Below are 56416 nucleotides of genomic sequence, written 5' to 3'. Positions count from 1 at the left end.
CGTTGTTGGTATTTACCGCCATTTGCACCAAGGGACGCAGGGCCACCCGTGCACGGGAACGGGCGGGTGGCCGGCGCGCGTCCCACGCGTCGTCCATCCGCCCGTTGAGCCGTCACCGGGCCCCGGGGCCCCGTCGGCTAGGACGCCACCACAGTTTTTGTCGACTTGGCGATTTTCTTGGGATCCTCGGGCTTCTCGGAGCCGCCGGAGCCGCCCTCGTCACCCATCGCGATACCGCGCCGCTTGGAGACGTAGACCGCACCGACGATGACCGCGAGCGCGAGCACCGCGACCACGATCCGCACGCCGATGCTCTTGTCCGCGCCGTACGAGAACTTCACCACGGCCGGAGCGATCAGCAGGGCCACCAGGTTCATGACCTTCAGCAGCGGGTTGATGGCCGGGCCCGCGGTGTCCTTGAACGGGTCGCCGACGGTGTCACCGATGACCGTCGCGGCATGCGCGTCGCTGCCCTTGCCGCCGTGGTGACCGTCCTCGACCAGTTTCTTGGCGTTGTCCCACGCACCACCGGAGTTCGCGAGGAAGACCGCCATCAGGGTGCCGGTGCCGATCGCGCCCGCCAGGAACGAGCCGAGCGCGCCGACGCCGAGCGAGAAGCCGACCGCGATCGGGGTGAGCACCGCCAGCAGCCCCGGGGTGGCCAGTTCGCGCAGCGCGTCCTTGGTGCAGATGTCGACGACCCGCCCGTACTCCGGCTGCTCCGAGTAGTCCATGATCCCAGGGCGCTCGCGGAACTGCCGGCGCACCTCGAAGACCACCGCACCGGCCGACCGCGACACCGCGTTGATCGCCAGCCCCGAGAAGAGGAAGACGACCGAGGCCCCGAGGACCAGCCCGACCAGGTTGTTGGGCTGCGAGATGTCCAGACTCAACCCCATCCCGCTCGCGGCCCGGCCCACCTCGTGCACGGCCGTGGCGATCGCGTCCCGGTACGAGCCGAACAGCGCGGCCGCCGCCAGCACCGCCGTCGCGATGGCGATGCCCTTGGTGATGGCCTTGGTGGTGTTGCCGACCGCGTCCAGGTCGGTGAGGACCTGCGCGCCGGCACCGGTGACATCGCCGGACATCTCGGCGATGCCCTGCGCGTTGTCGGAGACCGGGCCGAAGGTGTCCATCGCCACGATCACGCCGACGGTGGTCAGCAGGCCGGTACCGGCCAGCGCCACCGCGAACAGCGCCAGCATGATGGACGCGCCGCCCAGCAGGAACGCCCCGTAGACGGCCAGTGCGATCAGCACCGCCGAGTAGACCGCCGACTCCAGGCCGATCGAGATACCGGAGAGGATGACGGTGGCCGGGCCGGTCAGCGAGGTCTTCCCGATGTCCTGCACGGGCCGCCGGCTGGTCTCGGTGAAATAGCCGGTCAGCTGCTGGATCAGCGCGGCGAGCACGATGCCGATGGCGACCGCCACCAGCGCCAGGACCCGCGGATCACCGCGCTGCGCGAGGATCCCCGCGTCGGTGACACCGGCCAGGTCCCGGTAGGAGGACGGCAGATAGGTGAAGACCGCGACGGCCACCAGGACGAGCGAGATGCCCGCGGAGATGAAGAAGCCGCGGTTGATGGCGGTCATCCCGCTGCGGTCGGTGCGCCGGGGCGCGACGACGAAGATGCCGATCATGGCCGTGAGCACGCCGATGGCCGGGACCAGCAGCGGGAAGGCGAGCCCGGCGTTGCCGAAGGCGGCCGTGCCCAGGATGAGCGCGGCGACCAGCGTCACGGCGTACGACTCGAAGAGGTCGGCCGCCATGCCCGCGCAGTCGCCGACGTTGTCGCCCACGTTGTCCGCGATGGTCGCGGCGTTCCGCGGGTCGTCCTCGGGGATGCCCTGTTCGACCTTGCCGACGAGGTCGGCGCCGACGTCCGCGGCCTTGGTGAAGATGCCGCCGCCGACCCTCATGAACATCGCGATCAGCGCGGCACCCAGACCGAAGCCCTCCAGCACCTTGGGCGCGTCGACCGCGTACACGAGCACCACGCAGGACGCGCCGAGCAGGCCGAGCCCCACCGTGAACATGCCGACGACGCCGCCCGTGCGGAAAGCGATCTTCATGGCTTTGTGCGAGACCGCCGTAAGATCCTTTTCCTGGGAATCGCCTTCGGCCGGCGTGGCTTCCCGCGCGGCGGCCGCGACGCGCACATTGCTGCGCACCGCGAGCCACATGCCGATATAGCCGGTGGCCGCCGAGAATCCGGCGCCGATCAAGAAGAAGGCACTGCGTCCCGCGCGTTGCGTCCAATTGTCCGCGGGCAGCAGCAGGAGCAGGAAGAACACCACGACGGCGAATACGCCGAGAGTGCGCAACTGCCGGGCGAGGTAGGCATTCGCGCCTTCCTGCACCGCGGCCGCGATCTTCTTCATACTGTCGGTTCCCTCGCCGGCCGCGAGCACCTGACGCACCAGCACCGCTGCGACGGCCAGCGCCGCCAGCGCGACGACGGCGATCACCAGCACGATGTCGCGGTTGCCAGTCGTCAACGACGGTCCGGCCAGAAAAGAGGGGGTTTCCAGCAACTGAGGGGTGTAAGGCCCCGCCATTCGTCCTCCTTGACGTTTGGCACATGGGCGCGCGGAAGCACGCTCAGGCGTCCTGAGCAAGATGTGGACGGATTGTAGGGAGCCGCACCAGATCAAAACAGTGCGCGACAAAGAGAATTCGCCTGTGGCCGGGAAGATCAAAAGAACTGCGCCCGCAGAATTAACCCGGACGAAGGAAAGCCAAGAATTAGCTGACCACTGCCCGATGATCTCAGTGTCCTACTGATTGCCGCTGCTCAAAGACGTGCGAACGGAAATCCGGACCGGCCGCGGCCCGCTCGACAATGGAGACGATCATCCCCTGACAACCGCCGAACGGGTGATCTGCGACGTGTCCACCGCCCCGCCGAACGGCCGGCGAACGCCCGACGGGCCGTCAGATCACGTCCTGATCCGGGCGGGTCGGGCCTGGAACGATGCCGTCCGTACCGCGTCGGCGAGCGTCCGCCCGCTCCCGCCGCGACGCCGCACCGCCGCCGTAGCGTGGCAGGCGGAACGTTTCGCCACCACCGGCCGCGCGGGGGAAATCCAGCCTGCCGGAAACCGGCCTGTCGGCGCATGCCTCTCGGCGAAGGAAAACCAGCGCGTCGGCCCGCCGCCCGCCGGGGCACCGCAGAACTCCAAGGCGCCCCGAACGCACTACGGCAGAGCCGGGACCGCTCTCGTCACGGCTCTCGTCACGGCAGAGCCGGAGCCGGTGTCGTCGGCCAGCTCATCCGGATGACGCCGCCGTGCTCGCCGGAGGTCACCTCGACGTCGTCGACCAGCCCGCTGATGACCGCGAGGCCCATCTCGTCGTCGCCCTCGGCATCGCCGCTCTCCACGGCACCGTCCGCACGCTCACCGGCTCCGCCGGGCACCTCGTCGCCCACCTCGATCGAGAACTTCTTCTCGTCCTCGACCAGGACGACCCGCACCGGCGCCACGATGCCGTTGCTGACGTGCAGCCCCACCGCGCGGCTGCACGCCTCACCGACGGCGAGCCGCACCTCGTCCAGCACGGCCTCGTCCACCCCGGCGCGCCTCGCCACGGCAGCCGCGACCAGACGCGCGGTCCGGACGTGCTCGGGAAGGGCGCTGAAGCGAAGTTCGACGGTGGCCATGCCATCCCCCTCGGTATGCGGGCGTGCGACGCAGGGGGCCGGACCGTCACGTCCGGATCCCCCCACTACTTCCTCCCCGCGCCGGAGCGCGGGGCACCGTGAAACCGTCAGTCGGTCGCTGAGACGGCCTCGTCGACCGAGGTGTGAATCGGGAACACCTTGGTCAGTCCGGTGATACGGAAGATCTTGAGAATGCGCTCCTGGTTGCAGACCAGGCGCAGCGAGCCCTCATGGGCACGCACCCGCTTGAGCCCGCCCACCAGCACGCCGAGTCCCGTGGAGTCGAGGAAGTCGACACGTTCCATGTCCACCACGAGGTGGTAGCTTCCGTCGTTCACAAGCTCGACCAGCTGCTCCCGCAGCTTGGGCGCGGTGTATACATCAATCTCGCCACCGACCTCGACGACCGTACGGTCGCCAACGGTCCGGGTCGACAGGGACAGGTCCACGGATCCTCCAGCACCTTGCTATCGAGCGGTCGCCCCCCTGGGGCCTCCCCACCGAAGGTAGGGGCGGATCGGCAGCCGCGATGGCATTCAATCACTTACCGGCAGGCGTGCACGACGCCTTGTCAGCATTGTCGGTCACTCCGGTGACACACTCGATGCCAATGGCCTCCGATCCACTCCCGCCGGACGCGGGCACGCGACCCTCCCCGGGCATGATTCTCGACCGCCTCACCCGGGGAGCGACCCGCGCTGCGCGCATCACTCATACGGAGCACTTGCCCCCGCGGACCGGCAGCCATGCCGACTGGCCGGCGCGGATCCGGCCGGAAGTGATCGGTGCCATCCGATCGGCCGGAATCGATCGCCCCTGGGCCCACCAGGCACGGACATCCGAACACGCGCTGCGCGGCGAGTCGGTGGTCGTCGCCACCGGCACCGCCTCCGGCAAGTCCCTCGCCTATCTCGCGCCGGTCCTCTCCACCCTCCTGGACGGCTCCGAGGCGCCCAACGGGCGGGGCACCACGGCGCTGTATCTGGCCCCCGCGAAGGCACTGGCGGCCGATCAGCGGCGGGCCGTACGCGCGCTGGCCGCCCCGCTCGGCACGGCCGTCCGGCCCGCGGTCTACGACGGTGACACCCCCGTCGAGGAGCGCGAATGGGTACGCCAGTACGGCAACTACGTCCTGACCAATCCCGACATGCTGCACCGCGGCATCCTCCCGGCCCACCCCCGCTGGTCCTCCTTCCTGCGCGCGCTGCGCTATGTCGTCATCGACGAATGCCACACCTACCGCGGCGTCTTCGGCTCCCATGTGGCGCAGGTCATCCGCCGGCTGCGGCGCGTCTGCGCCCGTTACGGCTCCGCGCCGGTCTTCCTGCTCGCCTCCGCCACCGCCGCGGAACCCGCCCGTGCGGCCACTCTGCTGACCGGACTGGACGTGGCGGAAATCACGGAGGACACCTCGCCGCGCGGCGAGTTGGTTTTCGCGCTGTGGGAGCCGCCGCTGACCGAACTGCACGGCGAGCAGGGCGCCCCGGTCCGCCGCACCGCCACCGCCGAGACCGCCGACCTGCTCACCGACCTCACCGTCCAGGACGTCCGCACCGTCGCCTTCGTACGCTCCCGCCGGGGCGCCGAACTGATCGCGCTGATCGCGCAGGAGCGGCTCGCGGAGGTGGACCGCTCGCTGCCGTCGCGGGTGGCCGCGTACCGCGGCGGCTATCTCCCCGAGGAACGCCGCGCCCTGGAAGGCGCGCTGCACAGCGGCGAGCTGCTCGGTCTGGCCGCCACCACCGCGCTCGAACTGGGCGTGGACGTCTCGGGGCTGGACGCGGTGGTCATCGCCGGCTATCCCGGCACCCGCGCCTCGCTGTGGCAGCAGGCCGGCCGGGCGGGCCGCTCCGGGCAGGGCGCCCTCGCCGTCCTCGTGGCCCGCGACGACCCGCTGGACACCTATCTCGTCCACCATCCCGAGGCGCTCTTCGACCAGCCGGTCGAATCCACCGTCCTGGACCCGGACAACCCCTACGTCCTCGCCCCGCATCTGTGCGCGGCCGCCGCCGAACTCCCGCTCACCGAAGCCGATTTCACGCTCTTCGGGCCCGCGGCCGCGGGGCTGCTGCCGCAGCTGGAGACCGCCGGTCTGCTGCGCCGGCGCGCCACGGCCTGGCACTGGACGCGCCGCGAGCGGGCCGCCGACCTGACCGACATCCGCGGCCAGGGCGGCTCGCCGGTGCAGATCGTCGAGGCCGGCACCGGGCGGCTGCTGGGCACCGTGGACGCGGGCGCCGCGCACACCACCGTCCACGACGGGGCCGTCCACCTCCATCAGGGCCGTACCTACCTCGTCCGGCACCTCGACCTGGAGGACGATGTCGCCCTCGTCGAGGAGGCCAACCCGCCCTATTCCACGACCGCCCGCGACACCACCGCCGTCTCCGTCCTCGAAACCGACACCGAGATCCCCTGGGGCGATGCCCGGCTCTGCTTCGGCTCCGTCGAAGTCACCAATCAGGTCGTCTCCTTCCTGCGCCGCAAGCTGATCTCCGGCGAGGTCCTGGGCGAGACCAAGCTGGACCTCCCGCCGCGGACGCTGCGCACCCGCGCGGTGTGGTGGACGGTCACCGAGGACCAGCTCGACGCCGCCCGCGTCAATCCGGAGCAGCTGGGCGGCGCCCTGCACGCCGCGGAACACGCCTCCATCGGCATGCTGCCGCTCTTCGCCACCTGTGACCGCTGGGACATCGGCGGCGTCTCCATCCCGCTCCATCCGGACACCCTCCTGCCCACGGTCTTCGTCTACGACGGCCACCCCGGCGGCGCCGGCTTCGCCGAACGCGCCTTCCACACGGCGGCCGACTGGCTGGCCGCCACCCGCGATGCCATCGCCTCCTGCGAATGCGACGCCGGCTGCCCGTCCTGCATCCAGTCCCCCAAATGCGGCAACGGCAACGACCCCCTCCACAAACGGGGAGCGATCCGGCTGCTCACAGAGCTTCTGCGGGGAGCGGCGGGGAGTTAGGTCCTGTGGTGCCAGGGCGGGGGCGGGGGCCGGGGCCGGGGGAACTCGCCGGGGGGGAGGCGGCCGTAGGCGGCGGCGCGGTGCGGCCGGTGGGGCGGCGGGCATGGGACGGAAGGCCAGTGGACGGACGGTCGGTGGGATGGCCGGTCGGTGGGGTGGCCGGTCGGTGGGGCGGGTGGCGGCGGGGCGGGCGACCTACGGGACCGTGCGGCCGACCGTGCCTCGCACTCCTCTCCGGCGTACGCCCGCAGCCGCCCATGGCCGTCGTAGTGGCATGTGGCGCCCTCGCCGCCTCACCGGCCGCCCGCCCCGCCGCCACCGTCGCGCGGCCTCGCCAGCCCTCACTACGCCCTCGTCCCGGCTCTGTCGCGGCCTCCGCACCGCCCTCCCACCCCCTCACCACGCACTCACCCCGGCCCTCGTGGCCCGGCCCGCGTCCTCCGGTCCGGCCGCGCCTCCCGGGGCGGCCGTGGGCGGGCCCCCGGGTACGGCCGTGAGCGGGCCGGCCCGGGACCGTACCCGGGAGGCGAACGGGTGGCCGCCCGCCTCGGCCGAGACATCGGCGATCGCCTCGGACAGGGCGCAGCGCACCAGGCGGGCGTGCTGTGCGGCCGCCACCCGCCGGGCCGCCGCGCAGGCCGTGGCCGGGCCCTCGCGGGCATGATCCGCGGCGGCCAGCGCCGCCAGGTCCGCGGCACCGCCCGCCCGGTGCCGTGCGGTCACGACCTGGCCCAGGCCGATCAGTGCCACGAAGACAGCGCACAGGGCCGCCATCGCGAAGACCGTCCAGACCGTCGCCGACCCCTCATCGCCCCACCGTCTCCTCCGCAAGAGCCACCGCCTCCCCGCCGACCTGCACTGTCAGCCGTCCCACACCCGGCAGATCCGCCTCGACCCGTACGCGTACGAGGTCGCCCTCCCGTGCCAGCACGACCCGCGCGCCCCGTGGGGCCGCGCCGTGCGCCGCCCGGAGCACCGCCGCCCGCGGTTCCGACCGCGCCGCCGCCCGCGCCCCGGCCCGCGCCGCGTCCACACACTCGATGCGGGCGCAGACCGCCATCAGGCCCCAGATCAGCGCCGCCACGACCGCCACCAGAACCGGTATCGCCAGGGCCGTCTCCGCCGTCACGAAGCCCGCGTCGCGGGTGGTCCGCCGGGCATTGCGGACGGCGGGAGCGGGGTGGCGCGGCCCCGCACGGGAGGTCGGGGCACCGGCCGCGCCCCGCGCCCGCCGGGCACCACGCCACCCGGCATCCCTGACCGACCCCGCGCCCGGTCCGTCAGAACTGCACATCGAGCGCCTTTTGGATCACCGATCGCAGCAGCGCCTGGACCGCTCCACTCGTCACGACCTTGTAGAGCACCGCCGCGAAGGCGCACGCGGCGAGCGTCCCCATGGCGTACTCCGCCGTAATCCTTGCTTAGTTTCTGTGTCTCTTTGAGCTGGCCCGAGAGTAGAGGGTAGCGAGAAGTCTCTTGCACTCTCTTGAGTCTCAATCGTACGGTGCACAGCATGCATCTGATCTTCTACAGCCGAACGGGTTCGGAGAACTGGGGGCTTGGGCGTCAGCCACTGATCCCCGAAGGCATGCCGGTCCTGATCGACGAGGACTTGGCCTTCGAGGACGGCGGCGTACCCCGGCCCACGGTGATGGCCAACCGCTGGTTGCGCGAACTCCCTCTCAACGGGGCGCGATCTTCAAGGACTTGGAAGAACTACGCGCAGGCTCTGCGCTGCTGGCTGGAGTTCCTGGCCAGGAACGGCGTGGATCCGCTCGGGGAGCGGCAGCCCTTGCGGGACGCTCTGAGCGCGTTCTCGGAGTACCGGTTCGCGGGGCCGTTGGAGGCTCGCTGGGACGAGGGCACGTGGGACCAGAACATCAACACCGTGGCGCGTTTCTACGCGTGGGCCGATGATGAGGGACTGTGCCCGGCTGTGCCGTTTACGTACCAGATGGTCCGGCGGTACACCGAGGCCGGCGTGCAGCTCGCGCGGCGGAACACGGCCACGGTGCGGCGGGCGAAGCCGCATGTCACGGTGAAGTATCTGGAGAGCGACTTCCTTAAGGTGTTCGTGCGGGCGCTGGCCGGTCTGCGCCCGGACGGGGAGCCGGACTCGTTCCGCGGCCGTCACCTGGGGCGCAACGCCGCTATGGGGTCGCTCGTGGCGTCCAGCGGTCTGCGGGCGCAGGAGTTCACGCACCTGCTGACGTACGAGCTGCCTGCTCTGCCTGCCCGCAGCAGCGTGGTTCCGGTCCGCTTCCCGCTGTCCGCGCAGATCACGAAGGGCAAGAAGCCTCGTGAGGCGTGGGCGAGTTACGACGTTCTGGCCGATGTGCACCAGTACACCGAGTTGGACCGCGTGATGCTGACGGAGGGCCGCCGTTACCGGCCTGATCCGCGCCTGGGTGAGCCATTGGTGATCACTGAGCCGGACTGGGAGGGCGGGAAGGTCAACGGCCGCCGGGTCTCCTGGCGCAAGCTGACGTTGAACGAGCGGCTGCGGCTGGTGACGCCAGAGGGCACGCCCGGGATCATCGCGGTGCAGTCGGACGGCACGCCGTTCACCGACTGGGCGACCGTCTTCCGCCGGACCTCGGAGCGTATCCGGCGTGGCTTCGAGCCGCGGTTCCCCACGGTCGGCCCCCATGTCCTGCGCCACACATTTGCGATGGCGACGCTGGAGAGGCTGGTCAAGGGCCACTATCAGCGGGCGGCTGCGCTGGTCGCTGACGCCGGTGAAGATGCTGCACTGTCGCTGTATCTGACGAAGGCGGACCCTCTGATGGTGCTGCGGGATTTGCTCGGGCATTCCAGCGTGACCACCACTGAAATTTACATCCAACGCCTGGACGTACAGCGGATCTACCGCGAGCTCTACGACGAGGCGGGCAGGCACAGTGGCCAGTTCGCCGCCGAAGCGGACGCCGAGTTCGACGACGAGGAGGATGCCGCATGGTGACCCGTGTCGAACACGACCCGCTGCGCATCGAGTTCACATTCCCCAACGATCCACCCTGGACGGGCGACTTGAGTTCCACAGCCAACGAGAAGCTGGCGGAGGACCTCGCCCACGGCCTGGTGCAGATGGTGCACCCGCTGGGCCGCATCACAGCACTTCAGAGCGCGGTGACGTACACGTCGACGATCCGGCGGATGGGCGCGGAGTTGGCCGCGCTGGGCTTCGACGGGAGTCTGGCGGATCTGCGCACGAGCCACGTCCTGGCGTACTGGATGTCCGTCGGCGGCAGGCGCGTCTTCCACACCCGGCGCCTGCTGGCCGGCTGCGGGGACCGCGTGGACGTCGGCATTCGGGCCTACCTGGACGGCAAGGCCGTCAAGAGCCCGCCCCGGAGCAAGCCGCTGAAGCCGTACACCGACGGCGAGTGGCGGCAGATCGAAGCCGGGCTGCGGGACTATCTGCAGCAGGTCATGGCCCGTCAGCGTGAGGTCCTGGAGCTGGCAGTCCTGGGCCCTGACAGCTCCGACCTCGGCCGGAACCGGCAGAACTTCGCGTGGCTGCTGCGCGAGCACGGCCCGCTGAAGGTCGCGGACGTCACCAAGGTGACGGGGCTGACCGTGGACTACTTCCGCGACGGCGTCGGCGGCCAGTACCGGGACGTGCGCAGTGCGATGTATCCGCCGGTGCAGGTGGCGACGGCCATGCGTCTTCTGTTCGGCGTCTACAGCGGTGTCGTTCCGGACGGGATCCGGGATCTGGGGCTGGACGATTTCACGTGGACCGGTGACCGCACGGTGCTGATGGACTACGTCAAGGGACGCCGCGGCCCGGAATCGGTGAACCTTCCTGCTCGGGCCGTGCGGCTGCTGGAGCGCTGGCTGGAGCTGTCGGAGCCGGTGCGGCGACTGGCTCCGGAGTCGATAGCCGGCGACTTGTTCGTCTTCCTGGACACCGAGTACCGCAGCACGGACGGCGCGAAGTCCCAGCTGTCGGCGCTGTCCACCCGGATCGCCCCCAAGAGCGGGAACAAGGCCCGGCGTCAGCTGGCGAGGGAGCTGGATCTGCGTACGGACGCGGGAGAGCCACTGCTGTTGCACTCGGCGCGGATCCGGACGACCTATCACAACGTGCTGGCGCGTCGGGGCTGGACCGGCCGTACAAAGATCGACCCGAATCACACGGCCGCGGTGGAGGGCAGCCACTACGTCTCGACCACGACGCCGGCCCAGGCCGAGTCGGTGGAGGCCATCATCGAGGACGCCCAGGCCGACATCATGCGGCGCAGTCGCCCGCCCATCGTGTTGAGCGACGAGGAGGCCGCCGTGTTCGTCACCGAGCAGCCCGAGCAGGCGACCCGCCTGGGCCTGGACGCCGAGGCGATGGCCGAGCTGCTGGGCGGCGAGATGGACGTGTTCACCGCGGCGTGCGCCAACCAGCTCGCCGGACTCCACGGCCCCAAGGGAAAGCCGTGTCCGGCCCGGCCGTGGGTGTGCCTGCTGTGCCCGCTGGCGGTCTTCACGCCCCGGCACGCGCCCAACCTGCTGCGGCTGAAAGCCTATTTCGCCCGTCAGTCTCGGCAGCTCACCGTGCAGCAGTTCCTCGCGGTGTTCGGCCCCTACGCCGACCGCCTCGACCATGACATCCTGCCCCGCTTCGACGCCCGCCTGCTGGAGAAGGCGGCCGGCGAGGTGGACGACATCGACTCCGAGCTGCCGCTTCGGCCCGAGGAAGGAACCCAGTGACCCGCGCTACCGCCCTGGTCGTCGAGACCCTGGCCGGTCCGATCCCCCGGGAGTGGGCCCTGAAGTCCCCGTTCGCGGGGCTGGACGTGTGCCGTGAGGCCGGATGGGACATGCGGCCGGACGGTCCCCGTCCCGTGTTCGACGAGGACTTCTGGGACCTGTCGGCAGTGAAGTACCCCAAGGGGGTGCGGAGCAACGTCAAGCGCCTGGACTTCACCGGCATCACCAATCCGGCTCTGCGGCTGACCGCCAAGGAGTACGTGTTCGCGCTGGTCGTACCGGACCATGAGCGTGTCTTTGCTCTGCCGGAGGCCCGGCGGGAGCCGTACAAGCCGGAGTCGGCGTTCAACTTCTGCGTGCAGCTGGTGCGGTGGATGAACTTCGTGACCGAGCAGGGCATGTCGTCGCTGAGTGAGGTGATGCAGGAGCACTGCGAGGTGTACCGGGAGTTCCGCTCGCACCGTACCCGCAAGCGCCAGGCGGGCAGCGGGCCGATCACGCCGGGCACCATGCTGACGATCCTGCGGCCCGTCGTGGACCTGGCCACCTACCGCGAGCTGTTCACGGTGGACGCCTACCGGCCCGGCTTCACACCGTGGGAGGGGCACACGGTCAGCGAGGTCGCGGGCTGGGAAACCTACGCCATCTCCTCGACCCCGCCGGTGGCGGAAGAGGTGTTCCAGCCCACGGTTGCCGCGGCTCTGTATCTGGTGGAGACGCTCGGGCCGCTGGTGGCCGAGGAGTTCGAGCGCGTGCTGGAGTTCCGGGCGAACAAGGGCGGGCAGAACCCGAGGTCCGTCACGGCGAAGCACCAGGCAGGCGTCGCGGCCTCCGCCGAGTGGCATGTCCGCGAGCGGGTTCCGCTGCTGGAGATCGACGCCCGGCAAGTCACGCGGCGCGTCAAACGAGGATGGCGGCCCGACGATCCGCTGCTGCACGTGGATGTGGGCGAGTTCTTCGGCCAGGCGACCGGCTCGAGATACGCGAGGGTCGCGGACCACCTGGTCGAGGATCTTCGCCCGTTCCTGGAGCCCGTGGTGGCCGAGGTGGGGGTCGTGGGCATGTTCGGCCGGGACGCCTCCCGGGTGCCCCGCGCCGACGACCCGCAGCAGCTGGCACCGTGGACTGTGCCTCTGACCGGGGACGAGCTGCGGGGCCTGCAGATCGTCATGCTGGCTGCCTGCCGGGTCCTGGTCGCGGCCCTGAGCGGCATGAGGGCTGGGGAACTGGACGAGATGACCGCCGACTCCCCCCAGCCGCCGGTCACCGTCTCCGGCGGCACCCAGCGCTTCAAGCTGGGCAGCAAGCTGATCAAGGGGCAGGAGTTCGGCGGAATCGCCGAGGAATGGGTGGTGCTGGAACCGGCCTGGCGGGCGGTGAAGCTCGCCGCCCGCCTCAACCAGGCCCGGGCGGGCGAGCGCGCTTTTGCCCGCTCGCCCATGGACTTCCTGCACAAGAGATTGCGGGAGTGGGTCAACAGCCCCGCCGGCCAGCGGCTCGGCCTGGCGCCGATCCCGGCCGGGCCGGTGAACGGACGGATGCTGCGGCGCACGCTCGCTCTGTCGCTGGCCCACCGCCCCGGCGGGCTGCTGGCCGCAAAGATCCACCTCAAGCACGTCTCCGTAGTCACCACCGAGGGCTATGCGCTGCGGCCCGGCGGCTCCCAGGGCAACCTGATGGCCGAGGTGGAAAGGGAGCAGGACAAGAACCACCTGGAGCTCACGAAGGAGGCCTTCGAGGATTACCGCGCGGGCCGTCTACCGGCGGGCCCCGGGGCCCGCGAGCTGATCAAAGCGTTCGAGCACATCGACGCCCAGCTCAAGGACCACAAGCCGGGCACCGCGGCGGTGATCGAGGCCGAGCGGCGGCTGGAGAACCTGCTACGGGAGCAGTCCAAGCACCTGCATCTGCAGACCGCGAACTACTGCTGGTTCCGCGACCCGCACAAGGCCCTGTGCCTGAAGCTGGCGGGCACCCCGGACGCGACGAAGCCACTGGGTGGGATGTGCGACTCCGCCCGCTGCCCGCAGGCCACCCACCACCCCTGTCACCTGCCTGTTTGGCAGAGTCAGGTCGGCACCGGCAAGGTCTTCCTGGCCAACCCGCGCTTCGCCAAGGGCGAGAAGAAGCGGCTCGAACCCGAGGTGGAGCGAGCCCAGCGAGTGGTGGACGAGATCATGACAGCGGCCGGTACAGCGAGCGGAGGGCAGTGACATGCCACGGATCAGTGACGCGGACCGGGCCCGCAACGAGGAGGCGATCCGCGCGGCGATGGACCGGCTGCTGCGGGGCGAACTCCCGCCCGGTGGCAAGTGCGACCTGAAGACCCTGGCCGCCGAAGCGGGAGTGACCCGGACCGGCTTCTACCCGAAGAAGAACCGCGACGGCACCACCCGCCCCGGCCCCTACCAGCACCTCGGCGAGGAGTTCGAGCGTCGCCTGAAAGTCCAGCGTGACGCGGGTGAGGCCCCTGACCCCCGGGCATCGCAAATCGAGCGGCTCAAGGCCCAGGTCGCCGAGCTCAAGGAACGCGTCGCGAAACGGGACGAGGCGCTGGCCGAGCTCACCGCGTTCAGGACGCTTGCCGTCTCCCGGCTCACAGCCCAGCACGAGGAGATCGAGCGGCTGAGACAGCAGGCCGCCCAGGACGACAACGTCCGCCGCCTGCCCGCTGCCCGCGGCGGGACGGCCCCCTTCGGGTCGTGCAGTTGAGGCCGTCTCGGCCCGGATGTCCGTGCTAACCGCAATCATGGACGAGGACACGCCGATCATGCAGGAGGGGACACTATGGCGACCATCTGGGTTCTCACACAGCCAACAGGCGGCAACCTGACACAGGAGATCGTCCGAGCCGATGTGATCACCAGCGTCAGCGGGAACAGCGACAACGTGCTGGCCCTCCGGTCGGACACCCAGGCTGTGGTGTCCCTCGCATGGGGATCGACCGCCGGGAAGCCCAGGCCGCTGCCGGCCGGGTTCCACGTCTATTTCCTGCAGACGATGGACGAGGTGAGGCGGGACAAGAGCGACCTGGACCGGCTGGTGATGGCCAAGTGGGTCATCGACCAAGAGGAATGGCAGTGGCTGGTCGTGGATGTCGAAGACCTTGCGCCCCGCGAGTTCTAGACACTCGTACCGGACAGTGACATGGGGCCCGGCTTTGCCGGGCCCCATGTGTTCAGCCGAAGGCCAGTTCCCGGAAGGTGTTGCGGACGTCGGTCAGGGGCTGGCGGTCGCGGGTGTAGTAGAGCTTGTTGGTCAGCAGCACCGCCCACCGGTCCTCCGTGGGGGAGACCCACATGCCGGTGCCGGTGAACCCGTAGTGCACCCAGACGTCCTGCTCGTCGGTGGTGCCCGGGGCGGGGTGCCAGAACAGGCCGCGTGCAGGCTGAAGACCGCCTGTCTGCACGGTCAGCGAGTAGGCCGTCCACTCGGCCCCGAAACCGGCCTCGGCGGCGGCTGTGGCGGGCTCCAGCATGTAGCGCAGGAAGAGGGAGAGGTCGTCGAGGACGGTGAAGGTGCCGGCGATGCCGCACACCCCGCCCAGCAGGCGAGCGGAGAAGTCGTGGGCGACGCCTTTGAGGTGGGTGTCGGTGTCCTGGTCGAGTTCGGTCGGCGCACAGCGGGCCGCGAGGTGGCCGGGCAGCGGGCCGAAGCGGGTGGAGGTCATGCCCAGGGGCCGCCAGGTACGGGCGTCGGCAAGCTGGTTCAGGTCCTGGCCGGAGAGGTGTTCGGCGAGGTAGCCGAGGATGAGGGCGGCCCGGTCGGTGTATTCGACGGCCTCGCCGGGCGGCCGGTTGAGGTCCTCGTGCAGCACACCGGCCCGGATGGCCTGCGGGTCGGTGCCGTAGAGGTTCTTCAGCTGGGCCCGCAGCGGGAGGCCCGCGGTATGGGTCAGCAGCTGGCGGGCGGTGACCGTGCCGAGCGGCCGGTCGGTGACCTCGTCCCAGAAGGTGCCGAGCGGGGCGTCGAGATCGAGGACGCTGTCTTCCCACAGGGCGCCGATGGAGGACCACACGGCGAGGATCTTGGTGAGGCTGGCGGCGTCGAAGACGGTGTCGGGCCGCATTCTCACACCCGGCTCGTCAGGGTCCAGGACTCCGGTGGTTCCGCAGGTACGGACGCCGGCGGCGTCACCGACGGCCCACACGGCACCGGGGTAGACCTTGTTGCGGACACCTTCGTCCAGCAGGGCTTCGATGCGGTCGGTTGCGTGCGTCATGGTCTCCCTGTTCGCCGTCGGCTCCCGCCGGTCAGCGTAGTGAGGTGGGCGGGCCGGACCGTGCATGGCGCGGTCCGGAGATCGTGATCACGCCATCTGACGCGACTCGCCCCGTTGCACAAGGCCGCGGCCCTATCGTGCGGGTACACGGATGAAGACGATCTGCCGCAGGCTCGCCGAGCTGAAGATGAAGCCCAAGGCGAGACCGGGGCGAGCAGACAAGAAGGGGGAATGGGTGTCCGTCCCGCCGTCGCTCGGTCCTGTCGCACGCCTGCGTGCACACAACGAACGGGTCCTGCAGCTGCGTCAGCACATCCGCGTAGTGAACCTCCGGCAGCGCCTGATGTACGGCTTCGGTGCTGGTGTCGTGCTCTGCGTGCTCGGCGTCGCCGTCCCTACAGCGCTGACGTGGCAGCGTTTCGACATGGCCCCCTTCAACACGGTTCTCGTTCTCCTGGGCGTCGTATGTGCTGTTGGGTTCGTTGGGTCCTCATGGATCGAAACAGTCAGACATGAAGGCCCACGGCCTGGGACCTCTGGGGATCGGCTGACTCGCGAGGAGCTGGAGCTGGATCTCGAAATCGCAATCGAGAGCCGGCTCATCGACGCGACCCCGCTAGACATCCCCATCCGCAACAGGCAGTTCGCCTACAGCGAGTCCATACCCGAGGAAATGGACCAGCTCCGCAAAGAGAGCCACCGCTACCGTCGGCGGCACAACTTCTTCCAGCTCCTGATCATCATCGGTTCGATCGTTAACGCTGGGACGCAGTCCTTCAGTGACACTACCCAGCCACTCAAATCGATCATCATCGGCCTGACCATGCTGGTCGCCATCTGCGCTGGCATCACCGGGTACTACAAGTTCCGCGAACGCAGCTTCAACCTCCAGCAAACGGCGGACTCGATCGAAGAGCACGCCAACGCTTTCCACCTCGCTCTGCCGCCCTACGACAGCGCCGACCCTGCGGCCAACCTCGCTCTCCTCACTGCCAGGGTCGAAAGCCTCCGGGTGGAACAGAGGCGCCGAGAACAACAACTTGATCAACCGCCGGAAACCCGTGACCCGTCCGGCTGATTGCCAGCCTTGGCAGAGCCCAGGGCGGGCTGGGTATGAGAGGCATTCTCAGGTGAGTTGGCGGCCGAGGTCGGCCAGAGCCTGGGCAGTCGCTGAGAGGGGGTAGCGGGCGGCATTGGCGTATCCGGCCTGCCGCAGGGCTGTCAGCAGGCCGGGGGCGGTCCGCAGCCGGTCCAGGTCGCGGACGAGGGCGGCGGAGTGGGTGAAGTCGGTGGCCATGCCGGAGGCGGCCACGGCCTCGCTCAGGCCCGGCACCGGCTGGTAGAGGACCGGGAGGCCGCACGCTTGGGCTTCCAGCGCGACCAGGCCCATGGCCTCCAGAGTGGTGGACGGCATGACGAGCGCGTCGTGCTCGGTGAACGCCTGCCACAGCTGGGGACGGCGGAGCCAGCCCAGGTAGCGGGCCCGCAGCCCGGCGCGTTTCAGCAGCGGGGCCAGCGCTTGGAACTGGGCTCTGGGGGCGGCGATGCTCAGTTCGACGCCCTGGACCCGGGCGAGGCTTTTGACCAGGGCTTCGGCGCCCTTCTCCGCGGTGAGGCGTCCCGCGTACAGCAGCCGCAGGTGGCTCATGGAGGTGCGGGGCGGACGGGCCGGTGGGCTGGTCAGCAGCCGGTCCGGGATGCCCCAGGGGATCTGGGTGATCTTCCGGCGGTCGGTCTGCGGGGCGAGGCGGGTCAGGTGGTCGGCCATCGCGCCGGTGGGCACGACGATGGCGTCGGCGGCGCGGGCCGTTTCGCGCAGGGTCTGGAGCTGGTCGCGGTGGGCTTCGGCGAACAGGAGGTCGGTGCCGTGGACCAGGGCGATGCGCGGGTGCGCGGGCAGGGCCCTCATCAGGGCGGGGGTGGCGCCGAAGGCGAGGTGTTGCAGGTGCAGGACGCTGATCCGGGCGGGGTCGAGTACGGCGGTCAGCGACTTGCGCAGGGCAGTGACGTACCGGCCGAAGGCCGGGCCTTCCAGGCACTTTCCGGTGACTGGCAGCAGTTCGAGTCCGGCCGGGAGGCGGGGACGGACTCCGGCGGGGGCGAGCATGAATGCTTTGGCGGGGATGAGCGGTCTCTGGCCGGTGTAGAGGTCGAGGAAGAGTTCGACGCTGCCGCCGGGACTGCCGGCCGGAAGGTCCAGGAAGGTGGCGGCCAGTGGTCCTGGACGGGGGTTCGTGAGGGGCGTCATCGGCTGTCTCCGTCGATCTCCTCGTAGAGGCGGGAGATGTCGATGCCGTCCGTGGCCGCGTACTTCGCCGCCTGGTGCTGGTAGCTGTCCGGGTGGCCGTGGGCGGCGATGAAGACGAGCTTGCCGAAGGTCATGCCCGGGTAGACCCGCACGGGCCTGGCCACGCGGATCTCCAGGGTCCAGCGGATCGCGTGGCCCTGGTGGCCGAGCGGGGCGGAGACGTGGACCCAGATGCCCAGGGAGCCGATGGTGCGGTCCCCGTTGAGCATCTGCGCGAACGTCTCCGAGCCGGTCCGCTCGTGGGTGACGCCGAGGTAGAGCTGGCCGGGAACGAGGATGAGGCCGTAGTCGGGGATCGTCTGTTCGGTGAACGCGGTGGGGGCGGCGGCGTCCAGGTCGCCGTCGCAGACGCGGAGGGTGGCGCCGAGCCGCCAGTCGTAGGCGTTCGGGGAGATGCCGGCGGGGTCGTAGGGGTCGATGGTGATCTCGCCGGTGTGGACGGCGGCGGCGATCGCGGGGCCGGTGAGGATCACGAGGCCACCGCCCGGACGCGGGCGGCATCCCGCCAGTAGCGGGAGGGCTGTGGTCCCTGGGCGGCCTGGTATTTGCCGCGGTAGAGGTCGATGTCTCCGCTGGAGACGAAGAACATGATCTGCCCGATCTTCATCCCCGCGTACACCCGCAGGGGCCTCACCGGGGAGAGCATCAGCGTCCACTGGCCGTGAAAGCCGATGTCGCCGATGGGGGCGGTGATCTCGACGAACAGGCCGAGCCGGCCGACGGACGAGCGGCCGAACAGCAGCGGCACGAAGGTGTTCGAGCCGACCTGTTCGACGGTGTGGCCGAGGTAGAGCTCGCCGGGCTTGAGCACGTACCCGTCGCGGCCGATCTCGACGGCGGTTGTGGGGTTGGGCTGGTGGGCGTCGATGACTTCGGCGGTGTAGGTCAGCAGGGTGGGGCCCAAGCGGACGTTGTAGCTGTTGGGGTTGACCTGGTCCGGCTCGAAGGGGCTGATCGTCAAGCGTCCGTCGCGGGCGGCAGCGGTGATCTCGGGTCCGGTGAGGATCATCGGGCACTCTCCTCTTTCTCGGGCTCGGGCAGCGGGGTGGCGAGGATGCGGCGGACGGTCTCGCCGAGCCGGAGTCCGGCCTGGTGGGTGCGTCCGCCGAGGTAGGTGTCGGCGAGGTAGTCGGTGGTCAGCACGGACCGGAGTCCCTCCGGCAGGGGCCGCGGTGCGATGGCCAGCGGCCCGACCTGCCCGGCCAGGTGCGTGAGCAGTCCGTCCGTGCCGGCCATGTACGCGTCGGGGAGGAAGGCGTGGACGAGCTGGTTGCCGAACGGCTCGATGGCCAGCAGGTCCCCGAGCGTGAGGACGCCGGTGAGACGGGTGGGCCGCAAGGCGGTGTCGTTGAGGATGACCGCCTGGGCGCCGAGCCCGGTGTGCAGCCGGCCGGCGATGTCCTGCAGGAGACGGTGGCGGTCCAGCTCGGTATCCCGGTAGGGCTCATTCACGGTACCCAGGGGGGCGGCGAGCGTCCGGCCGGTGAAGGCGATCTTCTCCTTTAGGGCGGCGAGTTCGTCCGGCACCGTGTCGGCGGCGGGGAAGGTGGCGGTGCGGGCGGCCCAGCCGGAGCCGACGGGTTCGGCTGCGGCGTATCCGACAGCGAGCTCGCTGCCCTTGACCACGAGGGTGTCGCCGACGCTCACCGGCCCGTAGGTGTCGCTGTGGCAGTGGCCGGCGAAGATGACGTCGACGAACGGGCAGGCGCTGGCGAGGTGGAGATCCGTCTCGAAGCCGGAGTGGGACAGCACCATCCAGGAGTCAACACGGTGGTGGTGTTCCAGCATCAGCCCGCGCAAGGCGGTCACGGGATCGGTGACGCGGTGCCCGGCCCGCTGGTCGGCGGGGATGGTGTGAAACGCGTTCACGCCGATGACGGCGGTGACGGCGACGCGGCGGCCGTGCACGTCGACGATGCGGAGGCGGTCGAACAGCGGTCGGCCGGTGCTGTCGTCGGCAGCGTTGGCGCACACGGTCATCTCGTGCAGGCCGGGCTCGAAGTAGTGGGGCCAGCCGTGGTTGCCGGGGGCGAGGACGTCGTACAGCGTCGTGAGGATCTCGCGCTCGCGGGCTCCCTTGTCCAGCAGGTAGTAGCCGCTGCCCTCGAAGAAGTCGCCGCAGTCGGCGATCAGCGAGGTCGCCCGCAGTTCGTGCAGGTGAGCGAGGAGCCCGTCGGCCCGGTCGAGGGCGGAGTGGACGTCGGTTGTGGCCACGATCTGGGTGAAAGTCCTGGTCACCGCGGCACCTCGGCGATGTCGGCGCCGAGCGTGCGGAGTTTGGCGGGCAGGTCGGCGTGTCCGCGCCGGAGCTGGTCGAGGCCGGTGATGGTGGTGGCTCCGCGGGCGTTCAGGGCGGCGATCAGCAGTGCCGAGCCGGTGCGGATGTCGGTGGCCTTGACGGCGGTCCCGCTCAACCGCTGGGGACCGGTCAGGCGGCACTGGGTGGGCGAGAGCTCGTCGATCAGGGCGCCGAGGCGGGTGAGCTGGGGAATCAGGTTGCCGTGGCGGCCGGGGTTGATGCCGTCGGAGAACAGATGGATGCCGGGCAGCGTGAGGGCCAGTGTCATCAAGGCCGGTTCGAAGTCGGCGTCCAGGCCGTCCGGGGCGAGCGAGGCGATCGCCCTCAGCGGCCGTGCGCCGACCGGGCGGGCCCGGTGAACGGTGATCGCGTCGGGAGCGAGGGTGACGGGGACGCCGACCCAGTCCAGCAGGCCCGCAAGTGCCTTGAGATCCGCTCCGCTGATGCCCTCGATGCGGCCCTCGCCGCCAGTGGCCGCGATCGCGCAGGCCAGCGTGCCCGCCTCGATCTTGTCGCCGGGGACCGTCCAGGCGACGGTGCCGGCCGGGATGCCCGGCGGCGGGTCCAGAGTGATCTTCTCCTCGCTGGCGTGGGCCCGCCACCCGGCGGCGCGTAACGCGCCCAGCACGCCGGTGGTCTCCGGGGCTAGGTTCGGATTGCTTAGCTCAAGGCGGCTACCGGAGACCACTGCCCGGCAGACGGCGGCGACGCTCGCTCCGCGTGAGCGGAACGGCAGCGCCAGAACGACCCTGTCGCGGGCCTGGGTGGCGGCCAGAACGCGGTATCCGGCATCGTCGAGCAGGACGGTGTCGCCGAAGGCTTCGTACACCTTGAAGTGCAGGTCCATGCCGCGGTCCCCGATCTCGCAGCCGCCCGGCCAGGGCAGCACCGCCTGTCCGCAGGCCGCCAGCAGCGGTGCCACGAGGTAGTAGGAGGCCCTGATCCGGGCGGCGTCCACCAACTCGGGCACCTCGACAGGGCCGTCCTTGCGCATCACGATCACGGCCCCCGGCTCGGCGACCGGGTGAGCGACTCGGTAGCCGCACTGCTCCAGCAGGCCGAGCATCCTCTGGACATCGGCGCTGGCAGGGACACCGGACAGATGTACTGCGCGGCCAAGGGACGCGGCGGCGGCCAGCAGCGGCAGGGCCGCGTTCTTCGAGCCGTCCGCCTGCACCGTTCCGGCAAGCGGGCGGCCCGGCCGGACGGTGACGGCGTCGACGCCGGCTGCACGTGTGGGAGCAAGCTCCATGAAAAACCTCCAGGTCACATGTAGTTGGGGCTGAAGGCGATGCCAGGGGGCGGTCCGGCCGTCGGCACTGTGTGCGGCAGCGGCCGGACCGCGAACGGCACCACCCGCGGGGAGAGCGGAAAAGGGGCGGTGCCCGCCGCACACGCACCGGGGCGCCGGGCGCTTTGTGCGGCACCGGCCCAGCGGGCGGTCCGAGGAAGGGGGTGGTCGCCGCGCGGGCCGGAAGACGGAGTTCAGACGCTCACGAGGTCCGATGCGGGCAGGGTGCAGGTGATCTGCTTGCCGACCGGGCTCGGTTCGACCGTCCAGCCCGGCGCCAGCGCGTCGAGGATCCACAGCCCCCGCCCGGCCTCGGCGTCCGCATTGTCCGTAGCTTGATCGCGCCGCTCGGGAAAAGCTGAGGGCTCCGGGTCGTGCACCTGCACCCGTACGTGGTCCTCCTGCGGAAAGACCTGGACGACCACCGGCGCCCACGGACCGCACAACCGCACGGCGTTGCCGACGAGTTCGCTGGCCACCAGCCGGGCCGACTCCGCGATCGCCTCGCCTATCCCCGATCCGGTGACCGCCTTGAACACCACCTGCCGCATCTCGTGCAGATGCTCCGGGCTGGCACTCATGTGCAAGACGAACCCGGCGTCGCGGTGCACCAGGTAGAAGCCGCAGGAAGCCTGCGGCGAGACGGCAGTCGGTCCCGGACGGGCCTGGGCATCGTGCATGTGCGTGCTCCCCAGTCGACAGAGCGGGCAGCCGGCCGAAGTCGGCCGGGCTCGCGCTGAGGGTCGGCACGTCGGCCCCCGAGGGGGCAAAAAGCCCCGGGAGTCGGCGCAAGGCAAAGGCATATGACACGAAGCGCGATGGAGTCATCACGCCCCGCGATCGTTAGTCAGCATGCCCCGCTGCAACCGGATTGGGCAACATGCCCAAACGACATTCCTCAGATTGGTTGTCCATGCCCGAGGCAAGGGCCACACTGTCGGCATGGCCTGGAAGAGGAATCCTGCCCCCAAGTCCGTGTACCGCCGCCAACTGTCCGCTCAGCTCAAGGTGTTGCACGACCAGTCCGGCATGACGCTCGCCGAGGTCGGAGCGGTCATCGAGGTCGACCAGGGCTCGCTCAGCCGCATCATGAACGGCGACCGCGGCACCACCCCCGTCCTGGTGAAGGCGATGCTCGACTGCTACGGCGTCACCGAGCCGGCCGTCCGGGAAGACATCTTGGACCTGGTCCGCGCCGATCAGGCCCAGCGCAAGAAGTGGTGGCGCAAGTACTCCGCTGTCATCAACACCACCCAGTACGGCGGCTATCTCGAACTCGAGCAGAGCGCGACGGCCCTGCGCTCCTACGAACCGCAGCTGATCCCCGGACTGCTGCAGACACCCGAATACGCCCGCCAGGTCATCACCGCCATGCGCGTCGACCTGGATGCCAAGCAGGTCCAGGCCCTGGTGGACGTCCGGGTGAACCGCCAGGCCATCCTCGCCCGAGAGGACGCCCCGCCGCCGAAGCTGTGGGCGGTCATCGACGAGGCCGCCTTCCGCCGGATCGAGTCGAAGCCGGACGTCCTCAGGGAACAGCTAGAGCAGCTGTTGGACATCGAGCCCCGCACGAACATCACGCTGCAGCTCCTACCGTTCGACACCGGATTCCACCCCGGCCTGTACGGGTCGTTCATGCTCATGGGTTTCCCCGAGCCCAACCCGGACGTCGTCTGGGTGGAGAATCTGACGAACTCGGTGTACTTCGAGGGATCGGAGGATGTGGGGCGCTACACCGAGGTCTTTGACCACCTGCGGGCCACGGCCCTCGGCCCGCCCGAGACCCGCAGCCGTATCAAGAAGATGCTCAAGGAGCTGTAAGTGAGCAACACCAAGCCCGACCCCGCCGCGCTGGACTTCTCCGCCGTCACCTGGGAGAAGAGCCCGTTCAGCGGGGGCAACGACAACTGCGTGGAGTTCGGCGTGGTCGGCGACCTGATCGCCGTGCGCGACTCCAAGCGGCCCGAGCAGACCCCGCTCGTCTACACGCGGGGCGAGATCGCGGCGATGCTGGCCGGTGCGAAGGCAGGCGCGTTCGACCACCTGGCCTGAGCCGACAGTGGCCGTGAGGTGAGACGCCCGCAGGCGAAAGGCGGCGGCCCGACCCCAGCGTTAGTGGGGTCGGGCCGCCTTCGTCATCTTCGCAGACCTGGGCAACCAGGCAGGTGAAGCCCGCGTCTCAGGCTGGAACCCACTGCCAGAGGCCTTCGCCACGAGGCGAGGTGAATCGCGGCGCATCAGCGTCGTTTCTCGGACAGTTCCACGCCGCGTCCTGTCGACAGCGGTCCGTGTCCTGTCATCCTGAGTGGTCATCAGCCGGGCATCGCGGCGGCGAAGCCCAAAAACGTAAACGCAAAGGGAGTGAGGGTCCGGATGCCGGTGGTGGAGGCGTGCCTGTGGGGCCTCTTGGGTGCAGCCCTGATCGAGGGACTGGACCTGTACACGGCCATCCACACCACCGACGGCTGGCCGTGGAAGAAGAAGGGGCAGCCGACGTTCGCTCCCTACTTGGCGGCGCTGGTGATCAGGCTCGGCGTAGGCACTGGACTCACGGCCGCGTTCGCCGCCTCCCAGCAGGTTGCCGGCGCACTCGCAGCCGTGACCGTGGGAATCGCGGCGCCTAAAATCCTGCAGCAGCTGGCTAAGCAGGGCCTGGCCCATCAAGCTATAGAAGCGTCTCCCGCCCCGGCGCCGCAGGTGGACCCAGGGCAGGGAGCGGGAGCACAGCAGGCCGGTTCCGGCCCGGATCAACGAGGAGGACAGGTCGGTGCGCTCTGACTCGTTCACTGCCCAGGTACTCGAGAACCTCGCCCACACAGCGCCGCCGTTCTCGGCAGGAGAACCGTCCGCTCCCGCGCGCTCGTCCGGATCGGTCCCCCGCCCTTTCCGCTCCTGGCTGCGGCATGCGCTGGCGTTCGCACCGGTCAGCGACGACATCTCCCGCGGCGATGAAATGCGAATGTCACCGAAGGGCTCCAGCCGACCCGCCACGGCGCATGCCCGGACGGCAAGTCCCAAGCACCCGCGCTCCAAGGCGAACACGCCTCAGCGGGACCCTTCCGACCCGCCATCGGCTGCGGACATAATCACCCAGGCCCAGCGCACCCTGGAGGCCGCGCACGGCCTGGAGAACACTCTCCAGCAGTACGTGCTGACCCACCGCGCGGCACTGCAAGCAGCAGCTGCCGTGGTGACGGCGAGGCAGCGGCCGGAACACCGTCTCGGACGCCGGGCACGCGTACGGGGCACATGGGACCTGCTGCCGGAGCTCGCTCCCGAGTTCGCCGAGTACGCCAAGTACTTTCAGAACACCACGGTGAAGATGATCCGCGCCGAGGCCGGCATTGTCGGGGCCGTCGACGTACACGAGCTCGCAGACCTGCGCCGCTTCTCCACGGAGTTCGTGCGCAAAGTGGCGGCACTCGACGAAGTCGCGAGGCCCCCCACGCGGACAGCTGACGGAGGCAGTGCCACCACCATGCGCCGGACAAGCTGAGCGATGCCGCCGAGCCCGCCTCGGCGGCAGATCGAGCCACGTATAGTCAGATTCTGGCCCACCGCACGACATGACCTCCGTCACATCGGAACATCGAAAAAGGGACACGATGGTTCACCGAAACGCGACACAGCCCCGAGGCTCGGCCCCCGCGTAAAGCGACACGACCTGCGTGGGACACAGCAAGTGCCGCGACACGCTTGGTGGTCATCCCCCGGTCCACCCCCGCCGCACGCAGCCGCGCACCCCACCGTCGAAACATCGCCGTCCCCCTTGATTTCGCTTGAACTCGCTTGATTTCGCCTGGTTTCGCTTGAACTCGATCGCACTCAATCGCACTTGGTTCGCGCCGCCCGGACTCGCTCGCCTTCGCTCGAACTCGCCTCTCCGGCAGATCAGTTACGTCCCAGCAGTCCGCCCGCCAGACCGATCAGCACCGGCGCGACCCCGAGCGTCAGGAACGCGGGCAGGAAGCACGCCGACAGCGGCAGGGTGACCAGCACCCCCGCCCGCCGGGCCCGCGCGGCCGCCGCCCTGCCCCACTCCGTACGCAGCTCCGCGGCGATCCGTGAGACCGACTCGACGGCCGGCACCCCGGATATCCCGGCGCGCTCCATGCAGCGCGCCAGCCCTTCGGCTCCCGGCAGAGCGGCCAGCCGCGGCCAAACGGCGGCTGGTTCGCCACCCAGGCGCAGCTCCGCCGCCACGTGGCGCAGCCGCTCGCCGACCGGGCCGTCCAGCGACCGCCCCACCGCCTCGGCGGACTCCTGCGGCCCGGCCCCCGCCGCCAGGCAGGCGGCCAGCAGGTCCCCGGCCGGTGCCAGTTCCGCACGGACCCTGTCCTGCGCCAACTGCCTGGCCGCAACGGCGCGTTGCCGCCTCAGCCAGCGGTACGCGCCGTACCCCGCGGCGAGTCCCGCCACGATGCCGCCCGCCCCGCCCACGAGAACGGCCACGAAGGCGACCACCCCCAACGGCCCCCACCACTCCGCGAGCCCAGTGCTCCGCCGGTCACCGGTCCGCGGATCACCGCCCTGCCGGCCGCCGTCCTTAGCTCCGCCCCCGGCCGCGTACAGGGCCCCGCGCCCACGGCTCCGCCACCCGGCGGCCGCGCTCCGGCGCGACCGGGAACGGTCACCCACGGCGCGCCCATCCCGCCCGCCGCCGAGCACGTTCAGCGCCCGCTGCCGGACGGCCCGCCCACGGCGCACCTCGTGCACCAGTGCCGTCGCGCAGAGCATGACCAGCGCAGCCGCTACCGCCACCCCCAGCCTGTGGACAGCTTCCGGACTCGCGCCCTCCGGACTCATGTACATCGCATCTCGCCTCCCGCCCTCTCCGTCGTCCCTCGCTCCTGCTCCTGCTCCTGCTCCTGCGTTCCGCCTACGCCTGCCTCCTGCTACTGGTTCCGTATGCCAGGGCCTCGGGGCGCCGGTGGCGCCGCGTCGGCGACGATCCGTGCGGTCCAGGCCACCCCGCCCCACTCCAGCAACCCGCCGATCACCAGGCAGCCCCAGCCGGCCGGGGTGTGCAGCAGCACCCGCAGCGGATCGGCGCCGAGCGCGCTGCCCATCAGAAGGCCGCACACGGGCAGCAGCGCGAGCATCAGCGCGGTGGCCCGCGGACCCGCCAACTGGGCCCGTAGCTCCTCGCGTTGGCCGCGCCGGGCGGCGAGGCCGGCCGCGATCCGTTCCAGTCCGGCGGCCAGTCCGGCCCCGCCCTCCGCCGCGACCTGCCAGCACGCGGCCACGCCCGTCAGCCCCTCCGCCCCAGGCAGTCGCGCCGCCGTACGCAGCGTCCCGGGCACATCGCCGCCGTACCGCGCCGCCGCCAGTACCGCGGAGCCCGCCGCTCCGAGGTCCGGTGCGCCCGCCGCGAGCAGCGCCTGGGCCGGCTGCCGCCCGGCCCGCAGTTCGCCCGCCACCGCCGCGCACAGCCCGATCACCGCCGCGGACCGCCGGTCCCGCTCCCGCTCCGCCGTGCGGCGGGTCAGCCACCGGCGGACGACACACCCGGCCGCCACCGAAGCGAGCACCGGCAGCACCGATCCGCCCAGCACCCCGGCCCCGACCCCCACCGGCAGGCACCACGCCTCCCGCCCGACCGTCCCCCACCGCCCGAGGCGCCAGCGCCGCCCCGGGCCCTCCCCCACCGCCCGCGCCTCGATCCACCTCCGCACCCGCGCACACCATCGCGCCGCCGTACCCCCGTCCTCGTCCAGGCCCGCGGCTCCGGCGAACACCGCCCGCACCCGCCGCCCCGGCCCTTCCCGCCCGCCCACGCCCCACCAGCCCGCAGCCCCGGCGCAGAGCACCGCCCACCCCGAAACCCACATCGCCACCCCGCCCTCCCACTCGTCCCACTCGTCCCCGCAGTCACCCGCACACCCGCCGCCCCCGGCTCACCCGCCCCGCTCGCAGAGGCGCATCAACCGCCCCCAGCCGGGCGCCTCCCGGAATCCGTCCGGAGCCCACCGCGCGGCCGGGACCGTCACCACGAACCCGGCGTGGTCCCGCTCCAGGACGTGGATCTGGGCGATCCGGCGGCGGCCGTCCCGGTCTCGTACGAGATGGATCACCAGCGAGAGCGCGGCCGCGAGCTGGCTGTGCAGCGCCGCGCGGTCGAGTCCCGCGGTGGAGCCGAGCGCCTCCAGGCGCGCGGGGACATCGCAGGCGGCATTGGCGTGCACGGTGCCGCAGCCGCCCTCATGGCCCGTGTTGAGAGCCGCCAGGAGGTCTGTGACCTCGGCGCCGCGCACCTCGCCGACCACCAGCCGGTCCGGCCGCATCCGCAGCGCCTGCCGTACGAGGTCCCGTAGCGTCACCAGTCCGGCGCCCTCCTGGTTGGCGGGGCGCGTCTCCAGCCGCACCACATGGGAGTGGTCCGGCCGCAGCTCCGCCGAGTCCTCGGCCAGCACGATCCGCTCGGCCGGGCCCACCAGCCCCAGCAACGTGCTGAGCAGTGTCGTCTTTCCCGAACCCGTACCCCCGCTGACCAGGAACGACAGCCGGGCCGCCAGCACCGCCCGGAGCAACCGGTCGCCACCCGGGGGGACCGTGCCCGCCGCCACCAGTTCCCCGAGGCCAAAGGCGCGGGGCCGCAGCACCCGCAGCGACAGGCAGGTCCCGCCGACCGCCACCGGAGGCAGCACGGCATGCAGCCGGGTACCGTCCGGCAGCCGGGCGTCCACCCACGGGCGGGCGTCGTCCAGCCTGCGCCCGGCCACTGCCGCCAGCCGCTGGGCCAGCCTGCGCACCGCCGCCGCGTCCCGGAAGCGCACCGCCGTACGCTCCAGCCCGCCGCCCCGGTCCACCCATACCTCGTCCGGTGCGGTGACCAGCACATCCGTCACATCCGGTGCGGCCAGCAGCGGTTCCAGCGGTCCGCTGCCCACCATCTCGGACCGCAACGCGGCCACCACGCCCAGCACCTCGGCGTCGCCCAGGAGTTTCCCCTCCGCGCGCAGCGCCACCGCCACCCGGGCCGGCGTCGGCTCCGCCCCCGTCTCGGCCAGCCGCCGCCGCACCAGCTCCAGCAGCGCCCCACTCATACCGGACCCTCCGAAGACGCTCCGCCCGAGGGCACTCCACCCCGCGCCGCGCCGCCACCACTGACCGCCCCGTGGCCGCCGCCCAGCGCCCGCTCCCAGAACGCCGCCGAAAACCGGGCCAACGGGCCGCGCACATCCGCCCCCGGCGGCACGCCGCGCGCCGGATCGTCCAACAGGCCGTACTCCCAGGGGAGTTCGCCGGCCAGCGGAAGCTTCAGGAGACGAGCGATCTCGTCCGCCGCCAGAGCTGCGTGTGCCCCTGGGCCGTCGCGCGTCACTACCCGCAGGTCGCGCAGCACCATCTGGACGCCGGACGCCACCCGCCGCGCCGCCGCGACCGCCCGGAGTTCCGCGGGGACCACCAGCAGTCCGACGTCCACCTGCGCCAGCGCCTCCGCCACCGCTTCGTCGGCCCGGCGCGGCAGGTCCACCACCACGACACCGCCGCGCCGCCGCGCCGCGGCCAGGACCGCCCGCATGGCCGGTGGCGGGATGGCGACCTCGGCGCCCCGGTCCCAGCTGAGCACCCGCAAGGAGTGCAGCCGCGGCAGCGACTCCTCCAGGGCGCCGCAGGCCACCCGGCCGCGCGAGGCGGAGAAGGCGGGCCAGCGCAGTCCCTTCTCCCGTTCGCCGCCCATCAGGACGTCGAGGCCGCCACCGAGCGGATCGCCGTCCACGAGCACGGTGCGCCGCCCCGCGCGGGCCGCCGTGACGGCCAGCGCGCAGGCGAGGGTGCTCGCTCCGGCGCCGCCCCGGCCGCCGATGACGCCGACCGTGAGCGCCGGTTCGCCGACGCCCTCGGCTGCGTCGGCGATGCGGTCCACCAGCCAGCGCTCGCCGTCGGGCAGCGTCAGCACCTGCTCCGCCCCGATGCCGACGGCCAGCCGCCACACTGCCGGGTCGTCCGCGTCCCGGCCGACGAGGACGACGCCCGCCCGGCGCTCGGCGCCGCGCATCCGGGCCGCGCAGTCATCGCCGACGATCACCAGGGGCGCCGCCTCCCAGTCCCCTTTGGCGGCGGGCAATCCGTGCGCCACTTCCGGCAGCGCACCGGCCGCCGCGCAGAGCCGCAGAAGATCGTCGAGAAGTCGCTCGTCCTCGGTGACGATGAGCGGTCCGCCCCGCTCTTCGCCGTTCCGATCCGGCCAATCCGATGTTGTGGTTCCGGCCACGTTCCGTCCCCCTATCGCTACACAACTCGCACATCCGCGAACTCGCGGACTTTTACGGTGCAGCGATCCGGAAAATCCCGTGGATCTTGGTCCAAATCTGTGGACAACTCAGCCGCTGTGAATATCCCCATCACCTATACCAACGCGGCCGAGGGAGGTGACTTCCGAGAAGTTCTGAGAAGCGGAAGGGACTTCCGTAGCGCATCCCGATGACTACTGTGCGTAGTCGATGACGCGCGTCGGTGGAGGCGGCGACGAGGGCGGAACGGAAGTGGCAGCCCCCCTGCCCGACGGCGCAAAACGCGTCCGGACATGCGACGACCCCCGCCGGGGGGGAGAGCGGGGGTCGTCCCCTCGGCCGACTCGGGGGGGGAGGAGCCGGACCGGGTTAGCACGGTCGCGAACGATCCGTGACTTCCATGGTGTACCCGAGAGCCTTCTCAGGCAAACCCACGCGCCAGACCTTACGCCGAATGGTGGGCGCCTATGCTCGCCCCGTGGAAAACCACTCCGTACCTCACTCGACCCCTCGCACTGCCGCGTTCTTCGACTTGGACAAGACCGTCATTGCAAAGTCGAGCACGCTGACCTTCAGCAAGTCGTTCTACCAAGGCGGCCTGATCAATCGACGGGCCGTACTCCGCACCGCGTACGCACAGTTCGTGTATCTCGTCGGCGGCGCGGATCACGACCAGATGGAGCGGCTGCGCGCATATCTGTCCTCGCTCTGCCGCGGCTGGGATGTGGCCCAGGTCCGGGAGATCGTCGCCGAGACGCTGCACGATCTGATCGACCCGATCATCTACGACGAGGCGGCCTCCCTCATCGAGGAGCACCACGCCGCCGGGCGCGATGTCGTGATCGTCTCGACCTCGGGCGCCGAGGTCGTCGAGCCGATCGGCGAACTCCTGGGGGCCGACCGGGTCGTGGCCACCCGAATGGTCGTCGGTGCGGACGGCCGCTTCACGGGCGAGATCGAGTACTACGCCTACGGGCCGACCAAGGCGGAGGCCGTCCGCGAACTCGCCGCGTCCGAGGGCTACGACCTCGGCCGCTGCTACGCGTACAGCGATTCGGCGACCGATGTCCCGATGCTCGAATCGGTCGGGCACCCCTTCGCGGTCAATCCGGACCGGGCGCTGCGCCGCGAGGCGCTGGCCCGCGACTGGCCGGTGCTGTCGTTCAACCGGCCGGTCCCGCTCAAGCAGCGGCTGCCGGCGCTGTCGATGCCCTCACGCCCGGCGCTCGCCGTCGTCGCCGCGGTGGCCGCGGCCGCGGCCACCGCGGGCCTGGTCTGGTACACGAGCCGGCGCAGGACGGCGAGGGAACACCTTGCCCGAATTGCCCGCGTTTGAAGGCACAAGTAAAGATCTGAGGTGCGGGGTTCCGCTTGCCCCGTATTGGTAGTACAAAGGAGTTGACGGCCCGCGAGACCAAGGACATCCGAGAGGATTACCCATCACGCAGTAAGGCCCACGGACCGACGTATGAATATCGGGCACCCACGCGACGCCGACCCGTCGATTACGGGCCAGCCGCACCAGGTAACCGGACCGAGAATTCCGACCTGATGGGCAAACACCGTGCACGCATGGTAACCCGGTGGACATGCCAGCGGCGGTACCTATCAGCATCAGGTACCGCCGCAACCCCGTTCGGAGTCAGGTGAGTTGAGGGCGCGGGCCGAACCCCGCGCCCTCGGCCGGTCAGGCGGCGCCGCGTTGCAGCGCCTCGCAGACCGCCGTGCTCTCCCGTGACCCCAGCTCGACCGAACGTCCGCAGTGCGCGATCCACGCTGCGACGCCCTCCGGCGTCCCCGAGACGTAACCCTCCAGAGCGGCCACGTAGGCCGCGGCCCCCTGTTCGGCTTGGCCGACCTCCGCCGGGCAGATGGACTTCGGGTCCAGTCCGCTGCCGACCAGCACGATCCGCTCCGCCGCCCGCGCGACCAGCCCGTTGTACGAGCCGAACGGCCGCAGCGCCAGCAGTTCGCCGTGCACCACCGCGGCGGTCACCAGGGCCGGTGCCGAGGTGCCCGCCAGCAGCATCCGGGCCAGCCCGTCCAGCCGCCCGGCCACCTCGCCGGCGGTCGGCAGCGCCAGCTCGACCAGCGGCTCGTCCACCGGCTCGGCCGCCAGCCGCGGACGTCCCACCGTGTCGTCGGCCGCGCCGCCGCCGGCCGCCACCAGATGGAGCCGCGCCAGTACCCGCAGCGGCGACTGCCGCCACACGCTCAGCAGTTGTCCGGCCTCGGCCGTCAGGCGCAGCGCCGCGCCGACCGTCCGCGGCTCGCCGTCGACGCCGAAGTCGGTGCGCCGCCGCACCTCTTCGAGTGCCCAGTCGGCCCCCGCGAGCGCCGCGGAACCGCGCGCTCCGCGCAGCGCCGCCTCGGCGCTGACCTCACCGCTGCGGCGCCGCATGACCCGGTGCCCGTAGATCCGGTCGACGCCCTTGCGGACGGCGTCCACGGAGTCGGCGACCCCTGGGAGCGCCGCCAGGGCCGCGAGCGGATCTCCACTCGCGTTCGGGGGTGCGGGGGTCGTCCCCCGGGAGAGTGCAGCCATGGGCACGACCCTACGCACCACCGGGCGGAACCCCCCGAAGGAGTGGTCTTCCTCACGGAAACGTCTCACCGCATGCAATATGACGATTACCCTTGGTGAACATGAAGATCGCTTTCGTAGGCAAGGGCGGCAGCGGCAAGACCACCCTGTCCTCCCTGTTCATCCGGCATCTCGCCGCGGCCCGTGTCCCCGTCATCGCGGTGGACGCCGATATCAACCAGCACCTGGGCGCCGCCCTCGGCCTGGACGAGAAGGACGCCGCCGCGCTCCCCGCGATGGGCGCCCATCTCCCGCTGATCAAGAACTACCTGCGCGGCAGCAATCCGCGTATCCCGTCCGCCGAGACGATGATCAAAACCACCCCGCCCGGCGAGGGCTCGCGGCTGCTGCGGGTCGGCGGGCGCAACCCCGTCTACGACGCCTGCGCCAGGACCGTGCCCCTCGACGACACCTCCGTGCAGCTGATGGCGACCGGTCCGTTCACCGAGTCCGATCTGGGGGTGGCCTGCTACCACTCCAAGGTCGGCGCGGTCGAGCTGTGCCTGAACCACCTCGTGGACGGCCGCGAGGAGTACGTCGTCGTCGACATGACGGCCGGCTCGGACTCCTTCGCCTCCGGGATGTTCACCCGCTTCGACCTGACCTTCCTGGTCGCCGAGCCGACCCGTAAGGGCATCGCCGTCTACCGCCAGTACAAGGAGTACGCCCGGGACTTCGGCATCACCCTGAAGGTCGTGGGCAACAAGGTGCAGGGCCCGGACGATCTCGCGTTCCTCCGTGCCGAGGTGGGCGACGACCTGCTGGTGACCGTCGGGTACTCCGACTGGGTGCGGGCGATGGAGAAGGGCCGCCCGGCCCGCTTCGCGGACCTGGAGGAGACCAACCGGCGGGCCCTGGAGACGCTGCACACCACCGCCGACGCCGCGTACGAGCGCCGCGACTGGGAGCGCTACACCCGCCAGATGGTGCACTTCCATCTGAAGAACGCGGAGAGCTGGGGCAACGCGAAGACGGGCGCCGACCTGGCGGCCCAGGTCGACCCCGCCTTCGTGCTCTTCGAGGGAGCGGCCGCTCCCCAGCCCGCGTGACCTAGTGCCCCTCCCGGCAGGCTTTGCCCCGTCGCGCCGCCCAGCACGCACGCTCGCCGCGTTGGCCAAAAGCCCTTGGTAGCTCCGCCACAAGGGCCTCCGGCCGCCCTACGATCGCACGCACCGGACGACGCTCCGCACGGGGCAGACATCGCCGGTCACGGCACTAGTCGTCCGAGCCGGCCCGCTCACCCCCTTCCGGACGGGGCGCCGCCGGCGCGGACGGGGCGGAAGCGGCGGCCGGTGCGTCGGAGAGGTAGGACGCCCAGCCGTCCTTCGGCGCCTCGCCCACCGGCAGCGCCCGCAGCTTGGCGAGCACCTTCGGGTCCTGGACATCCAGCCAGTCACTCAGCTGCTTGAAGCTGACACACCGGACGTCCTGCTGCGGGCAGACGGTCTTGATGGTGTCCTCGACGGCCTTCATATAGGCGCCGCCGTTCCAGGACTCGAAGTGGTCGCCGACGAACATCGGCGCGCGGTTGCCGTTGTACGCGCGCTCGAAGCCCTGGAGCAGGCCGTCGCGCATCTGCTGTCCCCACGCTTCGTGCATCGACGGGTCGCCACTGGAGGCGCCCGACTGGTTGGCGAGGAAGTTGTAGTCCATCGAGAGGGTCTCGAAGGACCGCCCGGGGACCGGGATCTGCTGGAGCGGGAAGTCCCAGACGCCGTCGATCTGCTGCGGCCAGATCTGGAGGCCGCCGGGCGAGCTGGTGTCGTAGCGGAAGCCCATCTCCTTGGCGGCGGGGATGAGGTTGCGCTGCCCCTCCAGGCACGGCGCGCGGCCGCCGACCAGTTCCTTGCCGTAGTCGAAGGGCAGCGGCTTCTCGCCCTGGATGCCGGAGTTGGACTTCCAGTTCTTCACGAACCACTCGGCCTGCTGGATCTCGCTCTTCCACTCCTCGGTCGACCAGGTACCGACACCGCGGTCGGGGCCGCAGAAGTGCCCGTTGAAGTGGGTGCCGATCTCGTTGCCGTCCTCCCAGGCACCGCGGATCTGCGTCACGGTGTCCTTGATTCCCTTGAGGTCGTTGAAGCCGATCTCCGACGCGCCGGCCGCGTGCTGCGGCGGGTTGTACAGCTCCTTCTTGGTCTCCGGGAGCAGATAGACGCCGCTGAGGAAGTACGTCATGGTCGCGTCGTACTTCTTGCCGACCTCGCGGAAGTGCGAGAAGAGCTTCTGCTTGTCCTCGCCCGCGCCGTCCCAGGAGAACACCACGAACTGCGGGGGCCGTTCACCCGGTCTGAGCCGTACGGGCCTGGGCTGGTGCGGCTGCGCTCCGGTGTAGGCGGTCGAGCCGTCGCCGATGAGTCTGACCTTCTGCGCGGCGTTGGGCGCGGCCCGCCCCTTCTTGGTGTGCTGGGCCGGTTCGTCCTGCGCGGCCCCGGCGCAGCCGGCGACGGCGGCCAGCGCCATCGCGGCGGCGATCCGCGCCGTGATCGTCGGTGCGGCTGTCATCAGCCACCTCATTCCTGGTGCCGTGAGCACCCTCCGAAGGGATCAATCGGAAAAACTGCCCACAAGATCCCATACACCAAGAAGAGGGATTAAAACGACAAGCCAATAGTCATCATATTCACCCGATAGATGGAATGAACGGCCCGCCTGCCCGAAAGAACTTCTCTTCGCCTTTACGTGTCATTACGATCCGTTTACCAATGCTGGAGAGTCACCTGACCGTCACGGACCGCGACGGACGCCGGTGGCTCGCGTCCCGCCGCAGTACACCGCCGCCCCACGATCGCGCCCCGCGCGACCGCGTCGCCCCGGAGGAGACGGGAATGTCGCAGACCGAGAAGTCACCGCCGCAGCCGAGGCGTTCGGCGCCCCGTCGCACGCCCCTCACGAAGCCGCGTACGGAATCACGCCCGGAACCGCGTACGAGAGGCGCCTCCCGTACGGCATGGCGCCGGGATCTCTCCGCATCGGTCGTCATCTTTCTGCTCGCCGTCCCGCTCTCGCTCGGGATCGCCCTCGCCACCGGCGCCCCGCTCCGGTCCGGAATCGTCGCCGCGGCCGTCGGCGGGATCGTCGGCGGGCTGCTCGGTGGGGCCCCGCTCCAGGTCAGCGGGGCGGCCACCGGGCTCCTGGTCGTCACCGCCGACCTCGTACAGCGCTACGGCTGGCGCGCCACCTGCGCGATCACGGTCCTGGCCGGTATCACTCAACTCGCCCTGGGAGCGCTGCGGGTGGCCCGCTCCGCGGCGGCCGTCAGCCCCGCGATCGTGCACGGCATGCTCGCCGGCATCGGCGTCACCATCGCCGTCGGGCAGTTCCATGTGGTGCTCGGCGGCAGCCCGGACAGCTCCGTGCTCGACAACATCGCCGCGCTGCCCCGCCAGTTGGAGCATCCACCCGCCGCCGCGGTACTGATCGGCGCCCTCACCATCGCCGTACTGACCGGCTGGCGCCATCTGCCGGGCCGCGCCGGGCGCCTGCTGCGGACGGTCCCGGCCCCCCTGGCCGCCGTTCTCGCCGCGACGGCCGTCAGCGCGGGCACGGCGGCGCCGCGCGTCACACTGCCGCCCTGGCAGGCGCCGGAACTGCCCGTGCTGCCGGACGCCTCGGTGCCGGTCCTCGCCGCCGCGGTGCTGACCGTCACCCTCGTCGCCGGCATGGAGTCGCTGCTGTCGGCGGTGGCGGTGGACCGGCTCGCCGCCGAGCAGCCGGACGCCCCGGCCGGCCGGGCGGACCTCGACCGCGAACTGGCCGGCCAGGGCGTGTCCAACATCGTGTCCGGGCTGCTGGGCGGTCTGCCGGTCTCCGGCGGCGCGATGCGCGGTTCGGCGAATGTGCGGGCCGGTGCGGTCACCCGGCGCGCCACCGTGCTGCACGGCGGGTGGGTGCTGCTCTGCGCCGGGCTGCTGGCCGGGGTGCTGGAGCTGATCCCGCTGGCCGCGCTCGCCGCACTGGTGATGGCCGTCGGCGTACGGATGGTGAGCTTCGCGCACATCCGGCATGTCCAGCGGCACCGCGAATTCCCGGTTTACGCCGCCACCTTGGGCGGGGTCGTCGTCTTCGGTGTCCTCCAGGGCGTCGTGACCGGCATCGCGGTCGCGGTCCTCCTGGCGCTGCGCCGGCTGACGCACACCCGGGTCACCGTCACCGAGGAGTCCGGCGGCCACCGGGTGCGTGTCAGCGGGCAGTTGACGTTTCTGGCGGTGCCGCGGCTGACCCGGGCGCTGGCGCCGGTGCCGGAGCGGGCCGATGTCGTCGTCGAGTTGTGCGGTTCGTTCATGGACCACGCCGCCTACGAGGCGCTCCGGTCCTGGTCGGCCGGCCATCGGGCGCGCGGCGGCCGGGTGACGCTGGGCGGCCGTTCGGGCCGGCCGGCCACCGAGCCTGCCACCACCCCCGCCTGCCTGCCGTGGACACCGTGGCGCACTCACCACGGCACCGTCCCCGCCCCGGCCCACGCCGCCGCGCCCGAGACCAGCGGCAGCCAACTGCTCGGCGGGGTGAGCGCGTTCCAGCGCCATACCGCCCCGCTGGTCCGCGAGGAACTGGCCCGGCTGGCACGCGAGGGCCAGCGGCCCACCCAGCTCTTTCTCACCTGCGCCGACTCCCGGCTGGTCACGAGCATGATCACGTCCAGTGGGCCGGGCGATCTCTTCACCGTCCGCAATGTCGGCAATCTGATGCCACCGCCCGGTTCGGACGCCTCCTGCGACTCCGTCGGCGCGGCGATCGAGTACGCGGTGGAGGTGCTGAGGGTCGGTTCGATCACGGTGTGCGGCCATTCCGGGTGCGGCGCGATGCAGGTGCTGCTCGGCTCCGCGGCGTCCGGTGCCGACCCGGGCGCGCCGGCCGCCGCCACCCCGCTCGCCCGCTGGCTGCGGCACGGCCGGCCGAGTCTGGCCCGTATGCAGCGGATCGGGCGGCTGGGACGGGGCGAGGTCGCTCTCGCCGAACGGCCGGTGACCGACGACCACGAGCGGCTCGCGCTCGTCAACGTCATGCAGCAGCTCGACCATCTGAGGGCGCACGCCTGCGTGGCCCGCCGGGTCGCCGAGGGTTCCCTCACGCTGCACGGCATGTATTTCCACGTCGCGGAGGCCCAGGCGTACGTGCTGGACGAGAGCACCGGCCGGTTCTCCGCGGTCCGCGCCGAGCCCACACCGGTCACCGCCTGACCTGCGAAAGCAGACAGGTCTACACCAATTTTCCCGGACACCCCTTGTCATGCGTGCCATGGGCTGATGAGCTATGACCTGGGACACATGGGATGCCCTGGGAATGGGAGATGTCGTGAGCAACGAAAGCCTGGCCAACCTGCTCAGGGAGGAGACGGAACAGTGAACGAGCCTTCTTCCCTCTCCAGCCTGCTCAAAGAGGAGCGGCGGTTCGACCCGCCCGCCGATCTGGCCGCGAACGCCAACGTCACGGCAGCCGCGTACGAGCAGTCCGCGGAGGACCGGCTGGGATTCTGGGCCGAGCAGGCGAAGCGCCTGACCTGGCAGACCCCGCCCACCCAGACACTCGACTGGTCCAACGCGCCCTTCGCGAAGTGGTTCGCCGACGGCAAACTCAATGTCGCGTACAACTGCGTGGACCGGCATGTGGAGAACGGTCTGGGCGACCGGGTCGCCATCCACTTCGAGGGCGAGTCCGGTGACTCCCGGGCAATCACCTACGCCGAGCTCCAGCGCGAGGTCTCCCGGGCCGCGAACGCGCTGATCGAGCTGGGTGTGCACACCGGCGACCGGGTCGCCATCTACATGCCGATGATCCCGGAGACGGTCGTCGCCATGCTGGCCTGCGCCCGGCTGGGCGCCCCGCACTCCCTCGTCTTCGGCGGCTTCTCCGCGGAAGCGCTGGCGACCCGGATCAACGACGCCGACGCCCGCGTCGTGATCACCGCCGACGGCGGCTACCGCCGCGGCAAGCCGTCCGCCCTCAAGCCCGCCGTCGACGAGGCACTGACCAAGCCGGGTACGGAGAACGTCCGCAGCGTTCTCGTCGTACGCCGCACCGGCCAGGACCTGGCCGCGGCCGGTGGCACCTGGACCGAGGGCCGGGACGTCTGGTGGCACGAGCTCGTCGAGCGGCAGAGCCCGACGCACACGCCCGAGGCGTTCGACGCCGAGCACCCGCTCTTCATCCTCTACACCTCCGGGACGACAGGTAAGCCCAAGGGCATCCTGCACACCACCGGCGGCTACCTCACCCAGGTGTCGTACACCCACCACGCGGTCTTCGACCTCAAGCCGGAGACCGACGTCTTCTGGTGCACCGCCGACGTCGGCTGGGTGACCGGCCACTCGTACATCACCTACGGCCCGCTCTCCAACGGCGCGACCGAGGTGCTCTACGAGGGCACGCCGGACACCCCGCACCAGGGCCGCTGGTGGGAGATCGTGCAGAAGTACGGCGTCACGATCCTCTACACCGCGCCGACCGCGATCCGCGCCTGCATGAAGTGGGGCGACGACATCCCGGCGAAGTACGACCTGTCCTCGCTGCGCCTGCTCGGGTCGGTCGGTGAGCCGATCAACCCCGAGGCGTGGATCTGGTACCGCAAGCACATCGGGGCCGACCGGACGCCGATCGTCGACACCTGGTGGCAGACCGAGACCGGCGCGATGATGCTCAGCCCGCTGCCGGGCGTGACGGCGACCAAGCCCGGTTCGGCGCAGGTCGCGCTGCCCGGTATCGCCGCGACCGTGGTGGACGACGACGCCCGGGAGGTCCCCGACGGCGCCGGCGGCTACCTCGTACTGACCGAGCCCTGGCCGTCCATGCTGCGCACCATCTGGGGCGACGACCAGCGCTACCTCGACACGTACTGGTCCCGCTTCGAGGGCAAGTACTTCGCCGGTGACGGCGCGAAGAAGGACTCCGACGGCGACATCTGGCTGCTCGGCCGGGTGGACGACGTGATGCTGGTGTCCGGCCACAACATCTCCACCACCGAGGTCGAGTCGGCGCTGGTCTCGCACCCGAAGGTGGCCGAGGCCGCCGTCGTCGGTGCGACCGATCCGCAGACCACCCAGGCCATCTGCGCCTTCGTGATCCTGCGCGGCGGCGCCGAGGAGGGCGCGGGCCTGGTCGACGAGCTGCGCGCGCACGTCGCCCAGCAGCTCGGCCCGATCGCCAAGCCCAAGCGGATCATGCCGGTCGCGGAGCTGCCCAAGACGCGCTCCGGCAAGATCATGCGGCGGCTGCTGCGCGATGTGGCCGAGAACCGCGATCTCGGTGACGTCTCCACGCTCACCGACTCCTCCGTCATGGACCTGATCCAGGCGAAGCTGCCGAGCTCGCCCGGCGAGGACTGAGCGGGTCCGTACGCGAGGGGGGCACCGGCCGTTGCGGCCGGTGCCCCCCTCCGGCGTTCCCGGCGGCCCCGGCCGGGCCTCCCACCGGGCCCGCCGCCCACCGCGCCCGGCATCCGGGCCCGTCGCCCGGCCCGTCATCCCAGCGGCCGCACGCCCGATATGCCCGTAAAGTTATGGGCACGGGCTAGCCCCTTGCGCACGCCAGGTAAAGTAGCCACTGCGTCAATGACACGCTAAGAAACTCTGGGTGCGCCGGGAAGTCTGGTCGGCAACTGCAACAGCCGTACACAGCTGCCGAAGGGCCGGAGGTCACCGCGTGAGCGCGCCCAACAACCGTCGTTCTCTCTTCCTCGGACGAATGCCACTGCCCGAGCGAAGGTTCATCGCCGATGCACTGCGTGCCGAGACCGTCGGCGGGGTCCTTCTCCTCGTCGCCGCCGTCGTGGCCCTGATCTGGGCAAACACCCTCGGTGACAGCTACGAGGCGATACGCGGCTTCCACCTCGGCCCCGCCTCCGTGGGGCTGGACCTCTCCGTACAGCACTGGGCCGCCAACGGCCTGCTGGCCCTCTTCTTCTTCGTCGCCGGCATCGAGCTCAAGCGCGAACTGGTCGCCGGCGAGCTGCGCGACCCCAAGGCCGCCGCCCTCCCCGTGATCGCCGCGATCTGCGGTATGGCGATGCCCGCGCTCGTCTACGCCGCCGTCAGCGCCTTCGGCGGCGGCTCGCTCCAGGGCTGGGCGGTCCCCACCGCCACCGATATCGCCTTCGCGCTCGCCGTCCTCGCCGTCATCGGCACCTCCCTGCCGTCCGCGCTGCGCGCCTTCCTGCTCACGCTCGCGGTCGTCGACGACCTCTTCGCGATACTGATCATCGCGGTCTTCTTCACCTCGAAGATCAATTTCCTGGCGCTCGGCTTCGCCGTCGTCGGCCTGGTGATCTTCTACGTACTGCTCCGCAAGGGCGTCCGCGGCTGGTACATCTACGTCCCGCTGGCCCTGGTCATCTGGGGCCTGATGGAGAACAGCGGGGTGCACGCCACGATCGCGGGCGTCGCGATGGGCCTGATGCTGCGCTGCACCCGCCGTGACGGCGAGGCGCACTCCCCCGGCGAGCACATCGAGCACCTGGTCCGCCCGCTCTCGGCCGGTCTCGCGGTGCCGCTGTTCGCCCTCTTCTCCGCGGGCGTCTCCATATCCGACGGCGCGGTGCGCGACGTCTTCACCCGGCCCGAGACGCTCGGCGTCGTCCTCGGCCTGATAGTCGGCAAGGCCCTGGGCATCTTCGGCGGTACCTGGTTCACCGCCCGCTTCACCAGGGCGAAGCTCAACCCCGACCTCCGCTGGCCGGACGTCTTCGCCGTCGCCTCGCTGGCCGGCATAGGCTTCACCGTCTCGCTGCTCATCGGCGAACTGGCCTTCGCCGACGATCTGGCACTGGCCGACGAGATCAAGGCGTCGGTGCTGCTCGGCTCGCTGATCGCCGCGGTGTTCGCCGGGGTCCTCCTCAAGATCCGCAACACCAAGTACAAGAGGCTCTGCGAGGACGAGGAGCGGGACGAGGACCTGGACGGCATCCCCGACATCTACGAACTCGACAAGCCCGAGTACCACCTGCGGATGGCCGCGATCCTCGAAGCGAAGGCCGCCGAACACCGGCGCCTGGCCGAAGTGGCCTCCAGCACCCATGCCGGGGACGATGGTCCGGCATGATCTGAGAGGCTTTGCATCCGGTGAAGAGATGAGGGAGACGGCGATGAGCACAGCCGACGACGGCGCGGACCGCAGCCTCGGGCAGCTGGTGGCTTCGGCCACCGCCGAGATGTCCGCGCTGGTGCACGACGAGATCGCGCTGGCCAAGGCGGAGATCCGCAAGGACGCCAAGCGGGCGGGTATCGGCAGCGCCGCCTTCATCGTGGCCGGGGTGCTGGGGATGTTCGCCCTGCCGGTGCTGAGCTTCGCGGCGGCGTACGGCATCCACAATCTCGGGCTCGGGCTCGCCTGGTCCTTCCTCATCGTGGGCGGCGCCTTCCTGGTGATCGCCGCGGTACTGGTGCTCATCGCGCTCGCCAAGCTCAAGAAGATCAAGAAGCCGGAGAAGACCATCAACTCCGCCAAGGAGACGGCCGCCGTGCTCCAGAACGCCAAGCCGCACCCGCGGGCGGAGCCCGTGGACCACCCGGTCCTGGAGTCTGTGACACGCTCGTCGGTATGACAGTCCCCGACAGCACCGCCTCGGTCGTACGGATCGACGGCCCCTGGTCGCATCGGGACGTCGCGGCGAACGGCGCGCGCTTCCACATCGCCGAACTGGGCGACGGCCCGCTGGTGCTGCTGCTGCACGGCTTCCCGCAGTACTGGTGGACCTGGCGGCACCAGCTGCCCGCGCTCGCCGACGCCGGCTTCCGCGCGGTCGCGATGGATCTGCGGGGCGTCGGCGGCAGCGACCGCACCCCGCGCGGCTACGACCCGGCGAACCTCGCCCTCGACATCACCGGCGTCATACGGTCCCTGGGCGAGCCGGACGCGGCACTCGTCGGCCACGATCTGGGCGGCTATCTCGCCTGGACGGCGGCGGTGATGCGGCCGAAGCTGGTGCGCCGGCTGGCGGTGTCCTCGATGCCGCACCCGCGGCGCTGGCGCTCGGCGATGCTCGCCGACGTCAAACAGAGCGTGCAGAGCTCGCACATCTGGAACTTCCAGCGGCCCTGGCTGCCGGAACGCCGGCTGATGGCGGACGACGCGGCGCTGGTGGGGCGGATGATCCGCGACTGGTCGGGGCCGCAGCTGCCGGACGACGACGCGATCGAGGTCTACCGGCGCGCGATGAGCATCCCCTCCACGGCACACTGCTCGATCGAGCCGTACCGCTGGATGGTCCGGTCGATGGCCCGTCCCGACGGCATCCAGTTCAACCGGCGGATGAAGATGCCGGTACGGGTGCCGACGCTGCATCTGCACGGCTCACTCGACCCGGTCATGCGCACCCGCAGCGCGGCCGGCTCCGGCGAGTACGTCGAGGCCCCGTACCGCTGGCGCCTGTTCGACGGACTCGGCCACTTCCCGCACGAGGAAGATCCGGAGGCGTTCTCCGCCGAGCTCATCAACTGGCTCAAGGACCCCGAACCGGACCGGTGAGGCCGGCGGACCGGTGGTCTTGGGTGATGCTCCGAACGTTCGTCTGACGAACAGCCAATTGCCTGGCGCATAGGCCAATTGGCGGCCTCCGAGGCGGTTACGGACCTTGGGGCACGGGCAGAGTCGAGGGTATGGGCTGGACGCACGACTACCGTGACGTGGCACGCAACCGCCGCAGCAGTGCCGCTGCCGTGGGCACTCGGGAGAGGGACACCTCGGACCTCAGGTCCGACGACTCCCCCGACTCCGCGCACCCGATGGGCATCCCGCGTATCTTGCGCCGCAGAGCGCGCTGGATGAGCGCGCGTCTGCGCCATCCCCGCGGCTGACCCGCACGGGCGGCGCGGGCCGGTCTTCGTGGGTTCCTGGCTTCCGCACCGCCCGGCGCTCAGATCGCGCAGCCCTGGGTGTCGACCCGCCGCACGGCTGTCCGCCCCTTGACGATGTCCTGGTGGACCTCGTCGACGGTCAGCGCGTAGCCGGTGTTGGCGTCGTCCAGGGACTTGGCGAAGACGACTCCGTAGACCTCGCCGTCGGGGGTCAGCAGCGGGCCGCCGGAGTTACCCGGGCGGACGGTGGCGTAGAGGGAGTAGACGTCGCGGCTGACCGTGCCCCGGCGGTAGATGTCCGGGCCGTTGGGCTGGATACGGCCGCGGATGCGGGCGGGGCGGACGTCATAGCCGCCGTTCTCCGGGAAACCGGCGACGATGGCGCCCTTGCCGCTGCTCGCGTCCCCGGCGGCGAACCGCAGCGCCGGGGCGGTCAGCTTGGGCACGTCGAGCACCGCGATATCGCGCTCCCAGTCGTAGAGCACGACCTTGGCGTCGTAGGTGCGGCCCTCGCCGCCCACCTGGACGGTCGGTTCGTTGACACCGCCGACGACGTGGGCGTTGGTCATCACGCGGTGCGGCGCGAAGACGAAACCGCTGCCTTCGAGGACCTTGCCGCAACTGGGAGCCGTACCGACGATCTTGACGATGCTCCCCCTGGCCTGCGCCGCGACCGGGCTGTTGGCCAGCTTGGGGTCGGGCGGCGGCACCGAGGTGATCGGCTCGTTGGAGAACGGCGTGAAGACCTGCGGGAAGCCGTTCTGCGCGAGGACGGCGGAGAAGTCCGCGAACCAGGTACCGGCCTGCTGCGGCATCACCCGGGACACGCCCAGCAGCACCTTGGAGTTCCGCACCTCCTTGCCCAGCGTCGGCAGGGACGTGCCCGCCAGGGCCGACCCGATCAGCCAGGCGACCAGCAGCATCGCCAGCACGTTGACCAGCGCGCCGCCGGTCGCGTCCAGCGCGCGCGCCGGTGACCAGGTGATGTGGCGCCGCAGCTTGTTGCCCAGGTGCGTGGTGAGCGCCTGGCCCACGGACGCGCAGACGATCACGATGGCGACCGCGCCGATGGCCGCGAAGGTGCCGGGCGTGGCGTCCTCGGTGATCTTGTTCCAGATCACGGGCAGCAGATAGACCGCGATCAGGCCGCCGCCGAGGAAGCCGATCACGGACAGGATGCCGACGACGAAACCTTGCCGGTAGCCGACGACGGCGAACCACACGGCCGCGAGCAGCAGCAGGATGTCCAGGACGTTCACGATCGACACGCTCTCACGACCGCCAGTCGAGCGGGACCTGCTTGGCTCGGTCCCATGGAATCTCCCACCCCGCGTAATGCAGGATCCGGTCGATCACACCGGCCGTGAAACCCCAGACCAGGGCGTCCTCGACCAGAAATGCCGGGCCGACGTGGCCGCTGGGGTGACGGGTGGTCACCCGGTGAGCGGGATCCGTGAGATCCGCCACGGGAACCGTGAACACCCGGGCGGTCTCCGCCTCGTCCACCGCGCCCACCGTGCTGGGCTCGCGCCACCAGCCCAGCACGGGCGTCACCACGAAGCCGCTGACGGGGATGTAGAGCCGCGGCAGCACGCCGAAGACCTGGACGCCGGACGGATCGAGCCCGGTCTCCTCCTGGGCCTCGCGCAGTGCCGCCCGCACCGGGCCGCCGGCTTCGGGGTCGCCGTCCTCCGGGTCGAGGGCGCCCCCGGGGAAGGAGGGCTGGCCGGCGTGCGAACGCAGGGTGCCGGCGCGCTCCATGAGGAGCAGCTCGGGGCCGCGCGCACCATGGCCGAAAAGGATCAGCACCGCGGACTGCCGGCCGCCGTTCTCGGGCGGCAGGAAGCGGCTGAGCTGGCGCGGTTCGATGGTGGCGGCCGCGCGGGCCACCGGCGCCAGCCACTCGGGCAGGCCCTCGGCCGTCACGGCCGCCCGGCCGGACGCCGCGGCGAGCGCGGCCGCCCCGTGCTCCTGCGCCGGTTCGCCGTACTGCTCCCGTGCACTCGTCATACGCGCCCCCTCGGGTCCTGGCTTCGGTGGCCGGCCGCTTCGGCCGGCGCTCCCGCGGTCACCGCGGGAGCCGTCATCGGGCCGCCAGCGGGGCCGCGGGCCGGCCCGGATAGTCGGCCGGCGGCCGCAGCCGCTGGCCCGGCTGGCCGCCCATCTCGTACTTCAGCAGCTTCTTCGCCTTCTCCGGGTCCGTCTCGCCCTCGCCGTACGAGGGGCAGAGCGGGGCGATCGGGCAGGCGCCGCAGGCGGGCTTGCGGGAGTGACAGACGCGGCGGCCGTGGAAGACGACGCGGTGCGAGAGCATCGTCCACTCGCTCTTGGGGAAGATCTCGGCGACGTCCGCCTCGACCTTCTCCGGGTCCTCCTGGGTGGTCCAGCCGAAGCGGCGCGCCAGCCGGCCGAAGTGGGTGTCCACGGTGATGCCCGGGACGCCGAACGGAGTGCACACATTAGCATCATGGCTCTGATCTGCGGTGATGCTTCTCTCACAGGCACAGGCGTTACCCAAGACTACGAAGGCGGTTTTCCTGCCGACACCGGGGAGCTTGACCATCTCCTCAAGCGTCCCGGGCACCCGCCCGCCGTGGTTGTGGACGATCGCGGCAGCCATCTTCGTGATGCTCCGGGTCTTGGCTCTGAAGAACCCAGTGGGCTTGATCAGCTCTTCTACATCCGCCGGGTCCGCCCCGGCCAGATCTGCGGGCTTCGGGTACTTCGCGAAGAGCCGGGGCGTTGTCTGGTTCACGCGAAGGTCCGTGGTCTGGGCGGAGAGGACCGTCGCAACGAGAAGTTCCCAGGCGTTCCGGAAGTCGAGTTCGCAATGTGCGTAGGGGTACGTCTCCGCAAGGACACGGTTGATCTTGAACGCCCGGCGCTTGAGCGCTAGCGGAGTCTCTGACCGTCGGCTCACCATGGCCCCAAGAGTACGGTTCAGCACCGACAGGAGACCGCGAAAAGCCCCGTTCGGCCACCGGAAAGGGGTGGTGACCGAACGGGGCTGAGGCCCGCGCAGGAAGCGCTAGAAGGGCTTTTCAAGCTCTCCGGGAAGTGGCCCGGGGGTGCGGTCCGGCGCGTGGTCGGGGCAGGCGTAGAGGGTCGTCCCGGGGCCGCAGGTGCTCTGTATCCACCGAACAGCGACGGGGGCACTCGTGAGGCGGTGGCACTGGCAGCAGACCGCGACGGGCACGGGTGGTGTCGGGCTGGTCGATCCCTTGCTCATCATGCCGACACCCCCGCAGCGGTGAAGTGCTCGGCCGTGAAGGGTGCGCCGGGGTAGCTGTAGGGGTAGTCCACGCCCATGGTTGCGAGCGCTGCCGCGCGGCGCCGTTCGCGGATTACCTGGAGTGCGAGCGTGGCTTCGACTTGCTGCCGGAAGATTGCGCGGGCTTCTTCTTTGGTCGGGCTTGTCCACGGGCGGGACCAGGGGCTGACGGGCTCTGCTGAGGGCGCGGGCTGGTCGGCCTGATATTCGGCGGTGTGGCGTCCGGGCCGGCGGGGGGTGAGTGCGGTGAGCATCCACGCGAGGATGCGGGCGATAAGATCGCGCATGTCGTTCAGCTCCAACTAGCTGTTCGGCGGAGCCCCGGCGGACCGGTCCTAAGCGGTCTTCCGGGGCGCTTTCGTGTGTGACGGTAGCGAACTCCTATAGGTACGTCCAGGTACGTTCTCGGACGCGCGGGCGTGATCCGGGTTCTCTAGGCTCGCTCTCATGGCAGCGAGCGTCATCGACTACGAATCTCCGGTCCCGCCGTACCGACAGATTGCGGCCGACCTGGTCCGCGACATTCAGAGTGGCGCGTTGGCCGTGGACCGGCGGGTCCCTTCGGAGTCGGCACTGATGCAGACGTACGGGGTTGCGCGGAACACGGCCCGGCACGCTGTCAGCTATCTGCGGGATGAAGGTTGGGTCTACACGCTGCCGCAGCGCGGGACGTACGTCCGTGACCGCAGCGAGCCCGCCGGCGGGACCGACTAGGGTCTGGTCCGGGCAGGCTCGCTGCTTGGCCCCTCGGGGCAGCTGCTGTCAGCTGTGGGGGCGTGTCCGAACGAGTGGTGGCCCGCCCGGACAGCAGAGGCTCCGCCCGCACGCCACGGGGGCCGCACATGGGAGAGGCCCGTCCAGGGGCTCAGGCGGCTTTCCAGTGCGCTGCCCAGCGTCGGGACGCGTCAAGGACTGTGGCCGTCCACGGGTCCGGGCTGTCACCCGCGATTTCTTCCCACAGGTTCGCGGTCGCCAGCGCAAAGGCCGTGACGGCTTCCAGTTTGGCTGCCTGCCATGCCGGAATGCGCGCCGCCCATTCCTCCGCCGACTGGGGGTCGTGCTTGCCCGCTGCCATGAGCCACACGGCCCAATGGGCAGCGTCTAGCCATGCCGCCCCGCGTGAGGCCCAAGCCCAGTCAACGAGATACGCGGCGCTGTCCACCATGACGTTCTCGTTGTTCAGGTCCGTGTGAATCAGCGAGTTGCCCGCGAAGTGCTCAAGGTCGGACGGCTTGGCCGCGTACGCCGCAAGTCGCTGTTCTGCGTGCCGCAACTCGATATCGGGGCAGGCGACTTCCCCTAGCCGGCACAGCAGATCAGCCACCTTCGGGAGATCTGCCGACTCTGGCGAGTAGTCCGCGTGGTGACCGTTGAGAGCTTCAAAGCCCAGGAGTACCCAACCGGCTTCCTCAACCTGCCAGAGAAGGGCGGGCGCGATGCCGCGAAGGTACGGGTTCACTTCGGCTTCTCGGCGCTGAGTCCACACGCGCTTATGGTCGGCTCTCAGCCCCTTTACGAAACAGGAACCATTGGCAGTGAATACCCGCGCGGCGATTTCGCTATTGAAGCCCTGACTTACCGTTTCGGCTTTGATGATCTCCCCGGCTTGCGTCTCGACGCCAGCGAGCACGGCGGGCGGTAGATCATCGAATGACATTCGCTCAGTTGCCACGGTCCCCAGACTCTCACACGACGGCCCGTGCGGGCCCCGCAGCGAGTGAACGCCACAGAGCCCGCACAGGGTCTTACAGGTGTGTACCGGCCTGATGGTTACTGGTACGGGTTGTCGTCGCCGCACCCCGGCGTGGTGCCTTCGGTCAGCGACTCCACGTCGTCCACGATGACCAGTCCGGCGGGTTCCGGAGTCTTCGGTCGGTCGGCCGGGTCCGGGGTGAGTTCGGACACCGGGCGGGGCGTGATTTCGACGGCTACAGCGCTCATGCCGCGTCATCTCCGTTTCCGTGTTGGCAGTAGGTGTTTAGTGGTGCCTTCGCTTCCTGGTACGCCTTAGCGAGTGGCCGACATACCCGGCAGGTTGCCGAGAGTTTGCAGCCGCTACAGCCGCCAGAGCGAAGCATTTGGGCGTCTGCGATTGCGGGCAGACGCATAAGGCCGTCCAGACCCTCAGCCATAAGGCTTATGGGGTTTTCCCGGCCGATCTTGCACATGGTGGCGAACCCATGAGGGTCCACGTGAAAGAAAGCGTGTCCGGCAGGGCAGCCCTTAAAGACCGTGGACTTGTCCAGGAATCCGGGAGCCTGAGCGGCAAGTGGTTCGGGGCTGCCGTCGTAGGTCGGGGAAATGTTCGCATACTCGGTGTACGTCGTCGCGTACTCCTCCGCGATTTTCCGCATGGCCGTCACTTCGTGTGCGTTGTGTTTTGTGACGATCAACGCGAGTTCGAGTGAGATGCCCGCCTCTTTGGCCGCCCGGAGCCCTTTCATGAGCAGGTTGTGCGCGCCCGGCTTGCGCGTGAGTGAATCGAAGCTCTCGGCACTCGCCCCGTACAGGGAAATCGTCACCTTGTGTGGCGGCATCGAAGAAAGGAGTTCTATCGTTTCCGGCCGGTGCAGTCGAGACCCGTTCGTCAGAATCTCGATGAGCATTCCCAGCTCGAACGCCTGCCGGTAGGAGTGTGCGAAGTCCCGGTCAATGGTGGGCTCACCTCCCGTGAACTGGAGCCACAAGACCCCCGCATCCCGGAGCATCAAGAGCAGCCGGTCTTTCTCCTCGCGCGGCAGCCCCTCAAATTTCCGTTCGGCAAGGTAGCAGTGCTCACAGTTGAAGTTGCAGCCCTTATTGATCTCCCACGTTGCCCGACTGTAATTCAACGGAGTGAGCGGGCGAACCAACACGTTGCCGCTTGCCGGGCGTCCGGCGAGTTCGAGCCCCCATGCCTGCCGGGCAGCGTCGGCCAGCCACCCCGGTACCGGCTGCCCGCTGACGACTACGTCGGACAACTCACGGTGCATGGCGTGCGGAATCTGCATTCCCTTACGCGCACCGGGACGCGCGATGACGAACTTCTCTCCCTGCGGACTGGCAATCACCTGGTGCATGGGACCTCCAGAGTGTGGTTCCACGGCCGGCTACGGCTGTCCGTTCACGTAACCAGGCGGGGGCTAGTGGAATTACTTAGAACAAAGACGACACGGAATCTTGCGTGCTTGTAACGCTTTTTCGAGTGACCACACCCGAATATTTCGCGTGGTGTGCCTGCCCAACCCAACGCAAGTATCGGCAATGTGATACCGCCCACCGGTCGGGGTAACGTAAACAGCTGTGGTGATTTCCTGGTGTCCCATGACCTAGCTACCGCCGCTTTCCTTCGGGGGTTGATGTCCGACCGGCTGCCCGCCGTCACAACAGACAGCCGGTCGGGGTGGTTCCCGCCCCCTCCCGGGAACTTCATTCCGTGGGGGATGGAATGTGGGTGCATCCGGAAGGGGGCGGGGGTCAGTAGGTTGTGCGGCGGTGACGGGCCCGACGGTGACGGGCGGACTGGGTAGAGGCACGGGGGGCTTGGGGGATGTGGACGACTCCCGACGCCTGATCCAGTGCGCCGCCAAGCGGCGTCCACCAGCCCCCCGGGGAAGCCGCGTACGGCCCGTGCGGCGCTGCGATGCAGTAGGGGCAGGCGAGTGGGCAAGTCGTCAGGGTGCCGTCTGGTGAGTAGGTGACCATGCCACGGAGGCCGGGCGTGACGACCGGTGCAACAGGTCGCGCCTGTTCGGCGCCTTCGTCGGTCGGCGGGGTGCACTTGTCCGCCATGAAGGGGCGGACAAGCTGACAGTCCACGTCTTCCGGAGGCTCAGTCATGTGCCCTCCCGTGCGGGTGCCGGCGGAGTTCCACGTTGCAGTCAGTCGCTGCCGCCCAGTCGGCTCGGCCACGGGCGTCGGCACGCTGACGGACCAGCGCTTCGCACACGTCGCAGTCGGCGGCGGGGTCGGGGTCTAGGGATGGGTCACCCAGCCACACCGGCCGGGGGCGACCTGGGTCGTACGCGTCAGGGCGGGGCGGGCGCCTGTGCATTACTCCTCCGCCTCCGGCGCGATTCGGTCTGGGCACTTCGGCGACGGGCACCGACACGGCGGCCAAGCCAGCGGCGACGACCAACTAAGGTCCGCGCCCTCACGTGGGGCCTCGTCCGCCACTCCGCCGCCCCGCTGATCCGTGGCCCGCTTGTGGGGGTGCTGCCCGATGATTTCGCTGTGTCCCTGAACTCCCCGGGCGTCGCGCCGTGTCCACGCTGCGGCCCGACCTTTTACGGCTGCGTAGCAGATTCGGCAGCCCTCCACGGGGGCAGGACCAAGAGTGGGCACGCGCAGCGCCGGAAGCTGCGCACGGCCACCGCGTAACGGCTGTTGCCGGTTCGGTAGTTCGGTCGCCATAGCTGTGCCCTTCGTCTCGCGGCCCCCGTTGCGCCTGACCATCCAAGAATCGGCCTCCGGACGTAGGCTCAACAGGGGCGGAGTCTTAACTCCGCAGCAGTTAAGACCCAAGATCATTAAGGCGGTCGCACACCTGTGGCAATGGAAGACGACAACGGCCAACCATCCCCACCCATAAGTCTGTTGGGGTTCTTTGGTTCGCGAGTGCTCAAGCTCCGCATCGAACGTGGTTGGTCGCAGGCGGAGTTAGCCACCGCAGCGCATACCACGGGAGCCATGGTCAGCTACGTGGAGAACGCGAAGCGGGTACCGTCTGCCGACCTAGCGCATGATCTCGATAGGGCGTTCGGCGTGGACTTCTTCGGCGAGTTCTACCCATTGGTGGTGAGGTACGCCTACCCGTCGTGGTTTCTGCCGTACGTCGAACTTGAGCGCAACGCTTCGGCGATCCGCTCATTTCAAAGCCAGGTCATCCCCGGCTTGTTGCAGACAGAGGTGTACGCGCGGGCCATGCTCACTCCGGTACGGCCGGACAACTTGGACGATCTTGTTGCCGCCCGCATGACGCGCCAAGCGATCTTCGAGCGAGCGAATCCCCCACGTACGTGGTTCATCGTGGATGAACAGGCGCTACGCCGGAAGATCGGCGGCCCTAACGTCATGGCCGAGCAGCTTGAACGCCTCCTGACGGCAAGCCAAGACCCACGGGTTGTCATTCAGGTGGTGCCGGACGACATCGCTGCACACCCAGGACTGGCCGGTCCTTTCACTCTGCTCACCTTCGATCAGGGGAAGGACCCGCAGACCAGCGACCGCAAGCCACCACATGACGTGCTGTACGTGGACGCTTTCTCCCAAGGGCGGACAGCTTTGGACACGATCGAAGTCACAGCAGCAACCCACGCTTATGATCTCCTCAGAAGTTACGCCCTGTCGCCGGAGGGCTCTGCCGCCCTCATCGGCGATCATCTGGAAGGACTGAAAAAGGCATGACCAGCGCAAGCACACTGCCAGTTCGCTGGCGCAAGTCCAGCTACAGCAGCACCAACGGCGGTGAGTGCATCGAGATCGGGGAAGGGATCAGCGGTGTTGTTCCCGTCCGTGACTCGAAGGACCCGCAGGGCCCCGTGCTCACGATCGCCCCGGCCGCCTGGTCGTCGTTCGTCTCGGCCGTCCAGAGCGGCGAGTTCACCGGCGCCTGACTCTGCCCCACAACGCAGTTGAGCCCCGCAGTCCTTCTTCGGACTACGGGGCTTCTTGCCGCCCTTCGTGGGAATTGGGGGTCCGCCGGCGCCCGCCTGGGGGCGCTAAGCGAGTAGGCCGGGCGCTTCGGGGTAACCCTGTGAGGCTCATGAGACGGCCGGGCTCGCGTCGCCGGGCAGCTCCTGATGGTGCCCGTGCTCGCCCCAGTCGCACGCGGACCACACTCCCCCGGGGTAAGGGAGGTACCGCCCGGTCTCACCGCTCGCGTACCACTCTCCGTGTCCCACGAGTGATTCAGAGCGTGCGCACCGGGCGACGACGCGGAACCCTTCGTAGCGCCGCGGACTGTCGCTTAGCAGCCGCGCTACCAAGAGACCCTGCGCCCGGAGAACCGCCGCTACGTCGCCACATTCGCTTACGCGCTCTACTGCCAGCGGTCGCGGCAGTACGTCGCACTCCTCCCAGGTAAGACGGTTGTCGCCCAGCTCGGGCACGAGGACCCGCAGCTCAATCCCGCCCACAACAAACCGACCGCCTGGTTTATTTTCTTCTGCCACTGCCAGTCCACCTCTTTGTGTACCTTGCATGCGGTTTGCGGCGGAGACCCACACCCCGTCATTTCCGCCCACACCAATGCATCCCCTGTCACCACTAACTTACCGGGCGCCACTGACATAACCGAACAGATATGCGGGTGCCTTACATGGACATGAACAGCGTTCATCACCAGGGACTGTTGCGTCATAGCAAGAAAGCCCCCGCCGAAGCGGGGGCTGACTGGGATGTGCATGCCGGTCTTCTACACGGCAGCGCCCTTGCGGGTCAGGCGCGCGGTCATGACGGCAGTGAGCCTGTCCGCTTCTTCCTGCGTCTGGGCAACGGCCTTGATGTACCGCTTGCCGAAGGACTTCAGGCCCTTGCTCCGGGCTTCCCTGACCGCCTTCGGTGTGGTCCCCATGTCCGCGGCAAGGTCTTCGTCAGCGGTGTTGCCGTAGACCGGCACGGGGTCGATACCGAAGGTGGCGCGGAGCACGTACGACTGCCCCTCCCCCATCGTGTCCAGCACGCCGTGTACAAGCGCGCGCTTCACGCGGGCGGCTTCACGGGTGATGTCGTCGGGGGTAATGAGGTCTTCCGGGACGCCGTAGTTCGACGTGCCAGGCTCCCAGGGCTCACCACTGTCTCCGGCCCCGGGTGCCGGAGCGTCCAGGCTGTCCGCGCCTTGGTAGGCGAGCCGGGCGGCGTGGGCCCGGTCCGCGCTCAGGCGGCGCCCGGCCGGCGGGACGGTCTGGGCAAGCTTCTCCGCAAGGAACGGATCTCCGCCGGAACGATTCAGCATGGAGAGAAACGTTTTTGCCGCGTCCGGGTCTGCACCCTGGTTGCGCTCGGCGCGGGTGGCGCCCAGGAGCATGGTCTCCACGGTGGTGTAGGCGAAGCCCAGGAAGTCCGTGGTGACGTTCTCGTCAAACCGCGTGAGGGCTTCCCAGACCGCTATGCGGCCCATCTGTTCGAACTCTTCCCGATAGCCGTCGTGCCGCGGACCGCTCTCCGCCATGCGGCGGGCCGCCTTCCGGGCGAGAACCGCTATCCGCGATTCGGTGGCTTCGATGACCGTTGTCGTGGCCTCAAGGTCGTTGGCCTGGGCAGCGCGGACGGTCGAAAGTGCAAGCGTGCTGGACACGGGCGGGCTCTCCTTGGCGTTGGCTCACCCGTGGTCTGGTGAGCCGATTGCCCGGAGAGGGCGAGAGCCGTGAAACGCGCTAACTGGCCGGTGCCGCGCCTGTTTTTGGGCGCACGAATCCCAAGGTCAGGCGCAATGAAGGCGCGACAGATCAAGCCCCGTCCGGGGGTGCTTGACGGGGCTTGATCAGGGCCGGCGTCTTACGGAAATCGGCGCTCGTGCGTACGCCGATTTTTGGTTTTCACGGGCGTAGATCGCTGGCAGCGATGGAGAGTTGTGGGAAATTCAGAGCCGTGACCACGACTCATCCCCAGGTAGGACAGGCACGCAAAAACGCCCCGGCGCGTGACCGGGGCGTTACCTTTTGCGATACCTGCGGAGGATGGACGCGGGTACCTACTCACGTGAGTAGGTACTGAATCCGCCTGCTAGAAATCAGCGCCGTACAGACTGCCCCACGAGCGCCCGCCGATCTGGGCTTTAGCGGTGATGGGCACGCCGTACAGATCGAAGGTCATCGCCTTCTCAATCGCGCGGGCCACGTCGCGGGCATCCTCGCGCGGGGCGGACACGAGAACTTCGTCATGGATCGGGAGCTTGAGCATGTCGAGACACCCGGTCGATTCGATGTTCAACAGCGCCTGTCCCAGGCAGTCCCGCGCCACGCTCTGGCATGCGTAGTTGACCACCGCGTAACTCCGGTCCCTGTCCAACGGGAGCCGGCGCCCGGTGGCGGAGACGAAGACCATGGCGGACTCGTGCGCCTCACGCTGCCACCGCCGGGACGCTCGCTTGATTTCCGGGTACAGCCGGTCGTACTCCGCGAAGGCGCGGGCCATCGCCTCTTCACTCGCCCCGGTCTGGCGGGCGGCCGTGCGAACCCCTCCGCCGTACACCTTCGAGAACCCGGCCCCCTTCATGACTTCCCGGTCCGCCTTTGTGGCGCCCTCACCTTTGACGAGTCGCGCCGTGAACCAGTGGATGTCGTCGCCCCGGAGGAACCCCTCCTTCATACGCTCCACTCCCGCCAGCGCGGCAAGAACTCTCATTTCAATGGCGCTGAAGTCCACGCTCACCATGACGTGGCCAGGGTCCGCGAGTAGGGCCCGGCGGATCATCTGGTCTGAGCTGGGCAGCGTCTGAAGCGCGGGCCGGGTCACACTCATCCGGCCCGTCCGCGCGGCCATGGAGTGCACGAAGGGGTGGGTGCGACCCCCGGCGTCCATGACCTCAAGGAAGGTGTCCGCGTAGGCGCTCCGCCACTTCCCGGCCCGCTTGCTCCTGATCACGGCTTCCGCGAGCGGGTTGGGCGGGCGGACGTGAAGGCGCTCACCCTGAAGACTCAGGTCCGCAAGCGCGGAGAGAACGGCCTTGTCCACCTTCAGGGCGCCGCTCCCGGTACGCTCCGTCAGATGCTCGCCCATGCCAACGAGCGCTTCGGCAATGGCCTTCGGGCTGTTGACGTTCTCGACTCCGTACCGGCGGGCCACGTCCGCGAAGTGGTGCTCTTCGCCGGTCAGGGTGGCGCGCAGCTCGTGAACGTAGGTCTCGTCCAAGACCATGCCGGCGCGCTGCATATGGGTACAGATCCGCGCTAGTTCGTGCTCGTACTGGACGAGTCCGGGCCGCACGCCCAGGCGGTCCAGCTCCCGCGTGAGGATGGGGTCCAGGCGGGCGACGTAGATGCAGTCCAACCCCGCGTACAAGTTGAAAACGGGGTGGTCCAGGGGGATGCCGGCCCAGCCGGTGGCCTTCGTCAGGCCCAGGCTCCGGAAGACCTGGGTCAGGTCCCCTTGCGTGTCCGGGGCGGAAGGGTCCACGTAGTAGGCAGACAAGGGCTTGAGAGCGGTCCCAATGCCGCCCTCCTGGGGCTGCCGCGGGTCTATGAGCCCGGCCTTAAGCCGGGTGTCCGTGGTGCGCGGTGCAAGCGATTCGAGCGGCGTTCCGGCGTGCTTGTCCAACACGGCCCAGTCGAATGGAGCGTTGTGGATCTGGAAGCGGTCTACGCGGCGGAGGGCAGCGCGAGCGGCGGACTGGAAGGCGGGTCCGCGTTCCCAGTGGATGACCCAGGCGTCCCGCTCGTCCCCGAACTGGACCGTACGGAGGCGGTATTCGGGGCTGTAGATGTCCAGTCCGCTGGTCTCCGTGTCGAGTGCGACGGGGCCCCGGCGGTTGGCGCGGGCAAGCCAGGAGCTGAAGCGGGTGAGGTCTTCGCGGGTCTGGGGGACGTGGACGGTGACGGTCTCCCCGGCCACGGCGTGGCGGTAGGTCTGCAAGGTCTCTCCCCGTGAACGGGGGCAGAGCCCGCCCGGCACGCACGAAGGGCAGGAGCCCACCCGGTCGTTCTGGGCGGGCCCCTGCCCGTGCTGTGCGGTTGTCCGGTCAGTCCATGAGCCGCCGGAACGCTTCGAATGCCTGAGCGGGGACAACTCCGTTGCCCAGGGCCTTGAGTTGGTGCTTGCGGGTCAGTCCGGGGATGGCGGTGACCCAGCCGGCGGGCAGGCCCATGAGCCATTCGCACCACCGGGGAGTGAGCCGGATGCCACCGCGCGGCCCGCGCTCCGCGGGCGGAGGGGAGGCGCGTCCGGTCAGCTCCTCCCAGCGCCTCACGGCTGGGAGGTATTCGCCCCACCATGCGGAAGGAGAACGACGACCGTCCGGAGATTCGAAGAACCCTGACGGGTCTTCGATTGGCCCGGACCGTCCAAACCGTCTGAGGCGGTCGGAGTGGGGAAGAAGAAAACAAGCCTCATCGGCCAGGGTTGCGGCGTGAGGCTGGCTGGCTGGGGGGGGGGGGGGGCG

51 protein-coding genes are annotated in these 56416 nt (G+C 69.9%); 22 read left to right on the top strand and 29 right to left on the bottom strand.

Features of this window, described 5'->3' with window-relative positions:
* Positions 1-137 precede the first annotated feature (137 nt).
* The 3 genes from ACLJWH_RS37975 to bldG form a co-directional block, all read right to left on the bottom strand.
* Positions 138-2561, bottom strand: a complete 2424-nt coding sequence (locus tag ACLJWH_RS37975) for a sodium-translocating pyrophosphatase (protein ID WP_411146367.1) — start codon at positions 2559-2561, stop codon at positions 138-140.
* A 677-nt stretch (positions 2562-3238) separates the two neighbouring features.
* The gene (locus ACLJWH_RS37970) at positions 3239-3664 is read right to left on the bottom strand and encodes an ATP-binding protein (protein WP_411146366.1); all 426 of its coding nucleotides are present in this window, start codon (positions 3662-3664) and stop codon (positions 3239-3241) included.
* Between the two features lie 107 nt (positions 3665-3771).
* Positions 3772-4113 (bottom strand): anti-sigma factor antagonist BldG, encoded by a 342-nt coding sequence (gene bldG / locus ACLJWH_RS37965; protein WP_046926810.1) that lies wholly within the window; start codon positions 4111-4113, stop codon positions 3772-3774.
* An 80-nt stretch (positions 4114-4193) separates the two neighbouring features.
* Here bldG and ACLJWH_RS37960 point away from each other — a divergent pair, with 80 nt between their 5' ends.
* On the top strand, positions 4194-6635 hold the full coding sequence (locus ACLJWH_RS37960; protein ID WP_411146365.1) for a DEAD/DEAH box helicase: 2442 nt from the start codon (positions 4194-4196) through the stop codon (positions 6633-6635).
* Positions 6636-7031: 396 nt separating this feature from the next.
* Here ACLJWH_RS37960 and ACLJWH_RS37955 read toward each other — a convergent pair whose 3' ends face one another.
* From ACLJWH_RS37955 to ACLJWH_RS37945, 3 genes are all read right to left on the bottom strand, one after another.
* Positions 7032-7466: an Rv3654c family TadE-like protein gene (locus ACLJWH_RS37955; protein WP_411146364.1), complete on the bottom strand. Its 435-nt coding sequence runs from the start codon at positions 7464-7466 to the stop codon at positions 7032-7034.
* The gene (locus ACLJWH_RS37950) at positions 7441-7764 is read right to left on the bottom strand and encodes a TadE family type IV pilus minor pilin (protein WP_411146363.1); all 324 of its coding nucleotides are present in this window, start codon (positions 7762-7764) and stop codon (positions 7441-7443) included. Before ACLJWH_RS37950 ends, ACLJWH_RS37955 begins: the two co-directional genes overlap by 26 nt.
* Positions 7765-7915: 151 nt before the next feature.
* Positions 7916-8050 carry a DUF4244 domain-containing protein gene (locus ACLJWH_RS37945; RefSeq protein WP_411146380.1) on the bottom strand — a complete coding sequence of 45 codons (135 nt, stop codon included), beginning with the start codon at positions 8048-8050 and terminating at the stop codon, positions 7916-7918.
* A 98-nt stretch (positions 8051-8148) separates the two neighbouring features.
* Here ACLJWH_RS37945 and ACLJWH_RS37940 point away from each other — a divergent pair, with 98 nt between their 5' ends.
* The 5 genes from ACLJWH_RS37940 (at position 8149) to ACLJWH_RS37920 (ending at position 14465) form a co-directional block, all read left to right on the top strand.
* Positions 8149-9597: a site-specific integrase gene (locus ACLJWH_RS37940; protein ID WP_411146362.1), complete on the top strand. Its 1449-nt coding sequence runs from the start codon at positions 8149-8151 to the stop codon at positions 9595-9597.
* Positions 9591-11339, top strand: coding sequence for a hypothetical protein (locus ACLJWH_RS37935; protein ID WP_411146361.1), 1749 nt, complete (start codon positions 9591-9593; stop codon positions 11337-11339). The genes ACLJWH_RS37940 and ACLJWH_RS37935 overlap by 7 nt, the downstream gene beginning before the upstream one ends.
* A complete protein-coding gene (locus ACLJWH_RS37930; protein WP_411146360.1) occupies positions 11336-13552 on the top strand; it encodes an integrase in 2217 nt (738 codons plus the stop codon). The genes ACLJWH_RS37935 and ACLJWH_RS37930 overlap by 4 nt, the downstream gene beginning before the upstream one ends.
* A 1-nt stretch (position 13553) precedes the next feature.
* On the top strand, positions 13554-14051 hold the full coding sequence (locus ACLJWH_RS37925; protein WP_411146359.1) for a hypothetical protein: 498 nt from the start codon (positions 13554-13556) through the stop codon (positions 14049-14051).
* Between the two features lie 75 nt (positions 14052-14126).
* Positions 14127-14465 carry a hypothetical protein gene (locus ACLJWH_RS37920; protein ID WP_411146358.1) on the top strand — a complete coding sequence of 113 codons (339 nt, stop codon included), beginning with the start codon at positions 14127-14129 and terminating at the stop codon, positions 14463-14465.
* Between the two features lie 52 nt (positions 14466-14517).
* Here ACLJWH_RS37920 and ACLJWH_RS37915 read toward each other — a convergent pair whose 3' ends face one another.
* Positions 14518-15561 carry a serine hydrolase domain-containing protein gene (locus tag ACLJWH_RS37915; RefSeq protein ID WP_411146357.1) on the bottom strand — a complete coding sequence of 348 codons (1044 nt, stop codon included), beginning with the start codon at positions 15559-15561 and terminating at the stop codon, positions 14518-14520.
* 151 nt (positions 15562-15712) lie between these two features.
* Between ACLJWH_RS37915 and ACLJWH_RS37910 the strand changes: the two genes are divergently transcribed.
* Positions 15713-16639 carry a DUF4231 domain-containing protein gene (locus ACLJWH_RS37910; RefSeq protein ID WP_411146356.1) on the top strand — a complete coding sequence of 309 codons (927 nt, stop codon included), beginning with the start codon at positions 15713-15715 and terminating at the stop codon, positions 16637-16639.
* A gap of 48 nt (positions 16640-16687) precedes the next feature.
* On the opposite strand, the gene ACLJWH_RS37905 is transcribed toward ACLJWH_RS37910, so the two are convergent.
* From ACLJWH_RS37905 to ACLJWH_RS37880, 6 genes are all read right to left on the bottom strand, one after another.
* Positions 16688-17809 carry a glycosyltransferase family 4 protein gene (locus ACLJWH_RS37905; RefSeq protein ID WP_411146355.1) on the bottom strand — a complete coding sequence of 374 codons (1122 nt, stop codon included), beginning with the start codon at positions 17807-17809 and terminating at the stop codon, positions 16688-16690.
* The gene (locus ACLJWH_RS37900; RefSeq protein WP_411146354.1) at positions 17806-18342 is read right to left on the bottom strand and encodes a dCTP deaminase domain-containing protein; all 537 of its coding nucleotides are present in this window, start codon (positions 18340-18342) and stop codon (positions 17806-17808) included. The genes ACLJWH_RS37905 and ACLJWH_RS37900 overlap by 4 nt, the downstream gene beginning before the upstream one ends.
* Positions 18339-18878, bottom strand: coding sequence for a dCTP deaminase (gene dcd / locus ACLJWH_RS37895; protein ID WP_411146353.1), 540 nt, complete (start codon positions 18876-18878; stop codon positions 18339-18341). The genes ACLJWH_RS37900 and dcd overlap by 4 nt, the downstream gene beginning before the upstream one ends.
* On the bottom strand, positions 18875-20107 hold the full coding sequence (locus tag ACLJWH_RS37890; RefSeq protein ID WP_411146352.1) for a metallophosphoesterase: 1233 nt from the start codon (positions 20105-20107) through the stop codon (positions 18875-18877). Before ACLJWH_RS37890 ends, dcd begins: the two co-directional genes overlap by 4 nt.
* The gene (locus tag ACLJWH_RS37885; protein WP_411146351.1) at positions 20104-21420 is read right to left on the bottom strand and encodes a UDP-N-acetylglucosamine 1-carboxyvinyltransferase; all 1317 of its coding nucleotides are present in this window, start codon (positions 21418-21420) and stop codon (positions 20104-20106) included. Before ACLJWH_RS37885 ends, ACLJWH_RS37890 begins: the two co-directional genes overlap by 4 nt.
* A 233-nt stretch (positions 21421-21653) precedes the next feature.
* Positions 21654-22139 carry an ATP-binding protein gene (locus tag ACLJWH_RS37880; RefSeq protein WP_411146350.1) on the bottom strand — a complete coding sequence of 162 codons (486 nt, stop codon included), beginning with the start codon at positions 22137-22139 and terminating at the stop codon, positions 21654-21656.
* A gap of 262 nt (positions 22140-22401) precedes the next feature.
* On the opposite strand from ACLJWH_RS37880, the gene ACLJWH_RS37875 reads away from it, so the two are divergent.
* The 4 genes from ACLJWH_RS37875 (at position 22402) to ACLJWH_RS37860 (ending at position 24955) form a co-directional block, all read left to right on the top strand.
* On the top strand, positions 22402-23280 hold the full coding sequence (locus ACLJWH_RS37875) for a helix-turn-helix domain-containing protein (RefSeq protein WP_411146349.1): 879 nt from the start codon (positions 22402-22404) through the stop codon (positions 23278-23280).
* Positions 23281-23511, top strand: a complete 231-nt coding sequence (locus ACLJWH_RS37870) for a DUF397 domain-containing protein (RefSeq protein ID WP_411146348.1) — start codon at positions 23281-23283, stop codon at positions 23509-23511. It abuts the gene before it with no gap.
* A gap of 321 nt (positions 23512-23832) precedes the next feature.
* Complete coding sequence (locus ACLJWH_RS37865; protein WP_411146347.1) at positions 23833-24237, top strand: hypothetical protein; 405 nt, start codon at positions 23833-23835, stop codon at positions 24235-24237.
* A 181-nt stretch (positions 24238-24418) separates the two neighbouring features.
* Positions 24419-24955 (top strand): SAV_6107 family HEPN domain-containing protein, encoded by a 537-nt coding sequence (locus ACLJWH_RS37860; protein WP_411146346.1) that lies wholly within the window; start codon positions 24419-24421, stop codon positions 24953-24955.
* Between the two features lie 395 nt (positions 24956-25350).
* Here ACLJWH_RS37860 and ACLJWH_RS37855 read toward each other — a convergent pair whose 3' ends face one another.
* From ACLJWH_RS37855 to ssd, 4 genes are all read right to left on the bottom strand, one after another.
* Positions 25351-26220: a type II secretion system F family protein gene (locus ACLJWH_RS37855; RefSeq protein ID WP_411146345.1), complete on the bottom strand. Its 870-nt coding sequence runs from the start codon at positions 26218-26220 to the stop codon at positions 25351-25353.
* 134 nt (positions 26221-26354) lie between these two features.
* Positions 26355-27290 carry a type II secretion system F family protein gene (locus tag ACLJWH_RS37850; protein WP_411146379.1) on the bottom strand — a complete coding sequence of 312 codons (936 nt, stop codon included), beginning with the start codon at positions 27288-27290 and terminating at the stop codon, positions 26355-26357.
* 66 nt (positions 27291-27356) lie between these two features.
* Positions 27357-28505 carry a TadA family conjugal transfer-associated ATPase gene (locus ACLJWH_RS37845; protein WP_411146344.1) on the bottom strand — a complete coding sequence of 383 codons (1149 nt, stop codon included), beginning with the start codon at positions 28503-28505 and terminating at the stop codon, positions 27357-27359.
* Entirely contained in the window at positions 28502-29677 is a 1176-nt protein-coding gene (ssd, locus tag ACLJWH_RS37840) for a septum site-determining protein Ssd (protein ID WP_411146343.1), read from the bottom strand. The genes ACLJWH_RS37845 and ssd overlap by 4 nt, the downstream gene beginning before the upstream one ends.
* A 473-nt stretch (positions 29678-30150) precedes the next feature.
* Between ssd and ACLJWH_RS37835 the strand changes: the two genes are divergently transcribed.
* Entirely contained in the window at positions 30151-31032 is an 882-nt protein-coding gene (locus tag ACLJWH_RS37835) for an HAD family hydrolase (protein WP_411146342.1), read from the top strand.
* A 351-nt stretch (positions 31033-31383) separates the two neighbouring features.
* Here the strand turns inward: ACLJWH_RS37835 and ACLJWH_RS37830 are convergent, their stop codons facing one another.
* Positions 31384-32241 (bottom strand): oxidoreductase, encoded by an 858-nt coding sequence (locus tag ACLJWH_RS37830; protein ID WP_411146341.1) that lies wholly within the window; start codon positions 32239-32241, stop codon positions 31384-31386.
* Positions 32242-32342: 101 nt separating this feature from the next.
* Between ACLJWH_RS37830 and ACLJWH_RS37825 the strand changes: the two genes are divergently transcribed.
* Positions 32343-33329, top strand: a complete 987-nt coding sequence (locus ACLJWH_RS37825; protein ID WP_411146340.1) for an ATP-binding protein — start codon at positions 32343-32345, stop codon at positions 33327-33329.
* 166 nt (positions 33330-33495) lie between these two features.
* Here the strand turns inward: ACLJWH_RS37825 and ACLJWH_RS37820 are convergent, their stop codons facing one another.
* Positions 33496-34785, bottom strand: coding sequence for a hypothetical protein (locus ACLJWH_RS37820; RefSeq protein WP_411146339.1), 1290 nt, complete (start codon positions 34783-34785; stop codon positions 33496-33498).
* A gap of 323 nt (positions 34786-35108) precedes the next feature.
* On the opposite strand from ACLJWH_RS37820, the gene ACLJWH_RS37815 reads away from it, so the two are divergent.
* From ACLJWH_RS37815 to ACLJWH_RS37790, 6 genes are all read left to right on the top strand, one after another.
* Positions 35109-37460 (top strand): SulP family inorganic anion transporter, encoded by a 2352-nt coding sequence (locus ACLJWH_RS37815; protein ID WP_411146338.1) that lies wholly within the window; start codon positions 35109-35111, stop codon positions 37458-37460.
* Between the two features lie 162 nt (positions 37461-37622).
* A complete protein-coding gene (gene acs, locus ACLJWH_RS37810; RefSeq protein ID WP_411146337.1) occupies positions 37623-39602 on the top strand; it encodes an acetate--CoA ligase in 1980 nt (659 codons plus the stop codon).
* A gap of 358 nt (positions 39603-39960) precedes the next feature.
* On the top strand, positions 39961-41313 hold the full coding sequence (gene nhaA / locus ACLJWH_RS37805) for a Na+/H+ antiporter NhaA (protein WP_411146336.1): 1353 nt from the start codon (positions 39961-39963) through the stop codon (positions 41311-41313).
* A 43-nt stretch (positions 41314-41356) separates the two neighbouring features.
* A complete protein-coding gene (locus tag ACLJWH_RS37800) occupies positions 41357-41815 on the top strand; it encodes a phage holin family protein (protein ID WP_411146335.1) in 459 nt (152 codons plus the stop codon).
* Positions 41812-42738 (top strand): alpha/beta fold hydrolase, encoded by a 927-nt coding sequence (locus ACLJWH_RS37795; RefSeq protein ID WP_411146334.1) that lies wholly within the window; start codon positions 41812-41814, stop codon positions 42736-42738. Before ACLJWH_RS37800 ends, ACLJWH_RS37795 begins: the two co-directional genes overlap by 4 nt.
* A gap of 131 nt (positions 42739-42869) precedes the next feature.
* Positions 42870-43067 carry a hypothetical protein gene (locus tag ACLJWH_RS37790; protein ID WP_411146333.1) on the top strand — a complete coding sequence of 66 codons (198 nt, stop codon included), beginning with the start codon at positions 42870-42872 and terminating at the stop codon, positions 43065-43067.
* Between the two features lie 59 nt (positions 43068-43126).
* Here ACLJWH_RS37790 and ACLJWH_RS37785 read toward each other — a convergent pair whose 3' ends face one another.
* From ACLJWH_RS37785 to ACLJWH_RS37770, 4 genes are all read right to left on the bottom strand, one after another.
* Positions 43127-44326: a MarP family serine protease gene (locus ACLJWH_RS37785; protein WP_411146378.1), complete on the bottom strand. Its 1200-nt coding sequence runs from the start codon at positions 44324-44326 to the stop codon at positions 43127-43129.
* Positions 44327-44339: 13 nt separating this feature from the next.
* The gene (locus ACLJWH_RS37780; RefSeq protein ID WP_411146332.1) at positions 44340-45077 is read right to left on the bottom strand and encodes an NUDIX hydrolase; all 738 of its coding nucleotides are present in this window, start codon (positions 45075-45077) and stop codon (positions 44340-44342) included.
* Positions 45078-45150: 73 nt separating this feature from the next.
* Entirely contained in the window at positions 45151-45990 is an 840-nt protein-coding gene (gene nth / locus ACLJWH_RS37775; RefSeq protein WP_411146331.1) for an endonuclease III, read from the bottom strand.
* Positions 45991-46295: 305 nt separating this feature from the next.
* Positions 46296-46625 carry a hypothetical protein gene (locus ACLJWH_RS37770; RefSeq protein WP_411146330.1) on the bottom strand — a complete coding sequence of 110 codons (330 nt, stop codon included), beginning with the start codon at positions 46623-46625 and terminating at the stop codon, positions 46296-46298.
* A 160-nt stretch (positions 46626-46785) separates the two neighbouring features.
* Between ACLJWH_RS37770 and ACLJWH_RS37765 the strand changes: the two genes are divergently transcribed.
* Entirely contained in the window at positions 46786-47052 is a 267-nt protein-coding gene (locus ACLJWH_RS37765; protein ID WP_411146329.1) for a GntR family transcriptional regulator, read from the top strand.
* A gap of 151 nt (positions 47053-47203) precedes the next feature.
* Here the strand turns inward: ACLJWH_RS37765 and ACLJWH_RS37760 are convergent, their stop codons facing one another.
* The 3 genes from ACLJWH_RS37760 to ACLJWH_RS37750 form a co-directional block, all read right to left on the bottom strand.
* On the bottom strand, positions 47204-48010 hold the full coding sequence (locus ACLJWH_RS37760) for an aminoglycoside phosphotransferase (protein ID WP_411146328.1): 807 nt from the start codon (positions 48008-48010) through the stop codon (positions 47204-47206).
* A 98-nt stretch (positions 48011-48108) separates the two neighbouring features.
* Positions 48109-48279, bottom strand: a complete 171-nt coding sequence (locus ACLJWH_RS37755) for a hypothetical protein (RefSeq protein WP_411146327.1) — start codon at positions 48277-48279, stop codon at positions 48109-48111.
* Entirely contained in the window at positions 48276-49397 is a 1122-nt protein-coding gene (locus tag ACLJWH_RS37750; RefSeq protein WP_411146326.1) for a radical SAM protein, read from the bottom strand. Before ACLJWH_RS37750 ends, ACLJWH_RS37755 begins: the two co-directional genes overlap by 4 nt.
* A 1474-nt stretch (positions 49398-50871) precedes the next feature.
* Here ACLJWH_RS37750 and ACLJWH_RS37745 point away from each other — a divergent pair.
* Both ACLJWH_RS37745 and ACLJWH_RS37740 read left to right on the top strand, forming a co-directional pair.
* A complete protein-coding gene (locus ACLJWH_RS37745) occupies positions 50872-51723 on the top strand; it encodes a helix-turn-helix domain-containing protein (protein ID WP_411146325.1) in 852 nt (283 codons plus the stop codon).
* On the top strand, positions 51720-51932 hold the full coding sequence (locus ACLJWH_RS37740) for a DUF397 domain-containing protein (RefSeq protein WP_411146324.1): 213 nt from the start codon (positions 51720-51722) through the stop codon (positions 51930-51932). The genes ACLJWH_RS37745 and ACLJWH_RS37740 overlap by 4 nt, the downstream gene beginning before the upstream one ends.
* A gap of 800 nt (positions 51933-52732) precedes the next feature.
* On the opposite strand, the gene ACLJWH_RS37735 is transcribed toward ACLJWH_RS37740, so the two are convergent.
* The 3 genes from ACLJWH_RS37735 to ACLJWH_RS37725 all read right to left on the bottom strand — a co-directional run bounded on the left by ACLJWH_RS37735 (position 52733) and on the right by ACLJWH_RS37725 (position 56224).
* Positions 52733-53614 (bottom strand): hypothetical protein, encoded by an 882-nt coding sequence (locus tag ACLJWH_RS37735; protein WP_411146323.1) that lies wholly within the window; start codon positions 53612-53614, stop codon positions 52733-52735.
* 428 nt (positions 53615-54042) lie between these two features.
* Positions 54043-55890, bottom strand: a complete 1848-nt coding sequence (locus ACLJWH_RS37730; RefSeq protein WP_411146322.1) for a DNA polymerase — start codon at positions 55888-55890, stop codon at positions 54043-54045.
* A gap of 106 nt (positions 55891-55996) precedes the next feature.
* Positions 55997-56224 (bottom strand): hypothetical protein, encoded by a 228-nt coding sequence (locus ACLJWH_RS37725; protein ID WP_411146321.1) that lies wholly within the window; start codon positions 56222-56224, stop codon positions 55997-55999.
* Positions 56225-56416 lie beyond the last annotated feature (192 nt).

The sequence above is a fragment of the Streptomyces sp. x-80 genome, assembly GCF_046549095.1.
Classification (GTDB): domain Bacteria; phylum Actinomycetota; class Actinomycetes; order Streptomycetales; family Streptomycetaceae; genus Streptomyces; species Streptomyces celluloflavus.
This window is presented reverse-complemented; position numbering and strand designations above follow the sequence as displayed.

What these genes read in the sequence shown, in the direction of transcription:
- ACLJWH_RS37975 (WP_411146367.1), bottom strand. Translation starts at nt 2,561, where the DNA reads ATGGCGGGGCCTTACACCCCTCAGTTGCTGGAAACCCCCTCTTTTCTG.
- ACLJWH_RS37970 (WP_411146366.1), bottom strand. Translation starts at nt 3,664, where the DNA reads ATGGCCACCGTCGAACTTCGCTTCAGCGCCCTTCCCGAGCACGTCCGG.
- ACLJWH_RS37960 (WP_411146365.1), top strand. Translation starts at nt 4,194, where the DNA reads ATGGCATTCAATCACTTACCGGCAGGCGTGCACGACGCCTTGTCAGCA.
- ACLJWH_RS37940 (WP_411146362.1), top strand. Translation starts at nt 8,149, where the DNA reads ATGCATCTGATCTTCTACAGCCGAACGGGTTCGGAGAACTGGGGGCTT.
- ACLJWH_RS37935 (WP_411146361.1), top strand. Translation starts at nt 9,591, where the DNA reads ATGGTGACCCGTGTCGAACACGACCCGCTGCGCATCGAGTTCACATTC.
- ACLJWH_RS37925 (WP_411146359.1), top strand. Translation starts at nt 13,554, where the DNA reads ATGCCACGGATCAGTGACGCGGACCGGGCCCGCAACGAGGAGGCGATC.
- ACLJWH_RS37920 (WP_411146358.1), top strand. Translation starts at nt 14,127, where the DNA reads ATGGCGACCATCTGGGTTCTCACACAGCCAACAGGCGGCAACCTGACA.
- ACLJWH_RS37915 (WP_411146357.1), bottom strand. Translation starts at nt 15,561, where the DNA reads ATGACGCACGCAACCGACCGCATCGAAGCCCTGCTGGACGAAGGTGTC.
- ACLJWH_RS37910 (WP_411146356.1), top strand. Translation starts at nt 15,713, where the DNA reads ATGAAGACGATCTGCCGCAGGCTCGCCGAGCTGAAGATGAAGCCCAAG.
- ACLJWH_RS37905 (WP_411146355.1), bottom strand. Translation starts at nt 17,809, where the DNA reads ATGACGCCCCTCACGAACCCCCGTCCAGGACCACTGGCCGCCACCTTC.
- dcd (WP_411146353.1), bottom strand. Translation starts at nt 18,878, where the DNA reads ATGATCCTCACCGGACCCGAGATCACCGCTGCCGCCCGCGACGGACGC.
- ACLJWH_RS37885 (WP_411146351.1), bottom strand. Translation starts at nt 21,420, where the DNA reads ATGGAGCTTGCTCCCACACGTGCAGCCGGCGTCGACGCCGTCACCGTC.
- ACLJWH_RS37880 (WP_411146350.1), bottom strand. Translation starts at nt 22,139, where the DNA reads ATGCACGATGCCCAGGCCCGTCCGGGACCGACTGCCGTCTCGCCGCAG.
- ACLJWH_RS37875 (WP_411146349.1), top strand. Translation starts at nt 22,402, where the DNA reads ATGGCCTGGAAGAGGAATCCTGCCCCCAAGTCCGTGTACCGCCGCCAA.
- ACLJWH_RS37865 (WP_411146347.1), top strand. Translation starts at nt 23,833, where the DNA reads ATGCCGGTGGTGGAGGCGTGCCTGTGGGGCCTCTTGGGTGCAGCCCTG.
- ACLJWH_RS37860 (WP_411146346.1), top strand. Translation starts at nt 24,419, where the DNA reads ATGTCACCGAAGGGCTCCAGCCGACCCGCCACGGCGCATGCCCGGACG.
- ACLJWH_RS37850 (WP_411146379.1), bottom strand. Translation starts at nt 27,290, where the DNA reads ATGTGGGTTTCGGGGTGGGCGGTGCTCTGCGCCGGGGCTGCGGGCTGG.
- ACLJWH_RS37845 (WP_411146344.1), bottom strand. Translation starts at nt 28,505, where the DNA reads ATGAGTGGGGCGCTGCTGGAGCTGGTGCGGCGGCGGCTGGCCGAGACG.
- ACLJWH_RS37835 (WP_411146342.1), top strand. Translation starts at nt 30,151, where the DNA reads ATGGTGGGCGCCTATGCTCGCCCCGTGGAAAACCACTCCGTACCTCAC.
- ACLJWH_RS37830 (WP_411146341.1), bottom strand. Translation starts at nt 32,241, where the DNA reads ATGGCTGCACTCTCCCGGGGGACGACCCCCGCACCCCCGAACGCGAGT.
- ACLJWH_RS37825 (WP_411146340.1), top strand. Translation starts at nt 32,343, where the DNA reads ATGAAGATCGCTTTCGTAGGCAAGGGCGGCAGCGGCAAGACCACCCTG.
- ACLJWH_RS37820 (WP_411146339.1), bottom strand. Translation starts at nt 34,785, where the DNA reads ATGACAGCCGCACCGACGATCACGGCGCGGATCGCCGCCGCGATGGCG.
- ACLJWH_RS37815 (WP_411146338.1), top strand. Translation starts at nt 35,109, where the DNA reads ATGTCGCAGACCGAGAAGTCACCGCCGCAGCCGAGGCGTTCGGCGCCC.
- nhaA (WP_411146336.1), top strand. Translation starts at nt 39,961, where the DNA reads ATGCCACTGCCCGAGCGAAGGTTCATCGCCGATGCACTGCGTGCCGAG.
- ACLJWH_RS37800 (WP_411146335.1), top strand. Translation starts at nt 41,357, where the DNA reads ATGAGCACAGCCGACGACGGCGCGGACCGCAGCCTCGGGCAGCTGGTG.
- ACLJWH_RS37795 (WP_411146334.1), top strand. Translation starts at nt 41,812, where the DNA reads ATGACAGTCCCCGACAGCACCGCCTCGGTCGTACGGATCGACGGCCCC.
- ACLJWH_RS37790 (WP_411146333.1), top strand. Translation starts at nt 42,870, where the DNA reads ATGGGCTGGACGCACGACTACCGTGACGTGGCACGCAACCGCCGCAGC.
- ACLJWH_RS37780 (WP_411146332.1), bottom strand. Translation starts at nt 45,077, where the DNA reads ATGACGAGTGCACGGGAGCAGTACGGCGAACCGGCGCAGGAGCACGGG.
- nth (WP_411146331.1), bottom strand. Translation starts at nt 45,990, where the DNA reads ATGGTGAGCCGACGGTCAGAGACTCCGCTAGCGCTCAAGCGCCGGGCG.
- ACLJWH_RS37770 (WP_411146330.1), bottom strand. Translation starts at nt 46,625, where the DNA reads ATGCGCGATCTTATCGCCCGCATCCTCGCGTGGATGCTCACCGCACTC.
- ACLJWH_RS37765 (WP_411146329.1), top strand. Translation starts at nt 46,786, where the DNA reads ATGGCAGCGAGCGTCATCGACTACGAATCTCCGGTCCCGCCGTACCGA.
- ACLJWH_RS37755 (WP_411146327.1), bottom strand. Translation starts at nt 48,279, where the DNA reads ATGAGCGCTGTAGCCGTCGAAATCACGCCCCGCCCGGTGTCCGAACTC.
- ACLJWH_RS37750 (WP_411146326.1), bottom strand. Translation starts at nt 49,397, where the DNA reads ATGCACCAGGTGATTGCCAGTCCGCAGGGAGAGAAGTTCGTCATCGCG.
- ACLJWH_RS37745 (WP_411146325.1), top strand. Translation starts at nt 50,872, where the DNA reads ATGGAAGACGACAACGGCCAACCATCCCCACCCATAAGTCTGTTGGGG.
- ACLJWH_RS37740 (WP_411146324.1), top strand. Translation starts at nt 51,720, where the DNA reads ATGACCAGCGCAAGCACACTGCCAGTTCGCTGGCGCAAGTCCAGCTAC.